Annotated in this window: 59 protein-coding genes, 1 tRNA gene and 1 pseudogene (2 of these 61 cut by a window edge); 31 read left to right on the top strand and 30 right to left on the bottom strand. The window is 68.8% G+C overall.

Features of this window, described 5'->3' with window-relative positions; translation table 11 throughout:
- The 8 genes from ABD912_RS08740 to ABD912_RS08775 form a co-directional block, all read left to right on the top strand.
- Positions 1–358: the 3' end of an aminobutyraldehyde dehydrogenase gene (locus ABD912_RS08740; RefSeq protein WP_345150097.1), read on the top strand. The gene continues 1,148 nt to the left of window position 1, outside the view; the window shows 358 of its 1,506 coding nt (coding positions 1,149–1,506); its start codon lies beyond the left edge, outside the window; it ends in the stop codon at positions 356–358.
- Positions 359–466: 108 nt separating this feature from the next.
- Positions 467–1,342: a glycine betaine ABC transporter substrate-binding protein gene (locus ABD912_RS08745; protein ID WP_345150099.1), complete on the top strand. Its 876-nt coding sequence runs from the start codon at positions 467–469 to the stop codon at positions 1,340–1,342.
- Between the two features lie 91 nt (positions 1,343–1,433).
- On the top strand, positions 1,434–2,492 hold the full coding sequence (locus ABD912_RS08750) for a proline racemase family protein (protein ID WP_345150100.1): 1,059 nt from the start codon (positions 1,434–1,436) through the stop codon (positions 2,490–2,492).
- A 63-nt stretch (positions 2,493–2,555) separates the two neighbouring features.
- The gene (locus tag ABD912_RS08755) at positions 2,556–3,677 is read left to right on the top strand and encodes an ATP-binding cassette domain-containing protein (protein WP_345150101.1); all 1,122 of its coding nucleotides are present in this window, start codon (positions 2,556–2,558) and stop codon (positions 3,675–3,677) included.
- On the top strand, positions 3,667–4,593 hold the full coding sequence (locus ABD912_RS08760) for an ABC transporter permease (RefSeq protein WP_345150102.1): 927 nt from the start codon (positions 3,667–3,669) through the stop codon (positions 4,591–4,593). Before ABD912_RS08755 ends, ABD912_RS08760 begins: the two co-directional genes overlap by 11 nt.
- Before the next feature lie 127 nt (positions 4,594–4,720).
- Entirely contained in the window at positions 4,721–5,032 is a 312-nt protein-coding gene (locus ABD912_RS08765) for a CBU_0592 family membrane protein (RefSeq protein ID WP_345150103.1), read from the top strand.
- A gap of 170 nt (positions 5,033–5,202) precedes the next feature.
- Positions 5,203–5,889, top strand: a complete 687-nt coding sequence (locus tag ABD912_RS08770; RefSeq protein WP_345150104.1) for a FadR/GntR family transcriptional regulator — start codon at positions 5,203–5,205, stop codon at positions 5,887–5,889.
- Positions 5,886–6,590 (top strand): cache domain-containing protein, encoded by a 705-nt coding sequence (locus ABD912_RS08775; protein WP_345150106.1) that lies wholly within the window; start codon positions 5,886–5,888, stop codon positions 6,588–6,590. The genes ABD912_RS08770 and ABD912_RS08775 overlap by 4 nt, the downstream gene beginning before the upstream one ends.
- A 190-nt stretch (positions 6,591–6,780) precedes the next feature.
- Here ABD912_RS08775 and ABD912_RS08780 read toward each other — a convergent pair whose 3' ends face one another.
- The 5 genes from ABD912_RS08780 to ABD912_RS08800 form a co-directional block, all read right to left on the bottom strand.
- On the bottom strand, positions 6,781–8,448 hold the full coding sequence (locus ABD912_RS08780) for an amino acid permease (RefSeq protein ID WP_345150107.1): 1,668 nt from the start codon (positions 8,446–8,448) through the stop codon (positions 6,781–6,783).
- Between the two features lie 115 nt (positions 8,449–8,563).
- A complete protein-coding gene (locus ABD912_RS08785; protein ID WP_345150109.1) occupies positions 8,564–9,334 on the bottom strand; it encodes an SDR family NAD(P)-dependent oxidoreductase in 771 nt (256 codons plus the stop codon).
- Positions 9,335–9,610: 276 nt separating this feature from the next.
- On the bottom strand, positions 9,611–10,279 hold the full coding sequence (locus tag ABD912_RS08790; RefSeq protein ID WP_345150110.1) for a M48 family metallopeptidase: 669 nt from the start codon (positions 10,277–10,279) through the stop codon (positions 9,611–9,613).
- A gap of 206 nt (positions 10,280–10,485) precedes the next feature.
- Positions 10,486–10,558: transfer RNA gene (locus ABD912_RS08795), tRNA-Ala, on the bottom strand.
- A 74-nt stretch (positions 10,559–10,632) separates the two neighbouring features.
- Positions 10,633–10,830: a helix-turn-helix domain-containing protein gene (locus ABD912_RS08800; RefSeq protein WP_345150364.1), complete on the bottom strand. Its 198-nt coding sequence runs from the start codon at positions 10,828–10,830 to the stop codon at positions 10,633–10,635.
- Between the two features lie 249 nt (positions 10,831–11,079).
- On the opposite strand from ABD912_RS08800, the gene ABD912_RS08805 reads away from it, so the two are divergent.
- The gene (locus ABD912_RS08805) at positions 11,080–11,550 is read left to right on the top strand and encodes an Lrp/AsnC family transcriptional regulator (protein WP_345150111.1); all 471 of its coding nucleotides are present in this window, start codon (positions 11,080–11,082) and stop codon (positions 11,548–11,550) included.
- A 61-nt stretch (positions 11,551–11,611) separates the two neighbouring features.
- Here ABD912_RS08805 and ABD912_RS08810 read toward each other — a convergent pair whose 3' ends face one another.
- From ABD912_RS08810 to ABD912_RS08820, 3 genes are all read right to left on the bottom strand, one after another.
- Positions 11,612–13,138 (bottom strand): APC family permease, encoded by a 1,527-nt coding sequence (locus ABD912_RS08810; RefSeq protein WP_345150113.1) that lies wholly within the window; start codon positions 13,136–13,138, stop codon positions 11,612–11,614.
- Positions 13,139–13,235: 97 nt separating this feature from the next.
- Positions 13,236–14,120, bottom strand: coding sequence for a universal stress protein (locus ABD912_RS08815; RefSeq protein WP_345150115.1), 885 nt, complete (start codon positions 14,118–14,120; stop codon positions 13,236–13,238).
- Positions 14,113–15,531: a flavin monoamine oxidase family protein gene (locus tag ABD912_RS08820; protein ID WP_345150116.1), complete on the bottom strand. Its 1,419-nt coding sequence runs from the start codon at positions 15,529–15,531 to the stop codon at positions 14,113–14,115. Before ABD912_RS08820 ends, ABD912_RS08815 begins: the two co-directional genes overlap by 8 nt.
- A gap of 129 nt (positions 15,532–15,660) precedes the next feature.
- Here ABD912_RS08820 and ABD912_RS08825 point away from each other — a divergent pair, with 129 nt between their 5' ends.
- A complete protein-coding gene (locus tag ABD912_RS08825) occupies positions 15,661–16,332 on the top strand; it encodes a TetR/AcrR family transcriptional regulator (RefSeq protein ID WP_345150117.1) in 672 nt (223 codons plus the stop codon).
- 41 nt (positions 16,333–16,373) lie between these two features.
- Here the strand turns inward: ABD912_RS08825 and ABD912_RS08830 are convergent, their stop codons facing one another.
- Positions 16,374–16,874: a DUF456 domain-containing protein gene (locus ABD912_RS08830; protein ID WP_345150118.1), complete on the bottom strand. Its 501-nt coding sequence runs from the start codon at positions 16,872–16,874 to the stop codon at positions 16,374–16,376.
- Between the two features lie 107 nt (positions 16,875–16,981).
- On the opposite strand from ABD912_RS08830, the gene ABD912_RS08835 reads away from it, so the two are divergent.
- Entirely contained in the window at positions 16,982–17,794 is an 813-nt protein-coding gene (locus ABD912_RS08835; RefSeq protein WP_345150365.1) for a hypothetical protein, read from the top strand.
- Between the two features lie 157 nt (positions 17,795–17,951).
- On the opposite strand, the gene ABD912_RS08840 is transcribed toward ABD912_RS08835, so the two are convergent.
- Entirely contained in the window at positions 17,952–18,281 is a 330-nt protein-coding gene (locus ABD912_RS08840) for a DUF1540 domain-containing protein (RefSeq protein WP_345150119.1), read from the bottom strand.
- A 397-nt stretch (positions 18,282–18,678) separates the two neighbouring features.
- Between ABD912_RS08840 and ABD912_RS08845 the strand changes: the two genes are divergently transcribed.
- From ABD912_RS08845 to ABD912_RS08865, 5 genes are all read left to right on the top strand, one after another.
- Positions 18,679–19,323, top strand: coding sequence for an SRPBCC family protein (locus ABD912_RS08845; protein WP_345150120.1), 645 nt, complete (start codon positions 18,679–18,681; stop codon positions 19,321–19,323).
- Between the two features lie 497 nt (positions 19,324–19,820).
- Positions 19,821–20,690: a hypothetical protein gene (locus tag ABD912_RS08850; RefSeq protein WP_345150121.1), complete on the top strand. Its 870-nt coding sequence runs from the start codon at positions 19,821–19,823 to the stop codon at positions 20,688–20,690.
- Positions 20,687–21,127 carry a phage holin family protein gene (locus ABD912_RS08855; protein ID WP_345150122.1) on the top strand — a complete coding sequence of 147 codons (441 nt, stop codon included), beginning with the start codon at positions 20,687–20,689 and terminating at the stop codon, positions 21,125–21,127. The genes ABD912_RS08850 and ABD912_RS08855 overlap by 4 nt, the downstream gene beginning before the upstream one ends.
- Positions 21,124–21,708, top strand: coding sequence for a DUF3618 domain-containing protein (locus ABD912_RS08860; RefSeq protein WP_345150124.1), 585 nt, complete (start codon positions 21,124–21,126; stop codon positions 21,706–21,708). Before ABD912_RS08855 ends, ABD912_RS08860 begins: the two co-directional genes overlap by 4 nt.
- Positions 21,709–21,933: 225 nt before the next feature.
- Positions 21,934–22,218, top strand: coding sequence for a DUF7218 family protein (locus ABD912_RS08865; RefSeq protein WP_345150126.1), 285 nt, complete (start codon positions 21,934–21,936; stop codon positions 22,216–22,218).
- Between the two features lie 586 nt (positions 22,219–22,804).
- On the opposite strand, the gene ABD912_RS08870 is transcribed toward ABD912_RS08865, so the two are convergent.
- The gene (locus ABD912_RS08870; protein ID WP_345150128.1) at positions 22,805–23,764 is read right to left on the bottom strand and encodes a DNA topoisomerase IB; all 960 of its coding nucleotides are present in this window, start codon (positions 23,762–23,764) and stop codon (positions 22,805–22,807) included.
- A 322-nt stretch (positions 23,765–24,086) separates the two neighbouring features.
- On the opposite strand from ABD912_RS08870, the gene ABD912_RS08875 reads away from it, so the two are divergent.
- The 6 genes and pseudogenes from ABD912_RS08875 to ABD912_RS08905 all read left to right on the top strand — a co-directional run bounded on the left by ABD912_RS08875 (position 24,087) and on the right by ABD912_RS08905 (position 27,873).
- Positions 24,087–25,037, top strand: coding sequence for an SDR family oxidoreductase (locus ABD912_RS08875; RefSeq protein WP_345150130.1), 951 nt, complete (start codon positions 24,087–24,089; stop codon positions 25,035–25,037).
- Complete coding sequence (locus ABD912_RS08880) at positions 25,034–25,240, top strand: hypothetical protein (protein WP_345150131.1); 207 nt, start codon at positions 25,034–25,036, stop codon at positions 25,238–25,240. Before ABD912_RS08875 ends, ABD912_RS08880 begins: the two co-directional genes overlap by 4 nt.
- 39 nt (positions 25,241–25,279) lie before the next feature.
- Complete coding sequence (locus ABD912_RS08885; RefSeq protein WP_345150132.1) at positions 25,280–25,576, top strand: hypothetical protein; 297 nt, start codon at positions 25,280–25,282, stop codon at positions 25,574–25,576.
- A pseudogene (locus tag ABD912_RS08895) lies at positions 25,564–26,693 on the top strand (NRAMP family divalent metal transporter). Before ABD912_RS08885 ends, ABD912_RS08895 begins: the two are co-directional and overlap by 13 nt.
- On the top strand, positions 26,690–27,115 hold the full coding sequence (locus ABD912_RS08900) for a hypothetical protein (RefSeq protein ID WP_345150138.1): 426 nt from the start codon (positions 26,690–26,692) through the stop codon (positions 27,113–27,115). The pseudogene ABD912_RS08895 and the gene ABD912_RS08900 overlap by 4 nt, the downstream one beginning before the upstream one ends.
- Positions 27,116–27,453: 338 nt before the next feature.
- Positions 27,454–27,873: a CBS domain-containing protein gene (locus ABD912_RS08905; protein WP_345150140.1), complete on the top strand. Its 420-nt coding sequence runs from the start codon at positions 27,454–27,456 to the stop codon at positions 27,871–27,873.
- A 106-nt stretch (positions 27,874–27,979) separates the two neighbouring features.
- Here the strand turns inward: ABD912_RS08905 and ABD912_RS08910 are convergent, their stop codons facing one another.
- The 3 genes from ABD912_RS08910 to ABD912_RS08920 all read right to left on the bottom strand — a co-directional run bounded on the left by ABD912_RS08910 (position 27,980) and on the right by ABD912_RS08920 (position 29,468).
- A complete protein-coding gene (locus ABD912_RS08910; RefSeq protein WP_345150141.1) occupies positions 27,980–28,558 on the bottom strand; it encodes a cysteine hydrolase family protein in 579 nt (192 codons plus the stop codon).
- A gap of 83 nt (positions 28,559–28,641) precedes the next feature.
- Positions 28,642–28,836 (bottom strand): CsbD family protein, encoded by a 195-nt coding sequence (locus ABD912_RS08915; RefSeq protein ID WP_345150142.1) that lies wholly within the window; start codon positions 28,834–28,836, stop codon positions 28,642–28,644.
- A gap of 68 nt (positions 28,837–28,904) precedes the next feature.
- Positions 28,905–29,468 (bottom strand): Dps family protein, encoded by a 564-nt coding sequence (locus ABD912_RS08920; protein WP_345150143.1) that lies wholly within the window; start codon positions 29,466–29,468, stop codon positions 28,905–28,907.
- Positions 29,469–29,708: 240 nt separating this feature from the next.
- Here ABD912_RS08920 and ABD912_RS08925 point away from each other — a divergent pair, with 240 nt between their 5' ends.
- The gene (locus ABD912_RS08925; protein WP_345150144.1) at positions 29,709–29,969 is read left to right on the top strand and encodes a GlsB/YeaQ/YmgE family stress response membrane protein; all 261 of its coding nucleotides are present in this window, start codon (positions 29,709–29,711) and stop codon (positions 29,967–29,969) included.
- Positions 29,970–30,168: 199 nt separating this feature from the next.
- Here ABD912_RS08925 and ABD912_RS08930 read toward each other — a convergent pair whose 3' ends face one another.
- Both ABD912_RS08930 and ABD912_RS08935 read right to left on the bottom strand, forming a co-directional pair.
- Positions 30,169–30,834 carry an NADPH-dependent F420 reductase gene (locus tag ABD912_RS08930; RefSeq protein WP_345150145.1) on the bottom strand — a complete coding sequence of 222 codons (666 nt, stop codon included), beginning with the start codon at positions 30,832–30,834 and terminating at the stop codon, positions 30,169–30,171.
- A 124-nt stretch (positions 30,835–30,958) separates the two neighbouring features.
- Complete coding sequence (locus ABD912_RS08935; protein ID WP_345150147.1) at positions 30,959–31,450, bottom strand: Lrp/AsnC family transcriptional regulator; 492 nt, start codon at positions 31,448–31,450, stop codon at positions 30,959–30,961.
- Positions 31,451–31,630: 180 nt separating this feature from the next.
- Here ABD912_RS08935 and ald point away from each other — a divergent pair, with 180 nt between their 5' ends.
- Positions 31,631–32,761: an alanine dehydrogenase gene (gene ald / locus ABD912_RS08940; protein ID WP_345150149.1), complete on the top strand. Its 1,131-nt coding sequence runs from the start codon at positions 31,631–31,633 to the stop codon at positions 32,759–32,761.
- 98 nt (positions 32,762–32,859) lie between these two features.
- Here the strand turns inward: ald and ABD912_RS08945 are convergent, their stop codons facing one another.
- Both ABD912_RS08945 and ABD912_RS08950 read right to left on the bottom strand, forming a co-directional pair.
- Positions 32,860–34,149, bottom strand: coding sequence for an MFS transporter (locus tag ABD912_RS08945; RefSeq protein WP_345150150.1), 1,290 nt, complete (start codon positions 34,147–34,149; stop codon positions 32,860–32,862).
- 94 nt (positions 34,150–34,243) lie between these two features.
- Positions 34,244–35,062, bottom strand: a complete 819-nt coding sequence (locus tag ABD912_RS08950) for an SGNH/GDSL hydrolase family protein (protein ID WP_345150152.1) — start codon at positions 35,060–35,062, stop codon at positions 34,244–34,246.
- Positions 35,063–35,316: 254 nt separating this feature from the next.
- Here ABD912_RS08950 and ABD912_RS08955 point away from each other — a divergent pair, with 254 nt between their 5' ends.
- Positions 35,317–36,180, top strand: a complete 864-nt coding sequence (locus ABD912_RS08955) for a hypothetical protein (RefSeq protein WP_345150154.1) — start codon at positions 35,317–35,319, stop codon at positions 36,178–36,180.
- Positions 36,181–36,313: 133 nt separating this feature from the next.
- A complete protein-coding gene (locus tag ABD912_RS08960) occupies positions 36,314–36,772 on the top strand; it encodes a PaaI family thioesterase (RefSeq protein ID WP_345150156.1) in 459 nt (152 codons plus the stop codon).
- A gap of 75 nt (positions 36,773–36,847) precedes the next feature.
- On the opposite strand, the gene ABD912_RS08965 is transcribed toward ABD912_RS08960, so the two are convergent.
- Both ABD912_RS08965 and ABD912_RS08970 read right to left on the bottom strand, forming a co-directional pair.
- The gene (locus ABD912_RS08965) at positions 36,848–37,312 is read right to left on the bottom strand and encodes a DUF4383 domain-containing protein (RefSeq protein ID WP_345150158.1); all 465 of its coding nucleotides are present in this window, start codon (positions 37,310–37,312) and stop codon (positions 36,848–36,850) included.
- A gap of 24 nt (positions 37,313–37,336) precedes the next feature.
- On the bottom strand, positions 37,337–38,509 hold the full coding sequence (locus tag ABD912_RS08970) for an alcohol dehydrogenase catalytic domain-containing protein (RefSeq protein WP_345150159.1): 1,173 nt from the start codon (positions 38,507–38,509) through the stop codon (positions 37,337–37,339).
- Positions 38,510–38,664: 155 nt separating this feature from the next.
- On the opposite strand from ABD912_RS08970, the gene ABD912_RS08975 reads away from it, so the two are divergent.
- Positions 38,665–40,182, top strand: coding sequence for an FAD-dependent oxidoreductase (locus ABD912_RS08975; RefSeq protein WP_345150160.1), 1,518 nt, complete (start codon positions 38,665–38,667; stop codon positions 40,180–40,182).
- On the opposite strand, the gene ABD912_RS08980 is transcribed toward ABD912_RS08975, so the two are convergent.
- Positions 40,179–40,769: an XRE family transcriptional regulator gene (locus tag ABD912_RS08980; RefSeq protein WP_345150367.1), complete on the bottom strand. Its 591-nt coding sequence runs from the start codon at positions 40,767–40,769 to the stop codon at positions 40,179–40,181. The two genes, ABD912_RS08975 and ABD912_RS08980, sit on opposite strands and share 4 nt — an antisense overlap.
- 161 nt (positions 40,770–40,930) lie before the next feature.
- On the opposite strand from ABD912_RS08980, the gene ABD912_RS08985 reads away from it, so the two are divergent.
- A complete protein-coding gene (locus ABD912_RS08985; RefSeq protein WP_345150162.1) occupies positions 40,931–41,743 on the top strand; it encodes an IclR family transcriptional regulator in 813 nt (270 codons plus the stop codon).
- Between the two features lie 126 nt (positions 41,744–41,869).
- On the opposite strand, the gene ABD912_RS08990 is transcribed toward ABD912_RS08985, so the two are convergent.
- The 7 genes from ABD912_RS08990 to ABD912_RS09020 all read right to left on the bottom strand — a co-directional run bounded on the left by ABD912_RS08990 (position 41,870) and on the right by ABD912_RS09020 (position 48,490).
- Entirely contained in the window at positions 41,870–42,331 is a 462-nt protein-coding gene (locus tag ABD912_RS08990; protein ID WP_345150164.1) for a hypothetical protein, read from the bottom strand.
- 5 nt (positions 42,332–42,336) lie between these two features.
- A complete protein-coding gene (locus tag ABD912_RS08995; protein WP_345150165.1) occupies positions 42,337–43,926 on the bottom strand; it encodes an AMP-binding protein in 1,590 nt (529 codons plus the stop codon).
- A complete protein-coding gene (gene hcaB, locus ABD912_RS09000; protein ID WP_345150166.1) occupies positions 43,923–44,774 on the bottom strand; it encodes a 3-(cis-5,6-dihydroxycyclohexa-1,3-dien-1-yl)propanoate dehydrogenase in 852 nt (283 codons plus the stop codon). Before hcaB ends, ABD912_RS08995 begins: the two co-directional genes overlap by 4 nt.
- An 84-nt stretch (positions 44,775–44,858) precedes the next feature.
- Positions 44,859–45,443: an aromatic-ring-hydroxylating dioxygenase subunit beta gene (locus tag ABD912_RS09005; protein ID WP_345150167.1), complete on the bottom strand. Its 585-nt coding sequence runs from the start codon at positions 45,441–45,443 to the stop codon at positions 44,859–44,861.
- A gap of 34 nt (positions 45,444–45,477) precedes the next feature.
- A complete protein-coding gene (locus ABD912_RS09010) occupies positions 45,478–46,689 on the bottom strand; it encodes an NAD(P)/FAD-dependent oxidoreductase (RefSeq protein WP_345150168.1) in 1,212 nt (403 codons plus the stop codon).
- An 82-nt stretch (positions 46,690–46,771) separates the two neighbouring features.
- Positions 46,772–47,113, bottom strand: a complete 342-nt coding sequence (locus tag ABD912_RS09015) for a bifunctional 3-phenylpropionate/cinnamic acid dioxygenase ferredoxin subunit (protein WP_345150169.1) — start codon at positions 47,111–47,113, stop codon at positions 46,772–46,774.
- Between the two features lie 27 nt (positions 47,114–47,140).
- Complete coding sequence (locus ABD912_RS09020; RefSeq protein WP_345150171.1) at positions 47,141–48,490, bottom strand: aromatic ring-hydroxylating dioxygenase subunit alpha; 1,350 nt, start codon at positions 48,488–48,490, stop codon at positions 47,141–47,143.
- 312 nt (positions 48,491–48,802) lie between these two features.
- Here ABD912_RS09020 and ABD912_RS09025 point away from each other — a divergent pair, with 312 nt between their 5' ends.
- Positions 48,803–49,576 carry an SDR family NAD(P)-dependent oxidoreductase gene (locus ABD912_RS09025; protein ID WP_345150172.1) on the top strand — a complete coding sequence of 258 codons (774 nt, stop codon included), beginning with the start codon at positions 48,803–48,805 and terminating at the stop codon, positions 49,574–49,576.
- A 172-nt stretch (positions 49,577–49,748) separates the two neighbouring features.
- Positions 49,749–51,107 carry an MFS transporter gene (locus ABD912_RS09030; RefSeq protein WP_345150173.1) on the top strand — a complete coding sequence of 453 codons (1,359 nt, stop codon included), beginning with the start codon at positions 49,749–49,751 and terminating at the stop codon, positions 51,105–51,107.
- 101 nt (positions 51,108–51,208) lie between these two features.
- Here ABD912_RS09030 and ABD912_RS09035 read toward each other — a convergent pair whose 3' ends face one another.
- Both ABD912_RS09035 and ABD912_RS09040 read right to left on the bottom strand, forming a co-directional pair.
- Positions 51,209–52,513, bottom strand: a complete 1,305-nt coding sequence (locus tag ABD912_RS09035; protein ID WP_345150174.1) for a cation:proton antiporter — start codon at positions 52,511–52,513, stop codon at positions 51,209–51,211.
- A gap of 76 nt (positions 52,514–52,589) precedes the next feature.
- The gene (locus ABD912_RS09040; protein ID WP_345150175.1) at positions 52,590–52,949 is read right to left on the bottom strand and encodes a DUF4235 domain-containing protein; all 360 of its coding nucleotides are present in this window, start codon (positions 52,947–52,949) and stop codon (positions 52,590–52,592) included.
- A gap of 283 nt (positions 52,950–53,232) precedes the next feature.
- On the opposite strand from ABD912_RS09040, the gene ABD912_RS09045 reads away from it, so the two are divergent.
- Positions 53,233–53,603: the 5' portion of a PaaI family thioesterase gene (locus ABD912_RS09045; RefSeq protein ID WP_345150176.1), read on the top strand. The gene runs 79 nt beyond the window's last position; the window shows 371 of its 450 coding nt (coding positions 1–371); it begins with the start codon at positions 53,233–53,235; its stop codon lies off the right edge, out of view.

The following is a 53,603-nucleotide window of genomic DNA, read 5'->3' on the forward strand; positions in this document are numbered from 1 at the left end:
CTTCGTGGCCCCGACCGTGCTCGCCGACGTCCCCGCCGGGGCCGCGTGCACCCAGGAGGAGATCTTCGGCCCCGTCGTGACGGTGGAAACCTTCACCGGGGAACAGGAAGCCTTCGACCGGGCCAACGAGGTCCCCTTCGGCCTGGCCGCCTCGGTCTGGACCCGCAACGCGCAGCTCAGCCACGACGCCGCCGCCCGCCTGGAGGCCGGCACCGTCTGGGTCAACGCCCATCTGGTCCTCGCCACCGAAATGCCCTGGGGCGGCTTCAAGGGATCCGGCTACGGACGCGACCTCTCCACCTATGCCCTTGACGACTACTCCCGCACCAAACACGTCATGCACAACAAGGAACGCTAGGCCTACCCATCTACCCTGGCCCTCGCCATGTCCCACCCGGGACAGAGGACCCGATGCCATTCCGGCACCCGCGTGAAACAACATCATTTCGCTTTGAGGAGACCTGCTGTGAAAAAGAGAATCGGCGCCGTCCTTGCCGGTGCACTGTTCGCCACGACCCTGACCGCCTGTTCCGGCGTCGACACCTCCGGCGGAGGCGAGGAGACCATCAAGTTCGCCACCGTCGCCGGCTGGGACGACACCGAGGCGGTCACCGCGCTGTGGACGGCCCTGCTCGAGGACCGCGGCTACCAGGTCGACTCCACGGCCGTCGACCTGGCCGCCGGCATCGCCGGCGTCGCCCGCGGGGACCTCGACGGGTACCTCAACCTCTGGCTGCCCTCCACCCACGAGGCCCCCGTCGCCGCGCACCGCGACGACCTGGTCATCCTTGACGAGCCCTTCTTCGACGACGACCGCCAGGTCCTGGTGGTCCCTGACTTCGTCGAGGAAAACACCATCGAGGAGTTCGTCCAGAACTCCGACAAGTACGGCAACAAGATCGTCGGCATCGAGGCCGGCTCCGGAAACATGAAGCTGCTCCCCGACGTCATGAAGACGTACGGCGCCGAGGACAAGATCGACATCGTCGAAGGCAGCACCCCGGCGGCCCTGGCCGAACTGGAAAAGGCCACCAAGAACAACGAGCACGTGGCGATCTCGCTCTGGCAGCCCCACTGGGTCTTCGCCGACATGCCGGTCAAGGCGCTCGAGGACCCCAAGGGCGGCTGGCCCGCACCGGACGGCTCCTACGTCGGCCTGTCCAAGAAGTTCGCCGAGGCCCAGCCGGACATCGTCAAGTGGATGGGCAACAGCAAGCTCACCGCGGACCAGTACGCCAGCCTGATGGCCGCCGTCAACGACGCCGACGACCAGGTCAAGGGTGCCCGCACCTGGCTCGAGATCCCGGAGAACAAGGCAGCCGTCGACCAGTGGTTCAACTAGGCATCCAGTCCAACTGACCGGCCCGCCACGGGCTCCCGGCAACACGGAGCCCGTGGCACAGCCCTCCCGCTACAGACAGACGGAGAACAGCATGACTTCACGCCAGACCATCACCGCGATTGACGTCCACGCCGCCGGGGAACCGGGGCGGGTGCTCATGGGCAGCCACCTGCTGGTCAAGGGCGCCGACATGGCGGAGAAGCTGCGGTACTGCCAGGAGAACCTTGACGGCCTCCGTCGCCTGATGCTTCGGGAACCGCGCGGTTACCCGGCCCTCTGCGGGGTGTTGGTCCTGCCTCCGGTGAATCCCGGCAGCGATTTCGGCATGATCGTTCTCGAACAGGGAGGGTTCGCGCCGATGTCGGGGGCCAACCTGATCTGCGCGGTGACCGCCCTCGTCGAGACCAAGACCCTGGCGGTGACCGAACCGGTGACCCACCTGCGCGTCGATACCGCAGCCGGCCTCGTCGAGGTTCGCGCCGAAGTGGCTGACGGCCGCGTCACCAACGTGACGGTCGACAACGTACCCGCGTTCGTCGTTGCGCTCGGCCATGAATTGGAGCTGCCCGAGTACGGGCGGGTCCCGGTGGACATCGTCTTTGGCGGCCAGTTCTACGTCCAGGCCCCTGCCGAAGCTCTGGGCCTGAAACTGCAGTCCAGTGCGGCGCAGGAGATCATCCGCGCGGCGACCGTGCTTCACCTGGTGGCCCAGCGCGACTTTCCGGTCCTTCACCCGCTGCTGCCGAACATCAACCAGATCGGCCTGCCCATGCTCTACGGGCCCTCCGACAGCCCGGGAGTCGGCGGCAGGAATGCGGTGGTCCTGCCCACCGGAGGGGCCGACCTGGCCGATCCCCTGACCTGGGACAAGGGGACGCTGGACAGGTCCCCCTGCGGAACCGGAACGTGCGGCCGGATGGCCGCCAAGCACGCCCGCGGCGAGCTGGAGCTGGACGAGCCGTTCGTGCACGAGAGCATGCTCGGCACCACCTTTACGGGCCGCCTGCGCGGGCTCACCCGGGTCGGGGAACTGGACGGCGTGTTGCCCTCCTTGTCCGGTCGCGGCTGGGTTACCGGCTTCCACCAGTTCGTGCTCGACGCCGACGACCCGTTCGCCGAGGGGTACACCTTGGGCGACATCTGGGGCTGAAAGCTTCCGGAGAAGCTTCCCCCATCACATCTGGCCCCCTAGCGCCCCGACCGGGAGAATCGCATGAAGACCGCACAATCCACACAAAGCACCCCATCCGCCGCTATCCGTAGTGAGGCCGTCATGGACGCCGAGGAGCCTTTCATCAGGGTCGAGCATCTGACCAAGGTGTTCCACAAGTCCCGCGGGACCGGGTGGCTGCGCCGCAAGCGCGGGCCGGGGTTCACGGCGGTGGACGACGTGTCCTTCCAGGTCGGCCGGGGCCAGATCTTCGTGGTCATGGGCCTGTCCGGGTCGGGCAAGTCCACGATCATCCGGATGCTCAACCGGCTGGTGGAGACCAGTTCCGGATCCATCGCGGTGGGCGGGCGGGACGTGCTGGGGCTGGCGCCGGCGGAGCTGCGCGCGTACCGGAACCGGACGATCAACATGGTCTTCCAGCACTTCGGGCTCTTCCCGCACAAGTCCCTGATCGACAACGTCGCGTTCGGGCTCAAGGTCCGCGGCGTGGACCGGGCCGTCCGCGAGGCCAAGGCCACCGAGGCCCTGGCCCTGGTCGGGCTCGGGGACCGGGTCCACGCGATGCCCGAGGAACTCTCCGGCGGCATGCGCCAGCGCGTGGGCCTGGCCCGGGCCCTGGCCACGGACGCGGAGATCCTGCTCATGGACGAACCCTTCTCCGCGCTGGACCCGCTGATCCGCAAGGACATGCAGGAACTGCTCATCAAGCTCCAGCGCAACTTCAAGAAGACCATCGTGTTCGTCACCCACGACCTGAACGAGGCCATGCACCTGGGGGACCGGATCATGGTCATGAAGCAGGGCCGGATGATCCAGACCGGCACCGCCGTGGACCTGCTGGACGCCCCGGCGGACCCCTACATCGAGGAATTCGTCGCCGAGGTCGACCGCAGCCGCGTCCTCACCATCGGCATGCTCACCGGCACCGGCACCGCCACCGGCACCGGCGGCACCGGCGGCACCGGCGCCCATGCCGCCGTTCCGGCCGGGGAAGGCGTCCCGTCGGTCGCGGCGGGCACCACCCTGCACGAGGTCCTGGCCCTGTTCGCGGCCGGGGCGCCCGCGGTGCAGGTCACCGACGAGCACGACGTTTCCCTGGGCCGGGTCTCGGCCCCCGAGGTTTTCGCGGCACTGGCACCGAAGGAGTACGGCAATGAATCTTGATCCCGGAGGCTGGTTCGAATCGGCCATCGACTGGCTGCTGGAATACTTCGGCTGGTTCTTCGACGGCATCGCCGACGTCGTGAACCTGATCGTGGGCGGGGTCGAGGCGGTCCTGATCGGGCTGCACCCGGTCCTGGTCATCGCCCTGCTCGTGGCCGCCGCGGCGGTGCTGACCCGCAGCGTGGGCCTGAGCGTGTTCACCCTGGTCGCGTTCTGGTTCATCGTCTCGATGGATTTGTGGGTGGAGACCATGGCGACCCTGGGCATCGTGATGGTCGCGGTCATCATCGCGGTGGCCATCGGGATCCCGCTGGGCATCTGGGCCGCGCTGAGCCCGGCGGTGAGCCGGATCCTGCGCCCGGTCCTTGACCTGATGCAGGCCATGCCCGTGTTCGTGTACCTGATCCCGGCGGTGTTCTTCTTCGGCGTGGGCACCGTGCCCGGGATCGCGGCGACCATCGTCTTCTCCATCCCGCCCGGGGTGCGCCTGACCGAGCTCGGCATCCGCCAGCTCGACCCCGAACTGCACGAGGCCGCCACCGCGTTCGGGGCCCGCAAGGGCCTGATCCTGAGGGATGTGCAGCTGCCCCTGGCGTTCTCCTCCATCATGGCCGGGGTGAACCAGGTCATCATGCTCGCCCTGTCCATGGTCGTGGTCGCCGGCATGGTCGGCGCCGGCGGGCTCGGCGGGGTCGTCGTCGAAGGCGTCGCCCAGCTCGACGCGGCCCGCGGCTTCGAGGGCGGCCTGGCCGTGGTCATCCTGGCCATCTACCTGGACCGCGTCACCAGCGGCGCCCGCTCCCTGAGCCTCGTGGCCCGCAACCGCCGCCTCAAGAAGGAACACCAAGCCGCCCAAGCCGACGCCCAAGCAGCCACCACGGCCCCCGCAAAGGCCACCACCCCTGCCGCCGCGTAGGGCCTAAGAGAATTCCGGCAGCAATCATGCGGCCCGCAGCACGCCTTCCGGCGGCTGCGGGCCGCAGGCGTGGCGGCGCTCCCCTAAAGTCGCCCGAAAGGGCGATCAGAAAAGGAGGACTCCCCCAATGGATCAGGTGGCCGAAATCAGCGGCTGGGTTGGAGCGGTGGCGGTCCTTGCCGGATACGCCCTCTTCTCCCTCGGATGGATCCCGAACGGGTACCTCTTCCAGCTGGCCAACTGGGGCGGGTCCACGGCCCTGGCCTTCCACGCCTTCCACATCGGATCCTGGCCAACCCTGACCATCAACGTCTGCTGGTCCATCATCTCCGCCGCCGCCATGGTCCGCCTCTACCTGCGCCGCCGTTCGGAGCCGGAGACGGTTGCACGCGAGCCCCGAGCCCGGCGGCGGAAAAAAGCCCGACCCAAAAGTTTATGATTTACTCTAAAACTCTCTGACGTTGTCGGAGGTCTAGCGCTACCTAGGAGCGGCCCGGACACATGGGAGCAACGGTGAAGGATTTCGCTGGGAGCGTGTCCCCCCGCGCCCTCGACATGGCGGCCCAAATCCGAGCCCACGGACCGGAAGCGTTAGGGCTCGCGGAGCGTGTGACCCTGCAACTGGAGACCGCCATCGGCCTGGGCCTGCTCAACCCCGGCGAACGGCTCCCTCCGGAACAGCTGATGGCAGACCGCCTGGGCGTCTCCCCCCTCACCCTGCGGCAGTCCCTCGCCGTCCTCAGAAGCAAGGGCCTCCTGGAGACCCATCGAGGGCGCGGAGGCGGAAGCTACGTCACCGGAACGCTTCCGGTACACGAGACGGACATTGCGCGTGAACTGCGCAGATACAAGAGCGACGACCTGCGCGACCTCATCGACCTGGCGGCCTCAACGGCAGGTTCCGCGGCACGGCTGGCCTCCCGGCGATCCGACGAGCAGGATCTCCGACGCCTCCGCAGCCTCGCCCAGCGGTTCGCAACGAGTTCCGAGCCGCACATGCTTCGCCAGACGGATGCACGGATTCACATCGGCCTCGGCGTGGCGGCACAGTCTCGCCGCCTGACCTCGCTCCTCATCCAGATCCATGCCGAGCTGTCCCCCCTGACGTGGGGACAGGTGTGGCTGGACGAGCACGCAACCGCCAGGCAGGGACATGCGGCCCTCCTCGACGCGATCGGGCAGGGAGACCCCGCCGCGGCCGAAGACATCGCGATCGCCCACTTCGAACGGGAAGGCGCCCTCATCATCGACCAGCACCTGGCGCTCCTGACCTTGGATCTGGCGGACACGCCATGAAGTCCCTCGATGAGGTCCTGCGCGCGACCGCAGGCGCCCTGGGCCAGTGCCTTGAGCGGGTCTTCGCCGACCTGGCGGTCCTCTCCGGAGAGACCACGAGGATCATTGACGCTTCGGGACCGTCACGAAGCACGTTGGAGGCCCTGAGGCCGGTCGTCGAGGGCATCGTCATGAAGCAGGGCGGCCTCGTCGACAGCGCTGGAGTCTCGGTCGTCCCGGGGCTGCTCAAGGACGCTGAAACCTGGCACCAATGGTGGAGCCTCATCAGGGGACAGCTGGTCTTCATCCCCCACAATCTCAATCCCGCCTCGCTCAACTACTACGACTACACCGAAATGACGTGGTTCGAGCGTCCCTTGGCGTCCGGTCACCCCGAACTCATCGGCCCGTATTTGGACTTCGGCGGCGCCGACATGAAGATCGTCACCGCGTCGAGGCCGGTGCTGCGCGGATCGCACACCGTTGCCGTGGCAGGAGCCGATCTCTCGATGGACTTCATCGAACGCGCCTTTCTGCGCAACCTCGGCCGCAGGGACGAGCACGTCGCCCTCATCACCGAAACCGGGAAAGTGGTTGCCTCCAACAGCGCCCGGTTCGCCCCGGGCACCCGCTTCGAGGGATCGCGAGCCGTTGTCGGTTCAGTGACTGTGCCGGTGGCGGACCTCGCGTCTCCCCCCTGGCACCTCATCGTCGCCGACTGACCCTCGTCGCCGGCTGCTCCCCGCCCGCCCAAGCGGTGCGCCGTCGCAATCCGACCGGGTGGCCATGCAAACGCACCGCCGGCGCAGGCTTTCCCCTAAGGGGATAGCCAGCGCCGGCGGCGCGGATGCCGGCGCAGGTGCCCGGGGTTCAAGGTGCCCGGGACCCAGCGGCAGGGTTTAGCAGCGGGGTTCAGCGGCCGGGGCTAGTGCTGTTCGACCGGTCCTGCCCGCCACCCTCGTTCGGTGCATGGTGGTGATGGCCGGGGTGGTGCTCCTCGTACTCGACCTCCAGCTCGTCAGCCGAGGTGAGCCCTGCGGGCAGGTCAACGGTGGAGCGGGGACCGGTATAGGTGTGCTTCACCCGGATCTGCCAGGCCAGCCACAGCGTCAGCAAAGTGCCGCCGACCACCAAGGGCGTGTAGTTGAAATACTTCCACTCGAACTCCGGGCTCCAGGGGACCCCGCCGGGGGAGGTCGGCAGGATCGCGATGACGGTGGTCACGGCAATCTCGACGACGGCGACAACGCTCAGCCACTTGTAGTGGCGGCCCAGGGTCCAGGATCCCTTCTGGAAGGCCGAGCCCTTGCGCAGGCGCTGGAAGATCGGAATCCCAAAGGCCAGGTACAGCCCCACCACGCCGATGGACACGACGGCGTTGAACGCCACGGGTACGGGAGCGCCGTTGATGTCCACCGGCACCAGGGCCGGCAGGGTCAGGACGATCGCGAGCACGGCGACCAGGGCCACGCTGTAGAGGGGCACCCCGCTCTTGTTGAGCCGGGTCCAGAAGCGGGCGCCGGGAACCGCGCCGTCGCGGCTGAAGGCGAACAGCATGCGGGTGGTGGAGGTCATGCAAGCCAGGGCGCAGAAGCACTGTCCCACGGTGGAGATCACCAGCACGGCGCTGACCCAGGGGCCGCTGAGCGCCTGGTTCAGGATGGTGACCACGCTGCCGCCGCTGGCGGATACGGCATCTGCGTCCTGCACGGCGAAGAGGATGCCCAGCAGCAGGATCCAGCCGCCGATCGCCGAGTAGAGAATGGCCTGCCAGATGCCGTTGGCGGCGGAGTTGGAGGCTCCCTTGGTCTCTTCGGACATGTGGCAGGAGGCGTCGTAGCCGGTGACGGTGAACTGGGGCAGGATCACCGCCAGCGGCAGCACCAGGAACACGAACCCGAGTCCGGTGGTGGCGCCGTCGAACATGCCGGTGTTGTTGATCCGCTGGGTGAACACGTCCGCCACGCTGGCGTGGTGTTGCGGCACGAAGATGATGATGGCGATGATGGCGACCGTGCCGATGACGTGCCACCACACCGAGATGTTGTTGAAGATAGCCAGCAGGTGGCTGGAGAAGATCGATAGCAGGGTGACCACGGCCAGCACCCCGATGAAGATCAGGAACACGCGGGTCAGCGAGTAGCCGTCGGCCCAGGCCTGGCTGAACGAGGACAGGGTGATGTCGATGAAGGTCGCGCAGCCGTAGGAGACCGCGGCGACGATGGCCAGCAGCCCGAGGAAGTCGAGCCAGCCGGTGAAGTAGCTGGACCGGAGGCTGCCCAGCTTGGCGGCCCAGTAGTACATGCCGCCGGAGGTGGGCATCGCCGAGACGAGTTCGCCCATGCACAGGCCGACCACGAGGATCAGCGCGCACACGATCGGCCAGCCCCAGCTGATCGCCGCGGGACCGCCGTTGTTCCATCCGATGAAGAAGCTGATGAAGGGGCCGCTGAGGATGGAGATGACGGAGAAGGAGATGGCGAAGTTGGAAAAACCGGACCAGGACCGTTTCAGCTCGGGCTTGTAGCCCAGATTGGCAAGAACGTCGTCGTCGGAGCGACGTGATTCGGAGACAGACATGGGAGTCAATCCTTGTGGTGGTGGGCTGGTGATAAGGGGATGTGTTAGCCAGTGAGGCTTTTCGCAACAGGTTCCCTGGACGCTGCCACTGGGTGGCGTCCGCATGTAAGGGCGGCTACATCGACGTCAGTCCCCCGTCGATCGGAAGCAGCTGTCCGGTGATGTACCGGGCCCAGTCCGATGCGAGGAACACCACCGAGGGGGCGATGTCCTCCGGCGTCCCCTGGCGCCCCAGGGGTACCTGCCGTCCCACGAGCTGGTCCAGTTCCTCCGTCTCCAGATGGCCGAGCACCGGGTCGTTGAATCCCGTTTCGATCCATCCGGGGCAGATGCCGTTGACGCGGATGCCGTGCTCGGCGTACTCGATCGCAAGCTGCCGCGTGAGGTTCACGAGGGCGCCCTTGGAGGAGTTGTAGGCGACCAGGTCAGGTTCCCCGATCAGCCCGGACACGGACGCGGTGATGATGATGGCGCCCGACTTTTGCTGCACCATCTGGGGCAGTGCCGCCCGCACCGTGAGGAACGTGCCGCGCACGTTGACCGTAAAGGTCTTGTCCCACTCGTCCAGGGTCTGGGTCAGGGCGGTTCCTGCCATGAGCACACCGGCGTTGGCGTGGACGATGTCCAGCCGGCCGTGTGTGCGGACGATGTCATCGACCGCCGCGACCATCGCCTCGGCATCCGTCACGTCGGCGGTGGCGGCGACCGCGGCATAGCCGGCGTTCTTGATGAGCTGCTCGGTTTCGGACGCTCCCGCGAAATCGACGTCCGTGGCCACCACCAGGGCGCCTGCCTCGGCAAGGGCCAAGGCGCTGGCACGACCGATTCCGTGGCCAGCGCCGGTAACCATGGCCACTTGGCCAGCTAGGGACAAGGCATTCATCATCAACCTCCGTGGGATTTTCCTGCATGGGCCGGGGTGTGACGCCGGCCACGTTTCTGCGATTTCCACAACTGTAAGGCGAGTCGATCACCCTAGGCAATAGAATTTAGTATTAAAGGTTTACGTTCATGTCACTCCCGCGTTGCGGGTTCGTTTCCTTGGGCTCCGCGCAGGGAAGGGGCCCGCCGGACGTTGAGGGCAGGCCCCTTTTGGGCGCAAGCATCAACCCTGAGCCCCGCTACCAACGTGGCGCGATACGGCCCCGGTCAGGGATTCGCCTCAGGCAAGACCGTCCCGAACTGGACCTTTTCGCTTCTTGGTGAGCCGCTCCAGCCGGTCGAGCGGATGTGGATGCGTTGCCGTCAGCCCGCCCAGGAGCCCCGCCGCCCGCGCCTTCGCCCGACGCACCGCCAGCCACCGGAACAGCTCGTCCGCACCGCCCAGGCTGCCTTGGTAGGCAGCCGCGTAATCGTCCGCCTCCTCCTCGTGCCGGCGCGACGCGAACAGCCCCGCACCCAAGGTCGCGAAGATGCCAGCCATCAGCACGGCCACCACCAGCGCGCCCAGAACCGGCAGGAACACGGCGGCCACGAGGCTCAGGAACCCCAACACAAGGAGCACAATCCCGCAAGCCCACCGCGCTCGCGCCCACAGGGACCGGCGCAGGGCAATATGGCCATATTCGTGGGCAAGGAGAAACTCCAAGGCCGCCGTGCTGAGACTCGACACCGCCTCCGGCGACAACGCGATCACCGACCGGGCCCCGCCCCGCACGCGCGTTTTCGCAATGGCACTTGCCGCACGCGGCTTCCGGCCCCAGCGGTTGATAACAACCAGCCTTGGCACCACCTGACCCGCCGCTGCCGCAATGCGTTGCAGCATAGGCCCGGCGACAGCGAGGATGGACTCCTTGCCCTGGGCTGAATCGTTCCGGGCCGAATTGCTCATGGCCGACACTCCCTAAGCTCCCCATACTCCGCGGGATCCCGAGCCCGCTGCATGGCGCCCGCGCCCCACAACAAATCTACCGCCGGGCGGGCGGCAACCGATACGGCCGGTTCCAGGGAGGGGTGCCACGTCGCAGCCGGGCCCAGGGGCCCACAAAAAAGGACCGCCGATCCCCTTGTAAAGGAATCGGCGGTCCGTAACTTTTGTGGAGCTTAGGGGAATCGAACCCCTGACCTTTTCATTGCGAACGAAACGCTCTACCAACTGAGCTAAAGCCCCGTGCCGCAGTTCCATCCGGAATTGCAACCCTGTAAGGATAACGCGTCCCTCGCGTTCCGGCCAAAACGGCGCGCCTACAGCGTTTCGTGCTGGTTGGCGTTCTCCCGGGCGGCCGCGTATTGGCGCTGGATGTAGGCCTCCAGTTCGGTGCGCTCCACGCGCCACACGCCGCGCCCGCCGATTTGGATCGCCGGAAGTTCCCCGCTGCGCACCAGCGAACGGACCTGGGGCATATTCACGTTCAGCTCCTCGGCCACGTCTTCCAGACGCATGAATCTCATGCAACGAAAGTAGCGCGCCGCCCCACCGCTTTCCACTCCCTCCCCCGGCCTGTGGAAAAGCGCGCGCCGGAGCCGCGACGCACATCGCCCATACCGCGCAACACGGTTGGGACCGGCCGGGCATTTTGACTAGTCTTGTTCCGTTGGGGCGAGCGTTTGGGACGCCTTCAACCCTCCCACCCCTTCCGCCCTCAACGGCACCCCGGCGGGCCGTGCCAGCTACTTTCCAGGAGCCATTCCATGACCCCCGAGATCCACCAGCTGGACGAGACGGACAAGCGGATCCTGCTGGCCATGGACCCGGATCCCCGCATCCCCGTGATGATGCTGGCCCAGATCCTGGGGCTTGCCCGCGGCACCGTCCAGGCCCGCCTGGAGAAGCTCGCCGCGTCCGGCGCCCTGCGCCCTAACAGCATCCGCGTCAGCCCGGCCGCGCTCGGCCGCGGGGTGTCCGCCGCCGTCAGCGCCGAAGTGGACCAGTCCCTGCTCAACGAGGCCATCGCGGCGCTGCGGGAGATTCCGGAGGTGCTGGACTGCGTTGCCCCGGCCGGGGACACCGACCTGCTGATCCGCGTGGCCGCGAAGGACCCCGACGACCTCTACCGGGTCAGCGAAGTCATCCGCCTCTGCCCCGGCATCAAGCGCACCTCCACCTCCATGTTCCTGCGCGAGGTCATCCCGTACCGCACAACGGGCCTGCTCGGCGAATAGACGCCGGACAGGCCCGTGGCCCCGTCCGTCCAGGATGGACCGGGAGGGACGGGGCGGACGCCTACTTGCGTGTCCGCAGGATCTCGCCGCGGAAGAAGGCGGGGTGCCTGAGCCGCATCACGAACATCAGCACGACGCCGATCAGCAGCACGGCCATGCCCAGGATGAACACCGTGCCGATCCCGAACAGCGAGCTTCCGGAACCGTAGTCCGGGTCCATGGAGTCGATGGCGGTCTTCACGAACATGACCAGCAGGATGGTGCCGCCGATCAGCGGCGCCAGGAACTTGAAGACCACGCTCTTCCAGCCGGCGAACAGCTCGCGGCGGAAGTACCAGACGCAGGCCAGCGCGGTGATGCCGTAGTAGAAACAGATCATCATGCCCAGGGCGGTGATGGTGTCCCAGAGGGCGTTCTCGCTCACCAGCCGGGTAACCACGTAGAACGCGGCGGCGGCAACGCCGGACGCGATGGTCGCCGTCGACGGGGAGAGGAACCGGGGGCTGACCCGGCCGAAGCGCGGCGGCAGGGCCTTGTAGTAGCCCATGGCCAGCAGGGTGCGGGCCGGGGAGACGAAGGTGGACTGCAGCGAGGCCGCTGAGCTGGAGAGGATGGCCAGCGACATCAGGATCGCGAAGGGCCCCATGATGGGTCCGGCCAGCACGGCAAAGATGGACTCCTGGTTCTCCGGGTTGCCGGCGCCCAGGCCGGTGTCGCCGGTGCCGGCGTAGCTGATCACTGCCAGCGAGACCAGCATGTAGATGCCCATGATGATTAGGATCGTGAGGGTTGCGGCGCGGCCGGGGATCTTGTCCGGATCCTTGGTTTCCTCATTCATGGTCAGGGTGACGTCCCAGCCCCAGAAGATGAAGATGGACAGGGAGACGCCGGCGGCGAAGGCGGAGAAGGATTCCACGCCGAACGGGTTGAACCACTCCAGGGAAATGGGAGTGGCGTCGAACGCGGTGCCGTTGGCGACGTGCATGAATGCGGCGATGGCGAACCATCCAAGCACCAGCAACTGGAAGCCCACCAGGACGTACTGGAATGCCTTGGTGGTCTGCAGGCCCCGGTAGGAGATCCAACAGGCGCCAGCGATGAAGACGAGCGTGGTGGGGATGTTGATCCACAGGTTGGTCGTCAGGTCGGCGAGCGCCTCGTTGCCGGTGATCTGGGAGAGCATCAGGTAGAAGAAGTCCACCGCGACCGCCGCAAGGTTGGACAGCACGATGATGGTGGCGGCGATCAGGCCCCAGCCGCCCATCCAGCCGATCCACGGGCCGAAGGCGCGGGTGGCCCAGGTGAACGAGGTTCCGGAGTCCGGCATCGCGTTGTTCAGCTCGCGGTAGCCCAGCGCCACCAGCAGCATCGGCAGGAAGCCCGCGATGAAGATCGCCGGCAGGTGCGTTCCGACCTCGGCCACGGTGGGACCCAGCGCGGCGGTGAGCGTGTAGGCCGGCGCGATGCAGGAGACGCCGATGACGACGGCCCCCAGCAGACCGACGGCGCCCTTGTTCAGGCCCTTTTCGCCCAAACCTCCGCCGGTTTCGGTGTTATCCGGCCCAGAGCCGGCAACGGTGTAAGTCATGGTTCCTGCTTTACGTGAGTATCGACTCCGGACGGCTGTCCCTTGTGGGGCTCCCCGGCGCTGCGGCGCCGGGGAGCCCAGCTGATGTGGTGATTGGTTATTTTGCGATGCCCGGCTTGTAGTCCCGCGGGACGACGATCAGCGGGACCGGCAGGGTGCGCAGCATGCGGTGCGCGGTGGCGCCGAGGAAGATCCGGCGCTTGCGGCCCAGCCGCGACGAGCCCACCACGGCGGTTTCGTCGTGCCGCCAGTCCAGGCCCTCGACCGCGGTTTCGATGTCGCTGCCATGGGCCACGACGACGTCGGCCTTCACCCCGGTCTCGGCGACGACGGCGTCGAGCTCGGCCATCGCGGCGGCGCTCGCCTCCGCGATAGCCGCCTGGTCGTCCAGCTCCCTCGGGATCAGCGAGACCAGACGCAGCGGGCAGCCGCGGCGCGCCGCGGCAAGCGCGGCGGTGGCCACGACGGCCTGCGCACCGGCCCGGGTGCCGATGAACGCGGTGACCCGGCTCAGCCCGGCGGTCGGTGCCGCTTCCGCCTCCGGCGCCGCCGTGGCCAGCGCCAGGGGCACCGGCGAGCTATGCAGCAGCGCCGAGGCCACCGACCCGACGGTGAACCGGCCGGCGATCCCCCGCCGGTGCGCGCCCACGACGATCAGCAGCGCCTCGCGTTCCTTGGCGACGTCCATCAGGACCTCGGCCTCGGACGGCCCGGAGCGGGCCAGCACGGTGGCCGGGATCCCCTCCGGAACCATCGCCAGGGCCTCCTCCGCCCACTTCTTGACGGTTTCGCCCAGGACCGTGTCGGTGCTGTGGGCCCCGCCCTTGTACACGGCCTCGAACGGCGTGTGCTCGGGCAGGGCCATGACCAGGTCCAGCTCGGTGGACCCGTCGGTGCCCGCCAGCCGCGCCCCCAGCTGCAGCGCCTCGGCGCCCCGTTCGTCGGCCGTGTAGCCGACGACGTAGCGGGCGACGCTAGGCATGAGCGGTGTCCGGCACCGGGACCGAGCCGTCGTAGGCCGGGTCGTGGGCGGTTCCATCCAGCGCGGCGATGATCAGTGCCGCAGTGCGCCGGCCCATACGGACCGCGCCGTCCACGTGCTGGTAGCCCTCGCCCGCCAGGTCCGAGGAGGCCCAGTGGATCGCACCGGTCGGGACCGACTGGTCCGGACCGAAGCGGAAGAGCCCGCCCAGGTCGTAGCTGGTGGCGTACGCGCCGCGGGTCCACTCCTCAGAGCCGAAATCGGAGAGGTAGAAGACCTCCGGGGTCAGCGCCTCGTCGCCGAGGAAGTTGGCCAGGTCGGCCAGGATGCGGGCCTTGCGCTCCTCCTCGGACAGCTCGAACATCGCATCGGCGTGCACGTCGGAGATGAAGCCGACCAGGGTGCCGCGGGTGTCCTCGTAGAAGGTGTTGTCGTAGACCTCGGAAACGATCTGGGTCGGGGCGAAGCCGGTGCCGGAGAGGCCCTTGGCGCGCCAGAACGGGGTGTCGTAGACCGCGTGCACCTTGATGACCAGGCCCATGGACTGGTGCTGGTGGGTGATGTGCTTCTTGCGCGGCAGCGGCGGGTTGTAGGAGATGCGCGAGTACAGGTTCGGCGGTACCGCCACGATGGCCTTCTTGGCGCTGACGGTCACGGTGGCCCCGTAGGCGGTGACACCCTCCTCGGACCAGTCCAGCTTCAGCACCGGGTTGTTCAGGAAAACGACGTCCTCGCCCAGATGCGCGGCGACGGTCTTGGAGACCCCCTGCATGGTGCCCACGATCCGGCGGTCCAGGATGAAGTCCTCGTTGACCAGATTGCTGAAGGAACCTGCGGAGGCGGCCATCAGCAGCGCCTGCAACGCGGAGAAGGTGTGGGCCGGCTTGGTGAGCATGCCGCCGGCAATGAACAGGCCGATGTTTGTGGCCGCGTCCTCGTCGTCAGTGAGGGTGCGAAGCCAGTGATGGAAGGAGATCATGTCCAGTTCCTCGGCGCGCGCGTGCTCCCACGGGCGGTCCGGGTCGATCTGGGCGGCCAATTCGTCCATCACGGCGATGAGCTTGTCCATCTCGGCGACCTTTTCCGGGGCGATCGGGAAGTCTTCGCCGGTGTACTCGATGCGCTTGCCATCGGGGCCGACGAACACCGAGGTCCCCTCCTTGTGGCGCGGGTAGGTCTCGATGCCGAACTCTTCCAGCAACGAGTACAGCCCGGTCTGGTCCGGGGAGATCCACTGTCCACCGATCTCGATGGTCGCCCCGCCAATCACATCGGTCCACGTGCGACCGCCGACACGGTCGCGGGCTTCGAGCACGGCGACGGTCTTGCCTGCCTTGCGCAGCTCATGGGCGGCGGTCAGACCGGTGGGACCGGCGCCAATGATGACGACATCGCGTTCCAGCGTTGCCATAGAGATCACTACCTTCGTGTTCGACAATAAATGAATGACGTTCATTTATAGACTTACGATACGCGTCCGGCATATGTTTGTGAAGCCGGTCACTGAAAAGATCGCACTTCGCGCCCCGAGAGGAAACCCATGAGTGCCCCGCCCATGGCGGACGGCAGGACGATTGTTCCGCGCCGCCGCGCCGGCCGCCCGAGCAACGCGGTCCTGGACCGCACGCACATTACGACGGCGGCGCTCGGGATCGTCTCGGAGCGCGGCTACCCCGCGCTGACCATGGCCGCACTGGCCCGCCAACTGGGCGTCTCGCCGTCGGCCCTGTACAACCACGCATCCTCCAAGCAGGAGGTGTTGCAGTGGGTCCAGGAGCACGTGATGTCCGGCGTCGATTCCACCGGGTTCGGGCAGGTGCCGCTGCGCGAAGCCCTGCGCCGCTGGGCGCGTTCCTACCGCGATGTGTTCGCCGAGCACGCCCCACTCATCCCCGTGGTGGCGGTACTGCCGGTGGCCGGGTCTCCGCGCACGCTGCGGATGTACGAGGCCGTTGCCGAGGGGCTGTCCACGGAGGGCTGGCATCCGGAGCGGATCGTGCCGGCGATCGTGGCCCTGGAGTCCTTCATCTTTGGCTCCGCGCTGGATGCGACGGCGCCGCTGGACATCCTTGATCCGGGCCAGCACGCCTCCGCGCTGCCCGTGTTCGCGGGGGCGCTGCAGGCGCAGCGGGCCACCGGCGCCGGGCCCGCGGACACCGCGTTCGAGTTGGGCCTGGACGCCTTGCTGACCGGCATGCTGGGCCCAGCCTAGCTGGGCGCTAGCTGACGAAGGAGCCTGCTGGCTGAGTACAGCTAGCGGGTGCTGAAGTGCCAGACGACGCCGACCACCCACAGGGAGGCGGCCATCGCGGCGCACCCGAACTCGACGAGGATGCCGGCGCCCGCGGCCTTCAGTGCCGATCCGCTGGCCCGCAGCGCCTCGGGAAAGTTCCGGCGCCGCACGAACTCGGATCCCAGCAGCCCCACTCCGAAGCCCACGAACAGTCCCACTACGGGGATCAGGAACATGCCCACGATCGCGGCGAGCAGGGCCACGAGCGTCGAGCCCTTGGGGATCTGCTGCTGCTTCAGGTTGCGCCCGGTCAGCACGGTGGAGGCCGTCCAGCCGACGACGGCGAAGGCTATCCCGAGCAGGCCCATCGTCCATGAAGCGGTGCTTCCCAGGATCCAGGACCACGCCAAGAGGGTGCCGACCGTGAGCAGGCTGCCCGGCAGCACGGGGAACACGGTGCCCAGGGTGGCCACGGCCAGCAGCACTCCCGCGATGACCGTCACGACGATTTCGGTGTCCATCCGACCAGTCTGCCAGCCATTGTGCCTAGTCCCGGGAACCTAACCCTCTCCCCGTCGGTTGTACGGGGAGACAAGCCGGAATCCAACGCAAGGAGCACACCGTGGGCATGTTCGACAAGCTGATCCAAAAAGGCCAGAAGATGGCGGGCGAATACCTGCGCAACCAAATGGGCCAGCAGAAGCCGAACCAGACGGGCGCGCAGGGGCAGCACGGAAACGGCCAGTACGGAAATAGCCAGTACGGCGCGCCGCAGCAGGGCGGGGCGCCCTACGGAAATGCGCAGTACGGGAACTCCCCCTATGGCAACGCTCCCCACGATCAGGGCCAGTACCCGGGCTCCAGCCAGCCTAAAGCCGCCCCCGGGGCCCCGGCTGCCTCCGCGGAGGACCGCGCGGCTATCGCGAAGTACCGATACATGCTGCAGACGGCTCCGCCGCAGGACATGGAGCGGGCCCACGCCGAGGCGTTCGCCCGGCTGACGCCGCAGCAGCGCGCACTCCTCCAGCAGGAGCTCTCCGACGGGCTGCCGCCGGCGGAACGTCCGCGCAGTGCCGAGCCGTTCGACCTCGCCCGCGCCGCGACCCGCGCGGAGGTCAGCCGGCCCGGCTTCATGCCGAACCTGCTGTCCCGTTCGTCCGGGACCGGCCGGGCCGTGGGTGCCGGCGCCGCCGGCGGCCTGGCCGCGGGCATGGCCGGCGGGCTGCTCGCCGGCGTCGCCGGGGCGTTCATTGGCACCGCGATCGCCGGTCCGCTGCTGGACGGGTTCTCCGGCATCGGCGAGGGCCTGGCCGGGGCGGGCGAAGAACTGATGGGCGCCGGCGGAGAGGCGCTGGCGGCCGGCGGCGACCTGATCGGCGAAGGCACCGGCATGGTCGAGGAAGCCGGCGGGCTCTTCGACGGGTTCGACTTCGAGCTCTAGGCCAACCGGTTCGTTGGCGCGGCGCGGCAGTTGCAGCTCCCGCGAGTCCGGTTGATGCAACGAGCGCTAGGACCCTAGCCTTCCGGCCGCGCGGCGGACCGAGGGCGCGCCGTACGGCCGGCGCGCCCTCGGTCCGCGGGGCCGGGCAATTCCTTGGTCAGTCGGCCGCTCCGCCAGCCAACCCGGCGGTTTTTCCTTCGGCGTGTTCGTAGGTGAGGCAGTCCGCGTTGTCCGCCCCCGGGCCCACATGGACCTCCGGCGCGGAACACATCAGCTGGTCGTTGTGGACGCATTCGGCCCGCTGGCAGGCCCCGACGGTGGCCAGGACTTTCCGCAGCCCGCCGTGCATGCCGGTGTCGATGAAGGTGGCGCAGGACGCGTGGTCCTCGCCCCCGCCGATCGTGATGCCGGCGGCCTGGCAATTCGAATGGTCATTGAAGGAACAGTTGACGACGGTGCAGTCGCTGACGTTGGCCGTAGCGGTCATGGCGTTCTCCCCTGCTCGGTGGCTGCCCGGGCCGGACAACCCTCCAATACACCGTACGTCCGATTTGCCGCAACCAATTAGTGCCGGTTTCGGCCTCTTTTGCGGTGAGGCCAGCCTATGTCCCCTCCGCCGGGGCGGTCCCCCAGCCCTTGACAATCACCGCGGCCCGACGCCTACGGTGGAGGCGCTCCCCGGAACCGGGTAGCCGGGAGGGGCCGGTCGGCAAAGTCCGTCCCCCGCCACTATCCCACTCCTCGCCGTTCCCCAGAGCCGAATCTCCCGGTGAATGGTTTCGGATTGGCAGGAACGTAGTTCGAACGGGGGTGCCGGACACGATTGACGGAGGTTCCGCGGGAAGCATGCACACACAATCCATCTACGGCCAGGAGAGACCACCATGGCACGAGTACAGGAAAGCATCGAAGTCGACGTTCCCGTCCAGACCGCTTACAACCAGTGGACCCAATTCGAATCGTTCCCGGAGTTCATGACCGGTGTGGAAAGCGTTGTCCAGCAGGAGGCGGACACCAGCCACTGGGTCACCCGGGTGGGCGGAGTGCAGCGTGAATTCGACACCCGCATCGTCGAGCAGGTCCCGGACCAGCTGATCCACTGGAGAAGCACGGACAACAAGGCCATCGAGGGCATTGTCCGCTTCGAACCGTTGGCTGCCGACGCCGCCACCCGGCCTGCGCCCGGCGTCGCCGAGGAAACGCCAGGGGTCGACCCCGGACTGCCGCGGGTCGGGATGCCCGGCGACGACATGGCCGGCTCGCCGATCGCGCTGGACCCGGACATGCAAACCCGGCCGACAGGTACCGCCGATCCCTATGCCACCGTGCCGGCCGGGGCGCGGACCCGCGTGACGGTGGACTTCACGTGGGACGACGAAACCTTCATGGAGAAGGCGGGCGCCGCCCTGGGCTTCGACTCGGCACAGGTCAAGAGAGATCTGCACCGTTTCCGCGAATTCATCGAGGAGCGCGGGTCCGAAACCGGGGCATGGAGAGGGAGCATCGACCCCACGGGTCCGCTGGGCTGACAGCCCTCCGGAACGGTTCGGAAAGAGGGCTCTTCCGACGGACCGCGCCCACCGAAAACCCGCCGGGCCGGCGGTCGACCCGGCGTCGGAAACACGGCGGCGACCCGCGGCCGCAACCGTGTTTTTGGAGGCCTTGTTTCCCCGGCGCGTCCGTGCTTGGCTGTACGCAGCCGGCGAGAAACGGAGTGCCAGACCCACCGGTTCTCACCGATGGCTCGGGTGCCGCAGCTGCTTCACCCGGGGTTTCCCGTCCGGCGCCTTCCCCGCAACGGAGAGGGCAGGTTCGGTGGCATGGACCGTTGGACAGCAACCAATAGATCAAGACTCCTTATCGGCATCGATATCCGGTCCGCTCCTCGCGCCGGTTGCCTCATGTGAACCGGCCTCGGGGCCCCGTGGCCCCCGAGGGAGAGGGCCGGATACCCGGCGCAGCATCCGCGCGGTGCTGCCCAACCCTTGGGACGTGTGCAAGCAGGACCCAAACAATGGAGGATCAGATGAGCACAGAGGATTTTTCCGCCAACCCACGCAGGGATCCCGTAGATCCCACCAACCCCCTCAACAGGCCGCCAACGGACGTCCCGCCCACCGGTGTTCCACCGGCCACCGGATGGGACACGGAAGGCAGCGCGGCCGGAGAGCCGTACCCCGGAGGGACCACGGCAGGCGCAACCTCCACGACTTCGGAGCAGGAGACGGGCAAGGTGGCCGCCGGGAAGGAAGCCGCCCAACACGTCGGCGAAACGGCCTCCGAGGAGGCGCGAAAGGTCGCGGGCGAGGCTAAGACCCAGGCGAAATCCTTGCTCTCCGATCTCCAGACGGACCTGCGCGACCAAGCCGGGAAGCAGCAGGAAAAGATTGCCGGGAACCTTCGCTCCATGAGCGAAGAATTCAACACGATGCTCGGCGCCTCCTCGGGTGGCCAGGGGTCCGACCTGGTCCAAATGGCCGGCCAGCGGGTCGACCAGGTCGCCTCATGGCTCGAGAACCGGGATCCGGGGACGATGCTCGACGAAGTGCGGCGGTTCGCCCGGCGGCGCCCGGGAGCCTTCCTGGCCATAGCCGCCGGAGCCGGCCTGGTGGCCGGGCGGCTGGCCCGCAACCTGGCCGCGGAGGCGGGAAGCGAATCCTCGCAACGCCCCAGCCACCTTGCCCCCGGCCCCGTGCGGCCCTCGGCTGCCCCCTCCGCGTGGCCCGCCGACACCACCCCCTCGGGGGCCGTGGGGACGAGTCCCGCCGGCGGCGCCGGGCTGACTCCCCCAGGTTCGGTGGGGACGACCCTTCCCGGATCCGTGGGGATTGATGAGGGATCAAGCGTCCGCCCGCCCGCGAATCCCGCCGCGGGAAGCACGGAGACCTATCCATGAGCGACTACCGTGAGTCACCCGGGTTCCCGGCCCCGGACGACCCGGGAGCGCGTGCCGCCGACAATTCCTTGGGAGACCTGTTCCGGGAGCTGACAGAGGACGTGTCCACGCTGATGCGGCAGGAAGTCCAGCTGGCCAAGGCGGAAATCCAGCAGTCGGCGAAAACCGCAGGCAAAGGCGTGGGACTGTTGGCCGGAGCGGGGGTGGCCGGGCATTTCGCCCTCGGCTTCCTCTCGCTGGCCATCGCCGTGGCGCTGTCCGTATGGATCGGCCTGGGCTGGGCATCCCTGATCGTGGCGGTCATCTGGGCCATCATTGGCGCAGTGCTGGCCTCGCGTGGCAAGAAGCAACTCGAATCCGTGCGGGGCATGCCCCAGACCGCGGCGACGGTCAAGGAGATCCCGCCCACCCTGAAACCCGGTGAGGAGACACCATGAGCCAGACACCAGAAGAAATCCGGGCAGACATCGAGCGCACCCGTCGCGAGGTGGGCGGGGACGTGGACGCCTTGGCCCAGAAGGTCAGCCCCTCGGCCGCCGTGGACCGCCAAAAGACGCGGGTCCGGCACGGACTCCACCGTTTCCGCGAGAACATCATGGGGGCCGCCGACGACGTCGGGACCTCTGTGGGCGACACGGCCCACGACGTCGCCCACCGGGCCGGCGAAACGGTCAGGGAAGCCCCGCAGCAGGCGGCCCGGGCCACCCGCGGCAATCCGCTCGCGGCGGGCCTGATTGCCTTCGGCGTCGGGGCAATCGTCTCCTCCCTGATCCCGCCGACCGCGAAGGAAAGGGAGGCGGCTACGCTCCTGAAGGAGAAGGTCGAACCCGTGACCGAGGAAGTCAAGGCGGCGGTTTCCGAAGTCGCCCATGACCTTCAGGAACCGGCCCAGGAGGCTGCCGCCGCCGTCAAGGAGTCGGCAACCGAATCCTTCGAAACCGTGCGCGGCGAGGCTCAAAGCGGAGTCGACTCCGTGAAGGAGGGCGGAACGCCGCCGCGCAGGGACGAAGTGCTGTAACCGAATCCTCTTCCGGGCCCTGGCGCCCGGGCGTGGAAGACCGGTGACCGCCAGCGAAGCCCCACCGCCGGACGGACGGACCAGTGCCGCCCGTTCCGCAGTGGGGCTTCGCTGGCGACGGGGACCGGAGGACAGCGGTGCAGGGAAGACGGAAACGTACGGAAGACGGGACAGGTGAGTTACGGCGCGTGGAAAGAAGCCGCGCGGAATGCAGGAGGCATCGGGATGGCCCCAAACAGGAATTCAACCCAGAACAGGAATCCACGGATCAAGGACGAGGAGCTCTACCAGAAGCTCTTGGACGAGGGAAACTCGGCCCGCAAGGCTGCGCGGATCGCCAATGCGGCCGCCCGCTACGGACGCTCCGCAGTGGGCGAGCGGGGCGGAGAAGCCGGCAGCTACGAGGACTGGACCGTCGATGAGCTGAAGGGCCGGGCCCGGGAAATCGGACTCAAGGGCTACTCGAAGCTCCGCAAGGCCGAACTGATCGATGCCCTGCGGAATTCGTAGCGCGCGGCGGAAGCGGCGTTGGAAATGGCACCAACCGTAGGAAGGGAACCAATGGACATGCACCCCACCGGCAGGATCGGCCGGCAGCCCCACCCCGCGGCCTGGGGACGCGAAGCCTGGAGTACCCCCCGGCTGGTCGACCCCAGCGTTCCCCCGCAACCCGGCCCGATAGGCCCTCCCCAACCCGGGCCCACTCCCCCGGTACCGGACCCCAGCGTCCCCCCGCTGCCGGACCCCAGCGCTCCCCCGCAGCCCGGTCCCACTCCTCCCCGCGATCCCAGCGTCCCCCCGCAGCCCGATCCCACCACGCCTCCGCCACCGGAGCCCACTCCGCCCTCGCGGCCCGACCCGACCGCTCCCCCGGAACCTGGCCCCGCTCCACCCTCGCGGCCCGATCCCTCCACACCCCCGCAGCCGGAGCCCACTCCTGCCCCGGAGCCACCGTTCCCAATGCCGGATCCGCTGGACCCCTACCGCCGGCCCGGCACCACAACGCCTCTGCCCAGGGATCCCGAGGAGCCCTCCAAGCCGGACCAGCCCGGGAGCCGCTTGCTCACGGCGCGGAGCGCCACAGTCCGTTAGCTACTTAGTCCAATAGCTGCAGGACTGCACGGTCCGGCTGAAGGGCGCGGTCGGCGACCCGCCCCTGCTCGAACAGTTCGATAACGCGGGGGTCGATGTAGGCCGAACGGGCCACCGCCGGTGTGTTGTGCAGGCGTTCCGCCGTCGCCCGCACCGCGGCCGTCACGGCGGCCGCCAGATCGGTGCCCTTCTGCGATGCCTCGGACAAGGTCAGGGCCGCGGTGACCGTCCCCTGCCAGGTGCGGAAATCCTTGGCGGTGAACCCCTGCCCAGCCGCCTGCGCAATGTAGGCGTTCACCTCTCCCGGCGTCGGCGCCTGCCACCGGATCCTCCTGCCTCCCCGCACCGGCCGGCACAAGGCCGGGGCGGTGGCGGGGCGTCGGGGCAACGAAGCCAGGTATGACGCCAGGAGCGGGTCCCGCAACCGGATTTCCCAGCGCTGGCCCGACTTGCCCGGAAAATCGAGCAGCACTTCGTCTTCCTCGACCCGCACGTGGCGGCGCCGCAGCGTGGTTGCTCCGAAGGATCCGTTCTTCCGCGCGTAGTCTTCGGCCCCCACCCGCAGGCCGGCCTGGTCGATCAAACGCACTGCCGCGGCCACCGCGCGCCGGGGGGACGAGTCGCTGCCCAGGTCCCGGGTCACTGCCCGGCGCAGCTGCGGCAGCCTCTCGGCAAAGGCCTGAGCACGGGCAAATTTCTCCACGTCACGGGCTTCGCGCCACAGCGGATGGTAGATGTACTGCGTCCTGCCGGCCGCGTCCTCGCCCGTGGCCTGCACATGGGCCCCGGGCGAGGAGGCGATCCACACCTGCTCCCACGCCGGTGGAATGGCCAGCAGGTCGATCCGCCGCAGCGTCGCGGCAGCCCGGATCAGCCGGCCGGTGGACGTCCGGTATTCGAATCCGTCCTTGCCGCTGTCCCTCCGGATGCCTCCGCGGCCCGGTTTCACCTGCACAATGTCCATACGCCCCTCGCTGAATCCCCGCCCCCTCCGGTGGGGAAGGCCGGATCCCGACCGCCCCTTAGTCAACCAGCCTCCGACGGCGGGTTCCAGCCTTTCGGGGACCGGCCGGCTACGCCTGGCCTGGCGTCCGGTGCCCGCGGTGGCTCCGCCTCACCTCCCCTTGAAAGGTGCGGGACCTCGTGGTTGGCTTCACGAAACACGGCAATCCACGACGGAGCGGGGTACGCGCCGCCGAATCCGCGGAGCGGCCCGCCAGCCCAACCGGCCTGCCCATCCACCACCTGGGGGCGGCCAGGGTTCCAGGAACTTGGAGGAAGCACCCATGAGCAACTCCCCGAACAGCGGCAGCGGCGAGACCCAACCGCAGGGCTCCGCGTCGGAAAAGGACCAGCTGTCCCTCGACGACCCCACCACCCGCCATCCGAAGATCAGCCCGCCGAAACAGGACCAGCCCGAACCGGGCCTTGATGCCCGGCTCGAACCGCACGCCGACCACGGCGAGGAGTCCTACACTGGCACCGGGCGGCTGAAGGGGCGCAAGGCCTTGGTCACCGGCGGCGATTCAGGCATCGGCGCGGCCGTGGCCATCGCCTTCGCCAAGGAGGGCGCCGATGTCGCCATTGCCTACCTTCCGGCCGAGGAAGAGGATGCCAGGGACGTGGCCGCCACCATTGAAGCGGCGGGTCGGACGGCGATCACCCTGCCCGGGGATCTGACGGATCCCGAGTACCGTCGTCAGCTGGCTCACGACGCGGCGGAGGCCCTGGGCGGGCTGGACATCCTGGTCAACAACGCCGGCAAGCAGCTGAGCGTCGATCGGTTCGAGGACCTCGACGACGATCAGGTGCGCACCACGTTCGAGGTGAACATCCTGGCGATGTTCACCATCACGCGCGAGGCACTGGCCCACCTGCCCGCCGGCGCCAGCATCATCAACACGACGTCCATCCAGGCCTACGACCCGTCGCCGAACCTGCTCGACTATGCCTCGACCAAGGCCGCCATCAACAACTTCACCAAGGGGCTGGCGGTACAGCTGGCTCCCCGCGGGATCCGCGTGAACGCCGTGGCGCCGGGCCCCATCTGGACGCCCCTGCAGGTCTCCGATGGCCAGCCGAAGGAGAAGCTGCCCAAGTTCGGCCACAACACCGCGCTGGGCCGCGCCGGACAGCCGGTGGAACTGGCCCCCGCCTACGTTTTCCTCGCCTCCCCGGAATCCAGCTACGTCGTGGGCGAAACCCTCAATGTCAATGGCGGTAAGGCCTCGCCGTGACCAGGACCGCCGGTCCCCGCGGGTCCCCGGCGGTGCGCAGGCCGTGGCGGGTGGCGATGAGCCTGGTGCTCGCCGGTCCCCTGCTGGCGGGCTGCCTCACGTCCCAGGGCGGCATCACCGCCTCCCTTGGGCACTCCCTTGAGGACGCGGCCTCGGACCTGTCCTCCGCGGAACTGGGACTGCGCCAGTACCTCGCCGCCTGAACGCTGCGGACCGCGGTGGACACGCTGGTCTCCGACAGCATGGACCAAGCGACGGAGGCCTCCGCCGGGATCGCCACGGCTTCCCCCGACACACCGGGGGAGGCTGCCGACCAAGCGCGGGCGCTGGACCTCATTGACGATGCGGTACTGGCCCTGGCGGCCACCCGGGCCTACCTCGAGGGCAGCTTCGATCCAGCCCTGCTCGACGGCGGCGAGGGCTCCACCGGGGAACCCGGACCGGCCATCGCTGACCTCTTGGCCGAGCAGGCCGCCGAGCTGGCCGCCCAGGCCGCCCAGGCCGCCCAGGCCGCCCAGGCCGCCGAATGGTCCCCGTGAATCGTCTGCTGGGCGTAGCCCTCGGCATCCTCACGGCGATCGGCGGCTTCGTCGACATCGGCGACCTGGTCACGAACGCCGTCGTCGGAGCCCGGTTCGGGCTCGGGCTGGCCTGGGTGGTGGTCGGCGTCGTCGGGATCTGCGCCTACGCCCACATGGCCGGGAAGGTGGCCGCCGTCAGCGGCCGGGCCACGTTCGAAATCATCCGCGAATGCCTCGGCGCCCGCACCGCGGCAACCAACCTGGCGGCGTCCTTCCTGATCAACCTGATGACCGTCGCTGCGGAGGTCGGCGGCATCGCCTTGGTCCTGCAGCTGGCCTCCGGAATCCACTACCTCGCGTGGATCCCCGTGGCCGCTTTCCTGGTGTGGCTGGTCATCTGGCGAGTGCGGCGCTGTCCCCCATCGTTCCGGAGGGGGAAAGCACGTGGACGTACTGGTACTACGCGGTGGCCCTGTTCGGGGCGGCCATGACCCCCTACGAGGTCTTCTTCTTCTCCTCCGGCGCCGTCGAGGAAAAGTGGTCACCGAAGGACGTCGTCCAATCGCGGATCAACGTGCTCGCGGGCTTTCCCCTCGGCGGCCTGCTCTCCCGTTCCATCGCCGCCTGCGCCGCCGTCGTGCTGCTGCCGCGGCAGATCGGCGTCGAACCGCTGTCCCAGGTGGTCCTGCCGGTGGCCGAAGCCGCCGGACGCATCGGGCTGGTGGTCGTCCTGGTGGGCATCCTCGCGGCCACCTTCGGCGCGGCGCTGGAAACCACGTTGTCCAGCGGCTACACCCTGGCCCAATACTTCGGCTGGTCCTGGGGCAAGTACCGCCGCCCCGTGGACGCCGCGCGCTTCCACGTCGCGATGGTCGCGACCCTGCTGGCCGGTCTCGGCATCCTCGCCACCGGCGTCGACCCGGTACTGGTGACGGAGCTGTCCGTGGTCTTCTCCGCCGTCGCCCTGCCGCTGACCTACATCCCCATCCTTGTTGTGGCCAACGACCCCGAGTACATGGGCGCAGCCGTCAACGGGCGCTTCCTCAACGCCCTTGGAACCTTCTACCTGGGGGTGATCCTGCTGGCCGCCTTCGCTGCCATCCCATTCATGATCGTCACGGGGGCCGGGGCATGAGCCGGCCCCGCCCGTCCCTGCCCGCCGCGCCCCTGCCCACCGCCCCACGGCCGGCCGGCGCAGCCCTGGACGCCACGCTGCACCTCCTTGACCGCCAGATCCTCGACACCGAGGGGGTCCCGGTGTGCACGGTGGACGATCTGTGGATCGACCTGCCCGGCGACGGCCGGCCGATTCCGCCGGGGTCAGCACCGCCGGCGGTTACCGACCTGCTCGCCGGGCCGGTCCTCGCCACGCGCCTGTTCGGGGGGCACCCCCCAACCGATCGGCTGGAACGGATCCCGTGGACAGACCTCGGCGAGGTCGGCACCGTGCTGCGGCTGCGCACCCGCGGAGCCGGACTTTCGGTGCGGTGGGTGGAGCACTGGCTGCGGGACCACGTGATCGCCCGGATCCCGGGAGGGCGCCATGCTCCTGACTGAGATACTGGGCCGGCCGGTCCACGCGCACGACGGCCCCAAGCTGGGTTTGGTCGCGGACGTGCGGGTCGCGCTGACCGGGCCCGGGGAAGCTTCCTGGTGCTCTGGCCGGACGTGGAGAGCGTGGGGCCGGAGGTGGTGCTGCGGCAGGACGCCCGCCGGTACGATCCGCGGCTTCCGGGCCGCGGCCCCTGATCGGCACGGTTCCCCACCCCAAATGTTGTGCCCGCGAGCCCTTGAGGTCGGGTATCGGGAGGTCTAGCGTCAAAGACACCAGATGCGCATCCACGCGGGCGCTTGTGTGCCCGCACAACCCGCTAGTCCAAGGAGATGATCTGGAAATGTCCACGGTACGGGAAATCATGACCGGGCACGCCGAATGTATCGGGGAGAACGAAACCCTCGAGGCGGCCGCCCGCAAGATGGTCCAGCTGGATGTGGGCTCGCTGCCCATCTGCGGCCAGGACCAGAGGCTCAAGGGGATGCTGACCGACCGCGACATCGTGGCGAAGTGCGTGGCCCTTGGCAACGATCCGCGCGACACCCTGGCTAGGGACCTGGCCCAGGGCAAGCCCGTGGTGGTGGGCCCCGACGACTCGGTCGACAAGGCTATCGCTCTCATGGAGGAGCACATGATCCGCCGGCTGCCGGTGGTCGAAGAGCACCGGCTGGTCGGCTTCCTCAGCCAGGCCGACATCGCCCTCTGCTACACGAAGGACAAGGTCGGCGAGCTGGTGGAGATCATCTCGCACCACCGCTGACGCTTCGCGACTCGGCCTTCACGGCGGCGTTCCGGCAGCTTCGCAGGCTGCCGGAGCACAGCCGCGGGTGGAGGGTGCCATGGGTAGAGGCCTATGCCCGCGGCGCTCAGCTCCGGCCGCGCAACCAATGCTCCGCGGCCGCGCCGGCGAGGCAATCCTGCCGGTACTCCTCACAGATGAAGTTCAGGATCTGGGACCCCAGCTGCGGCTGCGGCGAGCCGATCGCGTCCGTCGCGTACGCCACCCGGAAATCATGGGCAAAGGCGTCCGCGCCGGTCTGCGCCACGCAGCTTTGCGTCGATACCCCTGTCAGCAGCACCCTCCCGACCCCGGCCAGACGGAGGCGCTGTGCCAGGTCGGTGTTCAGGAACGCGCTGTCGCGCAGTTTGACGACGCAGTGGCTGCCCGGCAGGTGGAGGTCGGACAGCAGTGAAGCCTGGGTGGTTCCCTCGAAGTTGAACCCCTGATCATCGTCGCGCATGTTAAGCGTCCACGTGGATCGGTCCCGGGCGTGCTCCGTGACGACGGTGAACACGGGCGCACCGGCCGCCCGGGCCCGCTCGGCAAGGGCGTTGGTGGCGTCCACGATGCGGGGCCGCTCCCGCGCAAGCACGGGATCCTCGAAAAAACCGTTCTGCAGGTCGATGACCACCAGTGCAGCGCGGCTCAGCGTCGTTTGCTCCACGCGGCTCCTTTCGCCCTAGGACCCCGGCTCATGACCGGAGGGTGGCCGAGGATCAGCCCGGGCCACCCTCCGCTGCGTCAGGGTCAGTCGGTCAGGTCCCTCTTGACGTCCTTGGCCGCATCCTTGACGTCTTCACCCGCCTGCTTGACCTTGGCCGAAGCCTGGTCGGCCTGGCCCTCGGCCTCGAGGCGCGGGTTGTCGGTGGCGTCGCCCACGGCTTCCTTGGCCTTGCCGGCGAGCTCCTCGCCCTTGTTCTGCATCTTGTCTCCCAGTCCCATCGGGAGCTCCTTTCGTCAGTGCGGCCGGCACGGCCGCCGTCGGTCGGATATGCGGTTTGGCGCCGCCGTTACTTCTTCGTATGGGCGGCCGCCGACTTCTCCGTCTTCGCCTCCTTGTGCTCGAGCTTGCCTGAGGGGTCCTCCAGATGGGCGCGCAGGAACCACTGGAACTGTTCCAGCTCGGCGGTCTGCCCAATCAACATGTCCTCGGTGACCGGGTCGATTTCCCCGACCTTTTCAATGGCCTCGCGGTGACTGGACACGACCCCGTTGTAGACCACGTCCAAGGCGGCCAAATGCTCTGCGGTACCGGCCCGGCCAATCGCGTAGTCGTCCCACTCCCTCTCGGACACCAACTGCCCGGGTAGGCCGTTCGGAGACACACCGAGGGTCGCAATGCGCTCGGCGGTCGCGTCCACCATGGCACGTACCAAGGTGATTTGCGGATCCAGCATTTCGTGGACGCCGATGAAGTCACGGCCCACGACGTTCCAGTGCGCATGCTTGAGCGTCAACTGCAGATCGTTGAGCGCATAGAGCCGGTTTTGAAGGATCCTGGCCACCTCGCGGCCTTCCTTGAGTTCCAGGCCCGGAACCGTGAATCCTGCTGTCGTGCCGTTTGTGGCGGCCATCAAGTTCTCCTCACGTTACGCCACCGCTGGTCGGCGGCTCGTTCCTCAACCTAGGTGCCATCGCGTGGCAAGTCCAGTGGCCTTGGTGCCAAGGGTGGGGCCCGCCACCCGTGGAACCCGCCCAAGGTCCGACAAAAATTTCTGGGAGATTAGGGAACAAAGAGGGACAATGTGAGGTAGCTTACAGCTAAGTGGAATGCCCCGTACAAACCAAGAATCCCAAACCCCAAGGAGAACCCCATGGGAATCATCGGTTGGATCATTCTGGGCCTGATCGCCGGCGCGATCGCTAAGGCCATCAAGCCGGGCGAGCAAGGTGGCGGTTGGCTCGTCACCATGTTGCTCGGCGTCGTCGGCGCGCTGATCGGCGGATGGATCGGCAGCGTTGTCTTCAATGTCGGCCTCGAGAACTTCTGGTCCCTCCAGACTTGGATCGTGGCCATCTTGGGATCCCTCTTGGTGCTCGTCGTGTGGGGCTTCTTCACCCGCAAGAGGGCCTGACCCCTTTTCCCCATCCCACTCCCAAGTCCCGGCGGCCGGACCCGGCGCCTGAGCCCCGTTGGGGTCCGGCCGCCGCCACTACCGCAGAGGGTCCGTGATAAGCGGGTGGGGCCCGGACCGATCGGTCCGGGCCCCACCCGTTTCTTTGTCGTTTCCTCTTTGTGGTCTGCCGGGTCCGAGCCGCCCGCGCCCCATCCGCCTACCGAATGATCCGGAGGTTGAACTCGGGCGTCCCCAGCGCGCCGAACAGGCGCACCCATAGCCCCAGGTACATTTCCGGGCCGCGCGCGGTTTCGATGCCACCCAGGTCGATCACGTCCGCGTGCCCCAGTCCGCGCACCAGCCCGAGGACGATTTCCTTGGCCCCGGCATCGTTGCCGGAAACGAAGGCGGTATGCGCCGGCCGGGCCTGGTCAGGGTCCACCATCAGGGGCGCGCTCATCGTGTTCAGGGACTTGACCACCCGCGCGTTCGGGAAGGCGCGCTGGATCCGCTCGCCGAGGCTGTCCACGTCCACGGGATCCAACCGGGGCGGGAAACCCTGGGAGGGGTCCAGCGGGTTGGCCACATCCAGCAGCACCTTGCCGTCCAGATTCGCCGCACCGGCGGCCTGGAGGGCCTCGAGCGAATGGCGCCCGGCGGTCGCGTTCACCACCAACTCCGCGCCGGCCGCCGCGTCAATGAATCGCTGCAGGCGGATGCCGGGGTGGGCGGACAGCCAGTCCTGGAAGTCCGATTCCGGCCCATGCCTGTTCACCGTGGCCTGCACGTCGCGGGTGCCCACGGCCACCCGGTGCCCGACGGCCGCCAACCCGGAGGCCAGCGTGCGCCCAACGATTCCCGTCCCAATGACCCCGATGTCCATGGCAGTCCCCTTCGGCCGTCCCCGGACCGAGACTAGCCCCGCCCCGAGCCGGGGACAACGGCTGGCCCGACCCCAGCTCCCCGGGGTCCGGACCGCGGGCCATGTTCAGGATCGGGGCCCGCGTTCAGACCCAAGGAACCGTGCCGCGGTTGTGCTCGAACACCAGCGAGGTCTGCGTGGAGGCCACCGCCGGGTTGGCGGAGAGGTGGTCCAGCACGAACTGTCGCACGTCGTTGGAATCCTTGACCGCCACGTGGATCAGGAAGTCGTCGGTGCCGCCCAGGAAGAACAACTGGGTCACGCCGGGCAGCGAACGAATCTCCTCCGCGAACGCCGCCATGAGGTGGCGGGCGCCGGCCCTGATGCGCACGGAGATCAGGGCCTCCAGGGCGTGCCCGAGCACCTCGGGGTCGATATCCAGCGTGAATTTGCGGATCACGCCGGTCTTCTGCAGGGCGTTCAGGCGGGCCAGGCACGTGGAGGGGGCTATGCCCAGATCGGCCGCGAGGGCATTGTTGGGCCGCCGCGCGTCGTCCAGCAGGAGGCCGAGCAGGCGGCGGTCGATCTCATCCAGTTCGACGACCTCACGGCCCCGAACATCTTTCGTTGTGGCCACAGTCACACCTCTTGATTCCGCACTTATTTGCAGGTTCCAGCATACTTGCCGCAGAAAATTCCGCACAAGATCATAAGGGCCGCAGAAAGCCTAATACTGGAACCAATAACCGCGTCGGCGGACCCCGGTCCGGCCAACACCCCACGTACGCATTGCGGCACCGCAAGAAGGAGTCCTGAAGTGATTATCGGCATCCCCAAGGAAATCAAGAACAACGAGTTCCGCGTGGCCATCACCCCCGCGGGCGTCTCTGAGTTCGTCGCCCGCGGCCACCTGGTGGTGGTCGAGACCGGCGCGGGCGTCGGCTCCGGCATCCCGGACGAGACCTACGTCGCCGCTGGCGCCCGGATCGCCGCCACGGCGGACGAGACCTGGGCGGCCGCGGACCTGGTGCTCAAGGTCAAGGAACCCATCGCCGCCGAGTACCACCGGATGCGCAAGGACCAGATCCTCTTCACCTACCTGCATCTGGCCGCCTCCCGCGAATGCACCGAGGCCCTGCTCGCCGCCGGCACCACGGCGATCGCCTACGAGACCGTCACCGCCGGCCGCGCCCTGCCGCTGCTGGCCCCGATGTCCGAGGTCGCCGGCCGGCTGGCCGCCCAGATCGGCGCGGTGCACCTGCAGCAGCCCAACGGCGGAGCCGGAATCCTCATGGGCGGCGTGCCGGGCACCCGTCCCGCCAAGGTCGTCGTCATCGGTGGCGGCGTCGCCGGGGAGAACGCGGCGGTCATCGCCGCCGGCATGGGAGCCGATGTCACCATCATCGACATCAGCTTGGCGCGCCTGAAGGAGATCGACACGGCCCACAACGGCCGCATCAAGACCCTTGCCTCCTCCCAGTTCACGATCGCCGCAGAGGTCGCCGCCGCGGACCTGGTCATCGGCTCCGTGCTGATTCCGGGCGCGGCGGCCCCGAAGCTGGTCACCCTGGAGATGGTCTCCAGGATGCGCCCGGGCTCGGTGCTGGTGGACATCGCCATCGACCAGGGCGGCTGCTTCGAGGGTTCCCGCCCGACGACGCACGCCGAGCCGACCTTCAAGGTCCACGACGCCGTCTACTACTGCGTGGCCAACATGCCCGGTGCGGTCCCACAGACCTCCACCGCTGCGCTGACCAACGCGACGCTTCCCTACGCCCTGAAGATCGCCTCCAAGGGCTGGCGCGCCGCGCTGCGCGAGGATGCCGGCCTGGCCGCGGGCCTGAACGTGCACGCCGGACACGTCACCTTCGCGCCGGTGGCAGAGGCCCACGGCCTCGAGTACACGCCCGTCTCCGCGGTGCTCGCCGAGCCCGCCCTCGCTGGCTGATCTGACAGCACGACTCGAACAGCACGACGCCGGGGCCGCCTTCCGCACGGAGGGCGGCCCCGGCGTCGTGCTGCGCGTGCCTCCTGGGGCACCTAAACCTAGGGCACCGACTTGATGTTGCGCACCAGGGCCGCCCCGCCGAGTCCGATCAGGGCCGCGACGACGAACAGCGCGGTGTACCCGCCAAGGAACTTCACCGCAACCAGGGCGATCGCCGGGGCGATGACCTGCGGCAGGGCGTTGGCCACGTTGATCACCCCCATGTCCTTGCCCCGCGCCGCAGCCGAGGGCAGCACCTGGGTGAGCAGGGCGAAATCCACCGCAAGGTAGGTGCCGAAGCCCAGCCCCAGCAGCGCCGCTCCCGCGACCGCGCCGGGCCAGACCGGGAAGAGCGCCATGGTCAGCGCCGAGCAGGCGATCACCACCGAGGACACGGTGACGAAGATCCGGCGCTTGCCGGTGCGGTCGCTCCACGGGCCGGCCAGCACCGCCCCGACGATCACCAGGACCGCATAGATGCCGGTGAGCACCAGCACGCCGAGGGCCGGGTCCGGATGCCCGATCACGTCGGTGAGGAAAAAGAGCAGGTAGACGATGGTCAACTGGTTGCCGACGTTCATCATGAAGCGCGTCAGCCAGGCCCAGCCGAAGTCGCGGTGCCGGAGCGGATTGATCCAGAAACCACCGAGGAAGCTGCCCCAGCGGAAGGGCCCGCGCAGCCGGCGCGGCAGCGCGGGGTCGTCGGGACGGAGCAGGTAAGGCACCACGGATACGGCCAGCGCGGCTGCGCAGATCCAGTAGCCGAGCGCGACGTTCCCGGAGATCACGAAGCCGATGACGGAGCCGAGCATGATGCCGGCGGTCTGCCCCATCGCGGCCAAGCCGCCGACCCGCCCGCGCTGGGGCACCGGCACGCGGTCCGGGATGGCTGCGGTGATGGCCGCGTAGGCCGCGTTCGCCCCGGCCTGGACCAGGCACCAGAAGAGCAGCAGCGCGGCGACTGCCCCGGCTCCGGACAGCGACAGCAGGCCCGCGACGCCCAGGACGGCCCCGGCCAGGATCCACGGCGAGCGCCGGCCCATCCGGGAGGTGGTGCGGTCGGAAAGCGCGCCGAACAGCGGGTTGGCTACCAGCGCGACGGCGGCCCCGCAGGCGGTCACCAAGGAGAGGATGGCCTCCTTGTGTCCCGGGTCCAGCGCGGTGGCCTGCAGACCGAGCAGCACGTTCAGGGGCGCGAAAAACGCCGTGTTGATCCCGACGTTGACCAGGACCAGGCCGGTGACCCAGCCGGGGCCCACGCGCCGGACCGGTTCGGCCAGCGCCTCCGGGACGGGCGCGCCCGGGCTCGCGATGCCAGGTTGTCCGGACGCTTCCCCGGCGCCGTCCATCAGATGAGGCTCGAGATCAGTCCGGCACCTGCAGAGGCAACCATCGCAACGATCAGTGCCCATGTCAGGGGCTTGGTGTATTTGCGGAGTGAGTTCATGGTTCGTCCATTTTAGGCCGGTCAAGCAGCTGCGCCCGGTACAGCTTCTTCAGGCCCTCGGCCGGGCGGACAGGCTCCGGCCAGCGCGGTGAGAGGGCATCCCCCAGCGTGATCCCCCGCATCCGGCGCCCGAACATGGGGAGCACCCACTGGCGCAGCCATTCGGCCTCGCGCAGCGCCGCGGCGCCGGGGCCGAGGCGCTCGGCAGGGCCGAACGGCTCGAACGCCAGCCGGTGGCGCACGCCTAGCAGGTCCAGCACGCGGATGGCCAGGTAGCGGTGCCCGGCCCGGTTCATGTGCAGCCGGTCGGTGTCCCACATGCGCCGGTCCCGGTAGGCGTCCCACGCCCAATAGTCCACCAGGGTGGCCCCGTGTTCCGCGGCGAGGCGGCGCACCTCCGCATTGAAGACGTGGTTGCGCCGCCTCATGCGTTCCAGCATCGGGCTGAGCGGAACGTCGAACCCGGTGAAGAGCAGGACCTGCGCCCCAGAGGCGCAGAGCCGGGCGACCGCCTCCCCGTAGAGCGCCAGCAGGGCCCCCATGTCCTGGCGCAGCTCCAGCAAGTCGTTGCCTCCGGCGTAGAAGGACACCAGCGTCGGCTCGCACGCCAGCGCGGGGCCGATCTGCTCGTCGACAATCCGGGCCAGCCGCCTGCTGCGGATCGCCAAGTTGGCGTACTCCCATTCGGGGTCCGCTTTGGAGAGTTGCTTCGCGACCCGGTCCGCCCATCCGCGCACGCCGTTGGGGAACCTCACGTCCCAGTCGCCCACGCCCTCGGTGAAGGAGTCGCCGATCGCGACGAACCGCCCTGCCATGCCCGCGATGCTAGACGCCGAAAAAGGCCGGGTCTCGACGGCCGGGCGAACACGCCATGAACTGCGGGCCGAAGGCTGCACGCCGGCGCCGCCGTATCCGGCCCGGACGCGGTGGGACCCGGGCATCGGGAAAACCCCTGCCCGTACAACCACGGGTTGATTCCGGATGCTCCGGTCCACCCGGGTTACCGCCTCCCACGCCTCCCACGCCTCGCTTCGCTCGACGCGGGGCCCTCGGCGGTTAGGCTGGGGCCATGGCCGACCTTCGCCCCGCGATTTGGCTGCCCCGCCACCGGGGCCGGAAGCTGGCACACCACCTGGTGCCGGCGTTCGTCGTCGCCTCCTTCCTGCTGGCCCTGGCCGTGGCCGCCCTCCTGATGGACCACCTTCTCTTCGCTGTCTCCATGCTCGCCCTGGGCGCCGCCGCGGCCGTGTCCATCCTTCGCGAGTTCCGCCGGCACGGCTCGGTGCCCACCCCGGAGAGCGCCTCGGTGGTGACCTCCTCGGGGCGCCGCGCGGCCACCCGCTTCGCGATGGCCGGCGCCACCGCCGTCGGGTCCGCGGTCACGGTGGGGCTGGGAGTGGTGACCATGGTCGCCGCGCTCGCGCTCGAGGCCCGGTACCTGCTGCTGCACGGGGACCAGCCCCGCCTGCTGCAAATGCTGGGCTCCGCGGTGCTGCTGGTGGTCGGCTTCGGGATCCTGCGCGAGGGGCTGCGGCTGGCGCGCGTCGCCGCCACGGACCATCCCCCGGGGGTGTACCTGACCCGCAGCCGGATCGTGGTCTCCGGCCCCGACGGCATGAACGAGGTCTATTGGAAGGACGTCGAGTCCGTCGCGGCGGAGAACCCGCGCGGCCGGGTCCCGCTCGGGGACCGCGGCCCGGCCTACATCACCGTCCGGCGGCGCTCCGGCGGGGACGGCCTGGACAGCAGGCGGGCGGCGCGGCGGGACTTCCTGCAGGAACGGCGCCACAAGCGCGTGGTGGTTCCGGTCCAGTACCTCACCGCCGACCCCAACCTGCTGCTCAACGCCGTCGAACACTACCTCACCCATCCGGACGACCGGCCCGAACTCGGCACCCCCGCGGCCCTGCGCCGGCTCGCGGGGCACGGCTAGCGCGCGGGGCCGCATTCGTGCCGTGGGACGGCATGGTGGCGGGAACGGGGCGCGGGGCGCTCGTAGGGTGGACTGGGCATCCGGGGCGACCGGCCCCGCAGCACCGGACAGACGCGCGAAAGGAGCGGCGGACATGGGCATTTGGCACGACGAGGTCGGCATCGAGGAGCTCAATGAGAAGAACCTCGGCTGCCTCAACGAGACTTTGGGCATCGAAATCACCGAGGTGACCCCCACGTCCCTTAAGGGCCGCATGCCCGTCGACGCGCGCACCATCCAACCCGCCGGGGTCCTGCACGGCGGGGCCTCGGTGGCCTTCGCCGAGACCCTGGCGTCCTGGGCCGGGTACCTGGCGGTCGACCGCTCCCGCTTCCACGTGGTGGGCCAGGAAATCAACGCGAACCACATCCGCCCGGTCGCCCCGGGCAACTGGGTCTACGGAGAGGCCACTGCGGCGAACATCGGCCGCCGTGCCCACGTGTGGGAAGTCAGGCTCACCAACGAGGCGGGCAAGCTGGTGTGCATCTCGCGCTGCACGCTCGCCGTCCTGGAGGTTCCGAGCGCCTACGCCACCGCCGACCAGCGCGGCTAGCCACCCGCATGCAGGAGGAGGAACCGCCCCGTGGACGGCCCCTCCTACCCGTTTCAGACGTGCTTCGGGCCTGCCTTATGCGTGCCTGACGTCCGTGCGCTCGTGACGGCCCAAGAGCAGCCCCAGGACCACCATGCCAGCCCCCAGGAACAGGTGCAGCCAGTTATCCGCCATATTCACGGGGACGAAGTTCGCTGCGCTGTCGTGGCCGATGACCAGGCCGTAGAGCCACAGGACCAGGTAGACCACCCCGCCCCAAATGAGGTAGTTCCGGGCCCCTGCGGGGGTGCGCGCGAGCGCCAGGCCGGCGACACCGATCAGGATGTGAACGATGTTGTGCAGGATAGACACCTGGAAGATCCCCAGCAGCAGGGCCGTGGAGTGGTGTCCGATGAACGCGAGTTGATCGTAGTTAGTGGTGACGCCGGGAATGAAACCCAGCAGGCCCACGAGGACGAAGACGGCGCCTATAGCCATTGCCACCTTCTGCACGGTGGTGCGGCCGGTTGCACCGGTAGCTGGTACTCCTACGGTACCCATGGCGTTCCTTCCTTGGTGCCAATTTCAGGGTTTGAGGACCACCTTGATGCAGCCCTCCTGTTTCTTTTGAAACATTTCGTACAGGCCGGGGCCCTCGGACAGAGGGGCCGTGTGGGTGACCAGGTCGTCCAGGCCCAACGGATCGCTGTCATCCTCGGCCAGGGGAAGCAGCCGGTCGATCCACCGCCGGACGTTGCATTGGCCCTGGCGCACCTGAATCTGTTTGTCGAACAGGTCCTGCAACGGCATGGGGGTGGCCTTGCCGGCATAGACGCCGCTAAGCGAGATCGTCCCGCCGCGGCGCACCAAGTCCACCGCGCTGTGCAGCACGGCGGTCCTGTCGATCGACACGGTTTCCATGGCCTTGCGGGCCATCGCGTCAGGCAGCAGCCCCACGCCTTCCTGGAGGAAGGTTCCGAAGGGAGAACCGTGGGCCTCCATCCCGACGGCATCCACGACGGCGTCCGGACCGCGCCCGGTCGCTTCGCGGATCTTGGCCAGCGCGTCGGGAGTGAAATCCATGGATTCGGTCCCGTTCCGTTCGGCCATGGCGCGCCGCTCGGGCACCGGATCGATCCCGAAGACGCGGTAGCCGCGGTAGGCGGCGATGCGGGCGCACAACTGCCCGACGGGGCCCAGCCCGTATACCGCCACCGTCCCGCGCTCGGGGACGGCCGCATACTCCACAGCCTGCCAGGCGGTGGGCAGGATGTCGCTGAGGAAAAGGTAGCGGTGGTCGGGCAGGTCCTGCCCGACCACGAGGGGCCCGTAGTCGGCGAAGGGGACCCGCAGGAATTCCGCCTGGCCGCCGGGGACGCTGCCGTAGAGTTGGGAATAGCCGTAGAGGGCAGCGCCCTTTCCGTGGGCGACCACTTGGGTGGTCTCGCATTGGGACTGGAGCCCGTGGTCGCACATCCAGCAGTTCCCGCAGGCGATGTTGAAGGGAACCACCACCCGGTCCCCGATCTTCAGCCGCTCGACGCCGGATCCGACCTGCACCACCGTCCCCATGGGCTCGTGACCAAGGACGTCCCCGGGATTCATGTACGGACCCAGGAGTTCGTACAGGTGCAGGTCCGAACCGCAGATCGCGGTGGAAGTGATTTGGATGATCGCATCCCCGGGTTCTTGGATCACGGGATCCGGCACGTCCTCATAGGCGATCTTCCGTTTTCCCTGCCAGGTCAACGCCTTCACGGCGGACCTCCTCGGATTGGGGGCCGTTGCAGCCCAGTCAAGCACAGCCGGACCGGCACGGGAAGGCGTCGCACCCGAGTATCCGGCGGCCCCGGGATCCCTTGCGGGGGGCGGCAGGGGTTGGTTCACTGTGGGAACCCACGAAAGGACGGGACATGACGGGTCCGCTCTGGATGGAGGGGCGCGTGCCCCCTGACTGCGACGTCCTGCCCCGCGGCACCGACGGAACGATCGACACGATCGTCGTCGGCGCGGGCATCACCGGACTGTGCACCGCCCTGATGCTGCTCCGTGCCGGGCAGCGGGTCGTGGTGCTGGAGGCACGCCATCCCGGCGCGGTGACCACCGGCCGCACCACCGCCAAGGTCACCGCCCTGCACGCCGGCCGCGCCGGGACCATCCTGCGCCGCCACGGCGCCGAGGTGGCCCACGCCTACGTGCGCGCAAACGCCGACGCCCTGGACTGGCTGGCGCGCCTGTGCGGCGGCCTCGGCGTGGACATGCAGACCCGCAGGGCCGTCACCTATGCCCAAACCACCACCGGCCGGGCCAGGCTCGAAGACGACCTGAGGGTGCTGGAAACGGCCGGCCTGCCCGCACTCGATCTCCGTCCGGGCAGTCTGGAGGTGCCGTTCCCCTTCGCCGGCGCGGTGGGGCTGGAAGGCCAGCGCCAATTCGATCCCATGGACTTCGTCTCCGCGGCCGTGGCGGAGGTGCGCCGGCTCGGCGGAACCGTGGTCGCGGGAGCCCGAGTGCTTGGGGTGTCCGCCACGGGCACCCCCACGGTGCGCATCGGGCCCGGGCATCCGGCGGAGCGGCGGGCTCCGGTCCGGCTGGGCGCCCGCCGGGTGGTCATGGCCACTGGAACCCCCACACTGCTCCGGGGCCTGGTCTTCACCCGGGTCCATCCGGAACGCTCCTACATCCTGGCCTACCGGAGGGTGCATCCCGGCGCCGGGGACCTGCCCGGTGACATGCTCATTTCCCTGGACGGGCCGCGGCGGTCGCTGCGCACCACCACCTCCCCCGACGGGACCGAACGGCTCCTGGTCGGCGGGGCCTCCCACGTGGTGGGGCGGGACCCGGGAACGGTCCCCCTGGCCAACCTCCGGGCCTGGGCCAACAGGATGTTTCCGGACCTGGCGGAGACCCATGCGTGGTCCGCCCAGGACTACTCCCCCGTCGGCGGCCTGCCGATGGCGGGCCCGCTGAGGGTGGCGGGCCTGGGCGCAAGCCCGGTGCTGTTCGCCAGCGGATTCGCCAAGTGGGGCATGACCAACGGGGTGGCGGCGGCGATGCACCTGGCCCGGCTGTGCGCCGGGCGCGCCACGGAGGACACCGCCCCCTCCTTGGAGTGGGCCGAAAGGCTCTATGGCAGGCACCCGGACATGGAGGGGGCGGCGGATACGGCGCGGCTGAATGCCGGGGTGGTCTCCCGGTTGATCGCCGAATCGGTGCAGAGGGCCACCCCGCGCTGCACCCATCTGGGCGGGCGGCTGCACTGGAACGCCGTGGAACGGAGCTGGGACTGCCCATTGCACGGTTCCCGGTTCGCCCCGGACGGGTGCCTGCTGGAAGGTCCGGCCACCCGGAACCTTCCGCCGAGCCCCCGCAACCGGCCGCCCGCACCAAATGATCCCGACCTGGGCACTGCTCCGCCGGGAACGCCCTAGGCGGGCCACCCGGCGTCGGGCCCCTGGCCGAAGTCGGGTGAGAACTGCGGCACCTGCGGCGCGGTGGTGGTCAGGTGCGCCACCGCACGGCCTCCGGTGCAGCGGTAGACGTGCTCGACGTCCCCAGGGAAACGCATGAAGTCGCCGACGTCCAGGATCCGCAGCTCGTTCCGCGGACCGGCCTCCACCTGCCCCTCCACCACGTAGATCTGGTGCAGCGTGCCCGGCCCGTGCGCCGGAACGGCGTGGGACTGCCCGCCCTCGACGACGACCATCTGCGTGCGCACGTAGCCGGACCCGTAGATCTGGTCCAGGTGGCGGCTCTGCCCCGTGGGGGTGGAGACCCACTGCGCCTCCGCCGCACGCGAGACGTGGGAGCGGGTTCCCCACTCGGTCACCAGCCGGCGGAAGCTCACGCCGAGGGCCCGGCCGATGCTTTCGACCGTCTCCACCGTGGGGTTGCCCTGGCCCTGTTCGATTTTGGACAGGGTCTGCTTGGAGACCTCCGCCCGGCGGGCCAGTTCCCCGAGGGAAAGGTCGCGCTCGGCACGGAAGCGGCGAATGTTGCGGGAGACTAGGTCGTTCATGGTCACGGCAAAAGTGTCACTTATAAGTGACCATCTGTCACGTTTGACATCCATTCGGGGGCGGATCACACTGGAATAGCGAGAATTCGTTCCGGTGACCGGAACGCCCATTAGGCAGAGAACCGCTGAATCCCGGGAGAACCGCTGTGCAGGAAAAAACCATGAGCCGCACCACCGTGAACGCCGCACGCGACGACCGCGCCGCCGTCGACAAGGCCATGGCACTGCTGAACGCCTTCGGCAACGACGCGCTCACCGGCGTCGGAGTCAGCGAGCTGGCCCGCCGCGCTGACCTGTCCAAGTCCACCGCCTTCCGCCTGCTGGGCATGCTCCAGCGCAACGGCGCCGTCGAGCGCGCGGGCAATGCGTACCGCCTGGGCAAGATGATCCAGAACCTCGGAGTCAGCCAGGAGACCACCTCCCACGGACGCATCCGCGATGCGCTGACCCCGTACCTGGCCGACCTCTACGAACTGAGCAAGCAGACCGTGCACCTGGCCGTGCTGCAGGGCACCGACGTCGTCTACCTCAACAAGCTGTACGGGCACCTGCAGGTGCGCAGCCCCTCCCGGATCGGCGGACGCGCCCCGGCCTACTGCACCGCCGTGGGCAAGGTCCTGCTGGCCTACGACTCGGAGACCGCCGAGGAGGTGCTGCGCGGCGAGCTGTCCGCCTGGACCCCGGCCACCATCACCGACCCGGAGGCGTTCCGGCGCGAACTGGATCAGGTCCGCCGCAGCAACCTGGCCTACGACCGTGAGGAGATCCTCACCGGCCTGAACTGCATCGCTGCCCCGGTGATGGGCCCCAACGGCCGCCCGATCGCCGCGCTGTCCGTGTCCGGCCCGGCCGGCAAGTTCGACCCGGCCTCCCAGGCCAACGTGCTGCGCAAGGTCTGCTACGCCGCCTCCCGGGCGATGGCCGCCGTCAATGCGCGCCAGCAGCACCAGCTGCGGCTGGTGCAGGGCGCCTAGCAACCGGCTCCCGCCCCTGCCGCTGGCCGCCGCGGCCCCCTCACCGGGCCTTTGCGGCGGTAAGCGCGGGGCAGCAGGGTCCCCTTCGTGGCGACGAAGTCGACACGAGAGGGCCTGCCCCGCGCGTCAGTGCGTCGGGACGTCGTCCAAGTGCCGGGATTCCTCCAGCACCCAGTCCGGCTCGGCGGCGAGCAGCGAGAGCGACTCGCCGGGCACGTCCACGTCGACGACGTAGCGGTACCCGGCGGCCTCGCCGCGGGCGATCGCGTCCAGGTCCCCCTCGGCCGTGGCCAGCACCAGCCGGCGGCAGGCCGGATCCTCGGCCATGATCCTTTCGGAAACCAGCTGCAGTGCCTCGGCCGTGGCGTCGGCGCTGGGCTCGACGAAGCGGTCCCGCACGCCCACGGGATAGGTGGCTGCCAGCCGGGTCGCGGCGACGAACGCCGCCTTGACCTCGCCCCGCGGGGCCCCGTCCTGGGTCACGGACCAGGCCTTGAGCCATCCGTCGGGGGCGGGGATCTCCGCGGCCGTCCAGGAGGATGGCAGCGGGTCCGGCCACTTGAGCAGGTCGACCTCGTCAGCGGACATGGACCCTACCTTTCCTTGTTCACCAATGCGCGGATGGCCGGCTTGTCCAGCTTTCCGGCGCCGTTGCGCGGCACGGTGCCGGTGAGCACCAGGTGCTTGGGCAGCTTGTAGCGGGCCAGATACCTGGCGCTGAAGTCGCGGACCTCTTCGATGGTGGGGACCTTGCCGCCCTGGCAGCTCATGACAGCCACCACGGATTCGCCCCACTTCTCATCCTGCACGCCGACCACGGCCACGTCCACCACTCCGGGGAACTCCATCAGCGCGCGCTCGACCTCGGCCGGGTAGACGTTCTCGCCGCCGGTGATGATCATGTCCTTGAGCCGGTCCACGATGAAGAGGAACCCGTCCTCGTCCTCGTAGCCGATGTCCCCGGAGCGGAACCAGCCTTCGGAGAATGCCGCGTCGGTGGCCTCCGGGTTGTTCCAGTAGCCGCCGGTGACGTTGGGCCCGCGGACCCACATCTCGCCGGTGGCCCCGGCCGGGGCGTCCTGCCCGGTGGCCGGGTCCACGATGCGGACGTCCGTGTACGGCATGGGCAGGCCGCAGGATCCGGGCTTCTGGTAGGTCAGTTCGGTGGGCAGGTAGGTGGCGAACGGGGCGGTCTCGGTCAGTCCCCAGGCCTGCTGGACCGGCACACCCTTGACCTCGTACTGCTTGAGCAGCACCGGAGGGACCGGGGCGCCGGCGCAGATCAGGGCGCGCAGGCTGGAGATCTCCACCTCGCTGAACTCGTCCGTCTGCTGCATCGCCGAGAGCATCGCCGGGACCAGGAAGGCCTGGTTGACGCGAAAGTCCTGGATGTCGCGCAGGGTCTGGCGCGGATCGAAGGTGCGCCGGAGCACGGTCCGGCCCCCGCGCACGATCGACCGGATGGTCAGCGCGTTCAGCCCGCCGATGTGGAACAGCGGCGCGACGGCCAGGTTGGTGTCCCCCCGCCGGGTGTCCACCAGCGAGTCGACGTTCACGGAGTTCCACCACACGTTCCCGTAGGTCAGCTGCACGCCCTTGGGCTTGCCGGTGGTGCCGGAGGTGAACATCAGGATCGCCAGGTCGTCCTCGGCGGCCGGCACGACGGCGGGGGCCGGCTTCTCGCCGTCCGCACCGTCCGCGCGGGCCAGGAAGTCGCTCAGCAGCGTCCAGTGGCCTTGGATCTCGGCCTTGACTGGCACGGCCGGGTCGTTGTCGACCAGGACCAGTTCGATCGCGTCCTCGTCGAACTCGTCGAACTCGGCCAGCGCCTCCACGACGTCCTGGTGGCAGGGCTCGGTGACCAGGATGGACGGGTTCGACTGGGCTAGCAGGCCCTCGACCTCGCGCGGGGCCAGCCGGAAGTTGAACGGCTCGAACACCGCCCCGACCCACCAGGCGGCCAGCATGGTGGTCAGGAAGGTCGCGGAGTTCAGGCCCAGGTAGGCCACCCGGTCCCCGCGCTCGATCCCGAAGTCCTCCAGCGCGGTCGCCATCCGGCGGACCTGCCCGTGGAACTGGCCGTAGTCCAGTTCCTGGCCCTCGTACACGAGGACCGGGTTCTTCGGGAAGTACCGCGCCTGGCGGGAGAACCCGAGCACGGGGTTGCGGTCAACGGTGGTCATAGGTCGTCCCCTCCTGCGGCGCGCTCGCCGAAGCCACGGACGCCGATGCCGCCGTCCGCCTGAATGATCTGGCCGGTGATGTTTCCGGAGTTCCTGCGCGAGGCCAGCAGCACGTAGGAGCCGGTGAAGTCCCTCGGGTCCACCGAGGCGTCGTGCAGCGGGATCAGCGGGTTGTTGCCGGTGATCTCCGAGCGGGCGAAGGACGCGCCGATGGAGCGTTCCTTCAGGCCGAGCGACTCGGGCCCGCGCAGGTCGGTGTTCATGCCGCCCACGGCGACGCCGTTGACGCGGATCTTCGGGGCCAGCTCGTAGGCGAACTGGTTGACCAGGCCGCGGCTGGCGAACTTGGAGGCCGTGTAGATCGGGCCGCCTCCGGCGGTGTGGAAGGAGGCGTTGGAGAGCGTCATGACGATGCTGCCGCGGGTCTTGACCAGTTCGCGCCAGGCCGCCTCGACGGTCAGCAGGTAACCCTTGACGTTGATCGCGAACAGTTCGTCGAACGTGGCGCCCAGCTCCTCGCCGCCCAGGCGGGTCACGGAACGGTTGAAGTCCCAGATGCCGGCGTTCGGCACCAGGATGTCCAGCTTTCCGAACTTCTCCACGGTCCGCTGCACGGCGCTGTGCAGGGAGGCGGTGTCGCGGACGTCGCCGGCGATCGCCAGCATGCGCTCCGGTGCGATCGACGCGTCGACCACTTCCTGGAGCTTCTCCTGTCCGCGGCCGAAGATCGCGACGGACGCGCCCTCGGCCAGGTACCGGTCGGCCACGGCACGGCCGATGCCGGACCCTCCGCCGGTGATGAAAGCGACGTCGCCCTCGAGCCAGCCGCCTCCCGAAATCCCGGTCATGTCTACCTCTCTGTATTCGCCGATCGCCCGGGCCGCTGTTGCGGGCCGGGCACCGGCCGGGGATGTCCCCGAGGTTTGGTGTTCCTAGAAGAAGGTGCTCAGGTTCTTGGCCATAAGCACGTTCACGTCGAACAGCAGCTCGCGGCGCGCGACCTTGAAGCTGCCGTCCGCCTTGATGCGGATGGTGTCCGTGCGGCCGCCGGAATACAGGTCGGTCTCGGTCTGCAGGCGGTTGCGGTACACCAGGAAGGCCGAGCGGACCTTCAGTTCCTGCTCCCCTTCGGCGTTCGCGCCCTGATGGCGGACCGTGATGTTGGAGATCAGGTGGCGGGTGCGCGAGGGCGGGTCCTCGGCCCAGGCCATGCCGGAGTCGTAGCGGCGGATGCGCCAGGCCAGCGATTCCTTCGTTTCGTCGAAGTACGCGGCCTCTCCCGGAACGCCGATGGACAGCGCGGCCTGGCGGCGCAGGCGGTTGGTGCGCAGCGGGGCCCAGTAGGCCAGGTCCTCGTCGAAGATTTCCAGCCAGTCGGCGAACCGGCCGTCGTCGAGCAGTTCCGCTTCGTGGAAGAGGAACTGCTGGACGCGGTAGGCCAGCTCGGCGTCGGCCAGGCGGCCGTCAAGCTCGTCCGTCGCCGTGGGGACGGCGCCCGGAACTGCGTTCTCGGTCATGGTTTTCACGCTTCCTTGGTTGCCGCTGGTGGCCTTAGCGGGCCAGCTTCTTCAGGTCGATGGACGGGTCGGCCAGCTTGTCCCGGTCCACCAGGATCCGGCGGTCGATGATGCGGCGGGCGGCGCGGACGGCCAGGCCCCCGTCGATCGCGGCGCAGCCGACCAGGTAGCCTTCCGGGTCCACGCGCAGCGCGATCGCCGGCTTGCCGGCGGCCTCGCGGATGATCGTGGTGCCTTCGGCGGCCATGGAGCCGACGCCTTCGACGTGCACGCCGTGGCGGTCGGACCAGAACCAGGAGGCTCCGTGGACCGGCAGGTCCTGCTCCAACAGGGCCGCCGCGGCGGTCTCGCCGGCGAACATCGCGTGCTCCCAGTGCTCGGCGCGGCGCAGCAGCGTGCCGTCCGCCAGGCGCGTGCGGGCGGAGTCGCCGGCCGCGTAGACGCGCGGGTGGCTGGTGCGCTGGGACTCGTCGACCAGGGTTCCGTTGTCGGTGTCCAGCCCCGCGGACTCGGCCAGCGCGGTTTCGGGAACGATCCCGATGCCCACCAGCACGACGTCGGCGTCGATGCTTCCGTGCTCGCCCATCCGGATGTGGTGGCCGGCTTCGTCGGCCGTGATGGCGGTGGGGATGCCGGTGACGACCTTGATGCCGTACTCGGCATGCATGTCGTGCAGGCGGCGGGCCAGCTCGGGTCCCACGGCGGGAACCAGCGGCGGGTCGACCGGGTCGATGAGCACGACCTCGGCGCCGAAGGCCAGCGCGGAGGAGGCCACCTCGGCCCCGATCAGGCCGGCGCCGACGATCGCCAGGCGGGTGCCCGGGGTCAGCAGGGAGCGCAGGCGGTCGGCGTCCTCGCGGGTGCGCAGCTCCAGGACGGACTCGAGGTCCCCACCCGGAATCGCCAGGCGGCGGGCGTGGCCGCCGGTGGCCAGGACGATCCTGTCCGCGGCGAGCTCCGCGCCGTCGGCCAGGACCACGGTCCCCTCGTCCGGACGGAGCGCGGTGGCGGTGCCGGTGACGACGTCGACCTTGTGCTCCTCGAACCACGCGGCCGGGGAGAACCGGATGTCCTCGGCACCGCGCTTGCCGAGGAGGTAGTCCTTGCTCAGCGGCGGGCGGTCGTAGGGCAGCCCGGCCGGGTCGACGACGGTCAGCACGCCCTCGAAGCCGCGCGAGCGCAGTTCCTTCGCGACGGTGAAGCCGGCCATGCCGCCGCCGACGATGGTGACGGAGTTCAGGGACATCTCAAAAATCCTTAGGGGTATCGCGTGGTGGGATGCCGGGAGGCGGGTCGGTCAGCCGGACCGCCTCCCGGCGTCGTGCCGGTTAGGCCTCGACGGGGACGTTCGGGTAGAGCAGGACCTCTCCGTCCTGGACCTCCACCTTGTGGGTGCGCGCGGCGATGGTCGCCGGCATGCACAGCGCCTCGCCGGTCTTGAGGCAGAACTTGGCCGAGTGCACCGGGCACTCCACCTCGACGCCTTCGATCCAGCCGTCCGCCAGGGAAGCGGTCTCGTGCGTGCAGGTGTCGTTGAGGGCGTAGAAGTTGCCGTCCTCCGCGTGGAAGACCGCGATGTCCTCGCCGGTGCCGTTCTCGTCGGCGGGGATGACCTTCGCTTCGCCTTCGTCGATGTCGTCGACGGAGCCGATGTTGATGGCGTCGCTCACTGGATTTCTCCTTGGGGTGTTAGTGGGCTATTTGTTCTTGTTTTCGTGCCAGGCGGGCTCGTTCATGAGCGTCGCCCAATGACGGTAGAACCCGCGCCCCGCGGCGTCGGAGTAGAGCTCGGAGGTCTGGCCCGGGTAGGTGCCGTCCTCGCGCTCGCTGCCGATGCCCATCTGGAAGTTCAGCGGGACGTTGTTGGTCACGAAGCCGTGCGAGATCGCCTGGACCTCGGACCAGTTCTCTCCGTCATCGGCCTCGAAGATACCGGAGGGACCGAAGGTGCGCAGGTTGTACAGGCGCTGGGCGTCCTTGACCTCGTCCGGCATGGACTTGTCGACCAGGATCCAGGCCCACACCTCCATCTTGTCCGGGCCCTTCGGGTGCCATACGCGGATGGAGCCGTTCACCGGCAGGTAGGAGAAGGACGGGAAGACCGTGGCGTGGCCGGTGGTCATCGGGCCCTCGACGGCCGCGTCGCCGAGGCGCTCGCGCAGCGCGGCGTAGTCGTAGTGCTCGTGCACCGCCTTCGCGTCGAAGCGGGACTTCGGGTGCGTCGGGAAGCCGGCGCCGTGGCCCTTGGGGGACACGAACTGGCGTCCCGGCGTCGCGGCAATATCGGCTTTGGGACCCTTGCCGGTGGGCGAGAGGACCATCAGCGCGGAGGCGTGGGACATGTTCACGTGGTACCAGTCGGTGGCGAACTGCTCGGCGGCGAGCTTCCAGTTGCCCTCCAGGACCCACTTCATGACGCCGCCGATGACCTCGGTGCCCTCGGGGTCGCGGTCCAGCATGGCGTCCATGTAGTAGCGCATGTCGCCCAGGGCGTCCTCGAGCGGCTCGGCCTTCGGGTCCCAGTTGGCGAAGATCAGGCCCTTGTAGATGGCCACGTTCGGAACCTCGATCAGGCCCCAGTCCTTCTTGTCGAAGTCCTCCGGGTAGGCCTGCTCGTTCGGCACGGACTGCAGCGCGCCCTCCAGGTCGAAGGACCAGCCGTGGTAGGTGCAGGTGAACATCTTGGTGGCCCCGGCGTCGGCGCGGCAGACGCGCACGCCGCGGTGGCGGCAGGAGTTCAGGTACGCCCGGATGCTCTTCTTCTTGTCCATCGTGACGATGATGGGGTCCTCGCCCATGAAGGTGGTGAAGAAGTCGCCGGGCTTCTTGAACTGGCTGGTGTGGGCCAGGAACAGCCAGCTGCGGGCGAAGATGCGGCGCATCTCCTGCTTGTACAGGCCCTCGTCCGTGTAGATGGAGCGGTCGATCAGGCCGCCGTCGGAATCGACCAGCGTCGAGACGTCAAGGTTCGTGGCCAGTTCCTCGGGCCGGGGCATGCGCCCGATGGCCGCGTTCGCCGTCGGTTCGCAGGAATCCGTGGTGGTCATCCCGATCAATCCTCCATTGGACTCAGTGATGTGGGGGGGTGTCTGCATCCATAGCACACCACCGCGGCCTCGCGCCGCCAGCCCCCGTGCCGAACCTTGGGACGGGGCGTTTGTCAAATCCCCGTTCCGCAGACTAGTGGCCGAGGGCCCCGCTCCGCGAGCGCCGGCCCGGCGAGGACGACTCCGTTGAGGACGACGGCGGAGCGGGCCGCCTGCGCGCGGAACCGCCCGCCGCACCGAGCCCGGCACTTCGCGTGCCGAACGCCGGAACCGGGACGGGACGCGGGCGGCGGCCCCGGGGAAGATGAACGCATGACAAAAACCTCCCCTTTCAATGATTCCGGCGTCTTGGTTACCGGCGGCACCTCCGGGCTCGGCGCCGAGGCCGCGCGGGCCTTTGCCGCGCTCGGCGCGCACGTCGTGGTGGCCGGCCGCAGCGCCGGCAAGGGCGCAGCCGTGGCCTCCCAGATCGGCGGCCGGTTCGCCGCGACCGACGTCACGGACGAGGAGCAGGTGCGTGCCGCCGTCGCACTGGCCGCGCAGGCCCCGCGCGGGCTGCGCGCGGTGGTCTCGGCCGCCGGCAGCGCCACGGTCGCCAAGACGCTGGGCCGCTCCGGGCCGCACCCGGTGGATACCTTCCGCGCCCAGCTGGAGACGAACCTCGTCGGCGCGTTCAACGTGCTGCGGCTGGGCGCCGCCGCCATGGACGCCAACGAACCGGACCCGGACGGCGGACGGGGCGTGGTGGTACTGACCTCCTCCGTCGCCGGGTATGAAGGGCAGATGGGCCAGGTCGCCTACGCGGCCGCGAAGGGCGGCATCAACTCGATGGTCCTGCCGGCGGCCCGCGACCTGTCCCGCCACGGGATCCGCGTGCTGGGCGTGGCCCCGGGCGTGTTCGACACCCCGTTCATGGACATCCTCTCCGCGGAGGCGAAGGCCGGCATCGGCGCCTCCGTGCCGTTCCCGAACCGGCTGGGCAAGCCCTCCGAATACGCGGACCTGGTGGTGGCGCTGGCCTCGAACCCGATGGTCAACGGCGAGGTGGTGCGGCTGGACGGGGCGCTGCGGCTGGGGCTGAAGTAGGCCCGGGGCGCACCTCCGGGAGCGGGGCGCCACTGGAGGAAAAGCGTGGCCGGGGCGGATTTCCCGTTCCATACAACGGCACGCCGGATTGGTGGCGGGCGTCACACGATCCACACTCGTGGGGAACCCGTTTTCACTTAGCGCACACCGCAGTGCACCTTTTGGAGTAGTCATGGCACAGTCCACCCCTGCAGTGCCGGCAACCGAGCCGACCCAGAAAGACAGCCGCCGGGCGCTGGTTTCCAGCTTCCTCGGCTCCACCGTCGAGTACTACGACTTCCTGCTCTACGGCGCGGCCGCCGGGCTGGTGTTCCCGCTGCTCTTCTTCCCGAAGACCATGGATCCCACGCTGGGCACCACGCTGTCCTTCGTCATCCTGCTCGCCGGTTACATCTCCCGTCCGGTCGGCGGCATCCTCTTCGGCCACTTCGGCGACAAGTTCGGCCGCAAGAACATGCTCTTCATCACCCTGATGATGATGGGCATGGTCTCGGTGTGCATCGGCCTGATGCCGACCTACGCGACGATCGGCATCGCGGCCCCGCTGACGCTGGTGTTCCTGCGCGTCATCCAGGGCCTGGCCGTCGGCGGCGAATGGGCAGGCGCCACGCTGATGGCCGCCGAGCACGTCAAGGAGAAGAACCGCGGCTTCGCGGCCTCGATCGCCGTCACGGGCGGGCCCACCGGTTCCGTGCTGGCCACCCTGGTGCTCGGCCTCTTCGCCGGCCTGCCGGAGGACCAGTTCCTGGCCTGGGGCTGGCGCATCCCGTTCCTGCTCTCCGCCGCACTCGTGGTGATCGGCCTGTACATGCGCTACCGCGTCACCGAGTCCCCGGACTTCGTCAAGGCCCAGGCCGCGGGCGAGGTGCACACCGGCGTGCCGATCCTGCGCGTGCTCAAGAAGTACCCGCTCTCCAGCCTCTACGGCATCCTGGCCGCCGCCGGCCCGCTGTTCATGCAGGCCCTGCTGGCCGTGTTCATGGTCCCCTACGTGGTCGCCACCGGTGCCATGGACCGCCAGACCGCGCTGATGATGCTGACCTTCTCCTCCTTCCTGCACATCTTCGCGATCCCGTTCTTCGCCTGGCTCTCCGACCGCTTCGGCCGCCGCCCGGTGATGCTGTTCGGCGCGGGCATCTCCGTGGTCTTGGTCTTCCCGATGTTCGCCCTGTTCAACTCCGGCAACTTCTGGATGATCGCCCTGGCCTTCATCGTCGGCAACCCGATCATCCAGGCCTCCATGTACGGGCCGATCGGTGCCTTCCTGGCCGAGAAGTTCGAGACCCAGGACCGCTACACCGGCGTCTCGCTGACCTTCCAGCTCGGCTCCGTCCTCGGCGCCGGCACCGCCCCGCTGATGGCCACCTGGCTGGTCGGCCTGGAGAACGGCCACGGCACCGGCAACATCGCGGTCTACTTCATCATCCTGATCGCCGTCGCCGCCCTGTCGGTCTTCCTGTCTAAGGAAACCCGCGGCCGCGCCGCCCGCAAGGCCACGGCCGACGCCGAGCGCGCCGCCTCCGCCGTCTAGATGAATAAGCCCTGATTGGGCTGTGGTGCAGGAGCAGGTCCCCGGTTTGTTGGCTGCCGGGGGCCTGTCCTGTTTCAGGCGTTGGGCGTTTTCGGATGGTCCTAGATGGCAGTTTTGGGGGCTTGGCCCTCGTCACCGAACTTCCGAACCGCCTCGCGTTCACGGAGCCTGTCCAGCCGGTTCATGACCGGCGCGGTGGTCACCCCGTGAAGCACAATGGACGAGGCAACCACCAGCCCCACAATGGCCCACAGACGCTCGGCCTGGCCGCCGAACCCTCCCTCGCCCAAGGCGTACGCCAGGTAGTAGAGCGAACCGATCCCACGGATGCCGAAGAAGGCTATGGCGATGCGTTCCCGCGGTCCGGTCTTGCCGCCGGCCAGGCCGATCCAGCCGGCCAGGGGACGGACAACCAGCAGGAACGCCAGGGCAACGGCGACCTCGGGCCAGCCGATTCCGGAAAGCAGGCCACGGGCGATCGCGCCGCCGAACAACACCAGGATGATGACGGTCATCAGGCGCTCCAACTGCTCGACATAGCTGTGCAGCACGCGGTGGTAGCCATGCGTATGCTCTGCGGCCCGGATTGTCACCGCACACACGAAGACGGCGACAAAGCCATATCCCTCAATGAGCTCCGTGGTGCCATAGGCCAGAAACGTCGCCGCCAGGGCAACGAAACCTTCGGAGTGTTCGGCCAGACGGATGCTCTTGTGCCTCGAGGAGAAGAACACCAAGGCCAGGAGCTTACCCATGCACACGCCCACCAGCACGCCTGTCCCGATCCTCCAGAGGACGTCGACGGCGAACCACTCCCGGAACCAGGCGGCGGGCTCGACCCCCACCAGGCTGATGGAGATGGCCAGATAGACGAACGGGAACGCGAGCCCGTCGTTCAATCCTGCCTCGGAGGTGAGTCCGAAGCGGATCTCGTCCTCCCGGTCGGTTCCTTCCTCCTCGTCCGCAGGCTCTCCGACCTGCACCTCGGAGGCCAGCACGGGGTCCGTCGGCGCGAGTGCCGCCGCGACCAGCAGCGCAGCGGCAAGACCGAGGCCGAGCACCCCTAAACCCAGCAGCGTGAGCCCCAGGATGCACAGCGGCATGGCCACCCCGAGCATGCGCCATGTCGTGGCCCACCGGCGCCACCCGATCGGGCGGTCGAGCGCGAGCCCGGCACCCATCAGCGAGATGATCACGCAGACCTCGGTCAGGTGCGTCGTGAATTCCGGGAACGCGAGAGGGTCGGGGTCCGGCAGATGCCCAAGGAGGCCAAACGTGAGCGCCCCGGCCGCCAGGAACACCATCGGCATCGACACCGGAGCCCGGCTCAGGAGCCGGGGCAGAACCGCCGCGGCGAAGACAGCCGCTCCCGCTGCCGCAAACACGATACTCGGAGCTTCAAACATTGCCGGTTCCTCCTCAGGAGACGCCCGGTCTAGGCAGACCGGCGGACCGGCCGGTCCACCTGCGGCCGGGCACAGGCTAGTCGCCCGGCCACTTGCCGACGAGGCGCTCGAAAACGCGGGCCCCGCCGCGGTCGACGAGGGTCTTGACGAGGGCGAAAATCGCGCCTTGGATGACGCTGACGATGAGGATCTCCTTCAGCGAGTAGGCCGTGCTGAGCGCCTTGGGCGGATCCTCCTGCACCTGCCCGTAGGGAGTGGCGTGCTTCCACCCCTGGCGGAAGACCAGGCTGGCGATCAGGCCGCCGAGCACGCCCGACAGCAGCCCGAAGGGGCGGTAAAGGAGTTTGGTAAACCTGCTTGCCTGGGGCGCGGTTGCCTGGTGCTTGCCTGTTTGGTTCCTGCCTGCCAGGTTCCTGCCTGCCGGATTCTTGCGCATCGCGGGTCCTCTCTGGAGTAACGCCTCGTGTGGGGCCGGGTATCCCAAAGCTACTCCGAACCGCCTCCGGCCATGCACCTCGACGATCCGTTCGCCTGAGACCAGTGGCACCGTTCGCGGGGCACCCACCGCCGGGGCCCTTGGTCGCCTGGTGGCAGTTGCCCGGCGGTGGGTGGCCGCCCGTGCTGCCTGACGGCACCCGCCCTCCCGGGGCCGGCGCCGACCCCGTTACGGTGAACGCAAGCCTTACCGCGCCCCCACCTGAGCCTTCCTAAGGAGAAGCATGGCCATCCCCGCCACCCTCGAAGAATTCACCGCCGTCTGGGACGGGTTCCGTTCCCGCCTCGGCTTCGAGGACATCACCTTCACGCTGGGTCTGCGGCCGCACGCCGTCACCGCGGACTCCATGAGCTTCTCGATGCCGCTGACCGACCAGCTCGCCCAGGCCAACGGCATGTTCTCCGCGGCCGCGCTGTTCGGCGCCGCGGACATCACCGGCACCTTCCTGGCCATGCAGGTCTTCGCCGACCAGGGCCAGTTCCCGCTGGCCGTGCAGTCCAACATCAACTTCATGACCAACTCCAAGTCGTCCCCCGCCATCGCCACGGCCCGCATCCTGCGCGGCGGCAGCTCCGTGGTCGTCGCCGAGGTCTC

Origin of the sequence: Arthrobacter ginkgonis, from assembly GCF_039540195.1 — a bacterium.
Classification (GTDB): domain Bacteria; phylum Actinomycetota; class Actinomycetes; order Actinomycetales; family Micrococcaceae; genus Zafaria; species Zafaria ginkgonis.

Bases quoted from the DNA above. Each gene is read 5' to 3' on its own strand.
- ABD912_RS08925 (WP_345150144.1), top strand. From the start codon at position 29,709: ATGGGAATCATCGGTTGGATCATTCTGGGCCTGATCGCCGGCGCGATC.
- ABD912_RS08785 (WP_345150109.1), bottom strand. From the start codon at position 9,334: ATGATGAATGCCTTGTCCCTAGCTGGCCAAGTGGCCATGGTTACCGGC.
- ABD912_RS08760 (WP_345150102.1), top strand. From the start codon at position 3,667: ATGAATCTTGATCCCGGAGGCTGGTTCGAATCGGCCATCGACTGGCTG.
- ABD912_RS08980 (WP_345150367.1), bottom strand. From the start codon at position 40,769: ATGAACGACCTAGTCTCCCGCAACATTCGCCGCTTCCGTGCCGAGCGC.
- ABD912_RS09020 (WP_345150171.1), bottom strand. From the start codon at position 48,490: ATGACCACCACGGATTCCTGCGAACCGACGGCGAACGCGGCCATCGGG.
- ABD912_RS08950 (WP_345150152.1), bottom strand. From the start codon at position 35,062: ATGGCAGGGCGGTTCGTCGCGATCGGCGACTCCTTCACCGAGGGCGTG.
- ABD912_RS08820 (WP_345150116.1), bottom strand. From the start codon at position 15,531: ATGGCAACGCTGGAACGCGATGTCGTCATCATTGGCGCCGGTCCCACC.
- ABD912_RS08865 (WP_345150126.1), top strand. From the start codon at position 21,934: ATGGCCCCAAACAGGAATTCAACCCAGAACAGGAATCCACGGATCAAG.
- ABD912_RS09040 (WP_345150175.1), bottom strand. From the start codon at position 52,949: ATGCGCAAGAATCCGGCAGGCAGGAACCTGGCAGGCAGGAACCAAACA.
- ABD912_RS08930 (WP_345150145.1), bottom strand. From the start codon at position 30,834: ATGGACATCGGGGTCATTGGGACGGGAATCGTTGGGCGCACGCTGGCC.
- ABD912_RS08920 (WP_345150143.1), bottom strand. From the start codon at position 29,468: ATGGCCGCCACAAACGGCACGACAGCAGGATTCACGGTTCCGGGCCTG.
- ABD912_RS08955 (WP_345150154.1), top strand. From the start codon at position 35,317: ATGGCCGACCTTCGCCCCGCGATTTGGCTGCCCCGCCACCGGGGCCGG.
- hcaB (WP_345150166.1), bottom strand. From the start codon at position 44,774: ATGACCGGGATTTCGGGAGGCGGCTGGCTCGAGGGCGACGTCGCTTTC.
- ABD912_RS08800 (WP_345150364.1), bottom strand. From the start codon at position 10,830: ATGCGTCTGGAAGACGTGGCCGAGGAGCTGAACGTGAATATGCCCCAG.
- ABD912_RS08830 (WP_345150118.1), bottom strand. From the start codon at position 16,874: ATGGACACCGAAATCGTCGTGACGGTCATCGCGGGAGTGCTGCTGGCC.
- ABD912_RS08915 (WP_345150142.1), bottom strand. From the start codon at position 28,836: ATGGGACTGGGAGACAAGATGCAGAACAAGGGCGAGGAGCTCGCCGGC.
- ABD912_RS08990 (WP_345150164.1), bottom strand. From the start codon at position 42,331: ATGTCCGCTGACGAGGTCGACCTGCTCAAGTGGCCGGACCCGCTGCCA.
- ABD912_RS08965 (WP_345150158.1), bottom strand. From the start codon at position 37,312: ATGGGTACCGTAGGAGTACCAGCTACCGGTGCAACCGGCCGCACCACC.
- ABD912_RS08750 (WP_345150100.1), top strand. From the start codon at position 1,434: ATGACTTCACGCCAGACCATCACCGCGATTGACGTCCACGCCGCCGGG.
- ABD912_RS08900 (WP_345150138.1), top strand. From the start codon at position 26,690: ATGAGCCGGCCCCGCCCGTCCCTGCCCGCCGCGCCCCTGCCCACCGCC.
- ABD912_RS09005 (WP_345150167.1), bottom strand. From the start codon at position 45,443: ATGACCGAGAACGCAGTTCCGGGCGCCGTCCCCACGGCGACGGACGAG.
- ABD912_RS08985 (WP_345150162.1), top strand. From the start codon at position 40,931: ATGAGCCGCACCACCGTGAACGCCGCACGCGACGACCGCGCCGCCGTC.
- ABD912_RS08870 (WP_345150128.1), bottom strand. From the start codon at position 23,764: ATGGACATTGTGCAGGTGAAACCGGGCCGCGGAGGCATCCGGAGGGAC.
- ABD912_RS08905 (WP_345150140.1), top strand. From the start codon at position 27,454: ATGTCCACGGTACGGGAAATCATGACCGGGCACGCCGAATGTATCGGG.
- ABD912_RS08780 (WP_345150107.1), bottom strand. From the start codon at position 8,448: ATGTCTGTCTCCGAATCACGTCGCTCCGACGACGACGTTCTTGCCAAT.
- ABD912_RS08945 (WP_345150150.1), bottom strand. From the start codon at position 34,149: ATGGACGGCGCCGGGGAAGCGTCCGGACAACCTGGCATCGCGAGCCCG.
- ABD912_RS08845 (WP_345150120.1), top strand. From the start codon at position 18,679: ATGGCACGAGTACAGGAAAGCATCGAAGTCGACGTTCCCGTCCAGACC.
- ABD912_RS09010 (WP_345150168.1), bottom strand. From the start codon at position 46,689: ATGTCCCTGAACTCCGTCACCATCGTCGGCGGCGGCATGGCCGGCTTC.
- ABD912_RS08850 (WP_345150121.1), top strand. From the start codon at position 19,821: ATGAGCACAGAGGATTTTTCCGCCAACCCACGCAGGGATCCCGTAGAT.
- ABD912_RS08790 (WP_345150110.1), bottom strand. From the start codon at position 10,279: ATGAGCAATTCGGCCCGGAACGATTCAGCCCAGGGCAAGGAGTCCATC.
- ABD912_RS08755 (WP_345150101.1), top strand. From the start codon at position 2,556: ATGAAGACCGCACAATCCACACAAAGCACCCCATCCGCCGCTATCCGT.
- ABD912_RS08855 (WP_345150122.1), top strand. From the start codon at position 20,687: ATGAGCGACTACCGTGAGTCACCCGGGTTCCCGGCCCCGGACGACCCG.
- ABD912_RS08835 (WP_345150365.1), top strand. From the start codon at position 16,982: ATGTTCGACAAGCTGATCCAAAAAGGCCAGAAGATGGCGGGCGAATAC.
- ABD912_RS08775 (WP_345150106.1), top strand. From the start codon at position 5,886: ATGAAGTCCCTCGATGAGGTCCTGCGCGCGACCGCAGGCGCCCTGGGC.
- ABD912_RS09035 (WP_345150174.1), bottom strand. From the start codon at position 52,513: ATGTTTGAAGCTCCGAGTATCGTGTTTGCGGCAGCGGGAGCGGCTGTC.
- ABD912_RS08975 (WP_345150160.1), top strand. From the start codon at position 38,665: ATGACGGGTCCGCTCTGGATGGAGGGGCGCGTGCCCCCTGACTGCGAC.
- ABD912_RS08825 (WP_345150117.1), top strand. From the start codon at position 15,661: ATGAGTGCCCCGCCCATGGCGGACGGCAGGACGATTGTTCCGCGCCGC.
- ABD912_RS08860 (WP_345150124.1), top strand. From the start codon at position 21,124: ATGAGCCAGACACCAGAAGAAATCCGGGCAGACATCGAGCGCACCCGT.
- ABD912_RS08840 (WP_345150119.1), bottom strand. From the start codon at position 18,281: ATGACCGCTACGGCCAACGTCAGCGACTGCACCGTCGTCAACTGTTCC.
- ABD912_RS09030 (WP_345150173.1), top strand. From the start codon at position 49,749: ATGGCACAGTCCACCCCTGCAGTGCCGGCAACCGAGCCGACCCAGAAA.
- ABD912_RS08810 (WP_345150113.1), bottom strand. From the start codon at position 13,138: ATGACTTACACCGTTGCCGGCTCTGGGCCGGATAACACCGAAACCGGC.
- ABD912_RS08815 (WP_345150115.1), bottom strand. From the start codon at position 14,120: ATGCCTAGCGTCGCCCGCTACGTCGTCGGCTACACGGCCGACGAACGG.
- ABD912_RS08765 (WP_345150103.1), top strand. From the start codon at position 4,721: ATGGATCAGGTGGCCGAAATCAGCGGCTGGGTTGGAGCGGTGGCGGTC.
- ABD912_RS09025 (WP_345150172.1), top strand. From the start codon at position 48,803: ATGACAAAAACCTCCCCTTTCAATGATTCCGGCGTCTTGGTTACCGGC.
- ABD912_RS08885 (WP_345150132.1), top strand. From the start codon at position 25,280: ATGGACCAAGCGACGGAGGCCTCCGCCGGGATCGCCACGGCTTCCCCC.
- ABD912_RS08960 (WP_345150156.1), top strand. From the start codon at position 36,314: ATGGGCATTTGGCACGACGAGGTCGGCATCGAGGAGCTCAATGAGAAG.
- ABD912_RS08995 (WP_345150165.1), bottom strand. From the start codon at position 43,926: ATGACCACCGTTGACCGCAACCCCGTGCTCGGGTTCTCCCGCCAGGCG.
- ABD912_RS08805 (WP_345150111.1), top strand. From the start codon at position 11,080: ATGACCCCCGAGATCCACCAGCTGGACGAGACGGACAAGCGGATCCTG.
- ABD912_RS08875 (WP_345150130.1), top strand. From the start codon at position 24,087: ATGAGCAACTCCCCGAACAGCGGCAGCGGCGAGACCCAACCGCAGGGC.